This is a genomic window from Vibrio lentus (genome assembly GCF_002875945.1).
Taxonomy (GTDB): Bacteria; Pseudomonadota; Gammaproteobacteria; order Enterobacterales; family Vibrionaceae; genus Vibrio; species Vibrio apostichopi.
Window position 1 is genome coordinate 184 of record NZ_MCZK01000144.1, and the last position, 57,671, is coordinate 57,854.

Annotated in this window: 55 protein-coding genes and 1 riboswitch (1 of these 56 running past the window's edge); of the genes, 22 read left to right on the forward strand and 33 right to left on the reverse strand. The window is 44.5% G+C overall.

Features of this window, described 5'->3' with window-relative positions; all coding sequences use genetic code 11:
* Positions 1–421: 421 nt before the first annotated feature.
* Positions 422–946: a DUF3087 family protein gene (locus BCT49_RS16125; RefSeq protein WP_102436566.1), complete on the reverse strand. Its 525-nt coding sequence runs from the start codon at positions 944–946 to the stop codon at positions 422–424.
* A gap of 256 nt (positions 947–1,202) precedes the next feature.
* On the opposite strand from BCT49_RS16125, the gene trmY reads away from it, so the two are divergent.
* Positions 1,203–1,802, forward strand: a complete 600-nt coding sequence (gene trmY / locus BCT49_RS16130) for a tRNA (pseudouridine(54)-N(1))-methyltransferase TrmY (RefSeq protein WP_102436568.1) — start codon at positions 1,203–1,205, stop codon at positions 1,800–1,802.
* 257 nt (positions 1,803–2,059) lie between these two features.
* A complete protein-coding gene (locus BCT49_RS16135; protein ID WP_102436570.1) occupies positions 2,060–3,262 on the forward strand; it encodes a hypothetical protein in 1,203 nt (400 codons plus the stop codon).
* Positions 3,263–3,388: 126 nt separating this feature from the next.
* Here BCT49_RS16135 and BCT49_RS16140 read toward each other — a convergent pair whose 3' ends face one another.
* Positions 3,389–4,489 carry a permease gene (locus BCT49_RS16140; RefSeq protein WP_102436572.1) on the reverse strand — a complete coding sequence of 367 codons (1,101 nt, stop codon included), beginning with the start codon at positions 4,487–4,489 and terminating at the stop codon, positions 3,389–3,391.
* Between the two features lie 233 nt (positions 4,490–4,722).
* Here BCT49_RS16140 and BCT49_RS16145 point away from each other — a divergent pair, with 233 nt between their 5' ends.
* Positions 4,723–5,019 carry an ArsR/SmtB family transcription factor gene (locus tag BCT49_RS16145; RefSeq protein ID WP_004733042.1) on the forward strand — a complete coding sequence of 99 codons (297 nt, stop codon included), beginning with the start codon at positions 4,723–4,725 and terminating at the stop codon, positions 5,017–5,019.
* Positions 5,003–5,617, forward strand: coding sequence for an RNA polymerase sigma factor SigZ (gene sigZ / locus BCT49_RS16150; RefSeq protein WP_102436574.1), 615 nt, complete (start codon positions 5,003–5,005; stop codon positions 5,615–5,617). The genes BCT49_RS16145 and sigZ overlap by 17 nt, the downstream gene beginning before the upstream one ends.
* Before the next feature lie 142 nt (positions 5,618–5,759).
* Here the strand turns inward: sigZ and BCT49_RS16155 are convergent, their stop codons facing one another.
* Together BCT49_RS16155 and BCT49_RS26390 are read right to left on the reverse strand one after the other, a co-directional pair.
* Positions 5,760–6,374 carry a YitT family protein gene (locus BCT49_RS16155; protein ID WP_102436576.1) on the reverse strand — a complete coding sequence of 205 codons (615 nt, stop codon included), beginning with the start codon at positions 6,372–6,374 and terminating at the stop codon, positions 5,760–5,762.
* Between the two features lie 472 nt (positions 6,375–6,846).
* Positions 6,847–6,996 (reverse strand): hypothetical protein, encoded by a 150-nt coding sequence (locus BCT49_RS26390; protein WP_185004447.1) that lies wholly within the window; start codon positions 6,994–6,996, stop codon positions 6,847–6,849.
* A 29-nt stretch (positions 6,997–7,025) separates the two neighbouring features.
* On the opposite strand from BCT49_RS26390, the gene BCT49_RS16160 reads away from it, so the two are divergent.
* From BCT49_RS16160 to BCT49_RS16170, 3 genes are all read left to right on the forward strand, one after another.
* A complete protein-coding gene (locus BCT49_RS16160) occupies positions 7,026–8,231 on the forward strand; it encodes an MFS transporter (RefSeq protein WP_102436578.1) in 1,206 nt (401 codons plus the stop codon).
* A 224-nt stretch (positions 8,232–8,455) separates the two neighbouring features.
* Positions 8,456–9,181: a sulfite exporter TauE/SafE family protein gene (locus BCT49_RS16165; protein ID WP_192891822.1), complete on the forward strand. Its 726-nt coding sequence runs from the start codon at positions 8,456–8,458 to the stop codon at positions 9,179–9,181.
* Between the two features lie 65 nt (positions 9,182–9,246).
* Complete coding sequence (locus tag BCT49_RS16170) at positions 9,247–9,609, forward strand: MmcQ/YjbR family DNA-binding protein (RefSeq protein ID WP_102436580.1); 363 nt, start codon at positions 9,247–9,249, stop codon at positions 9,607–9,609.
* A gap of 72 nt (positions 9,610–9,681) precedes the next feature.
* Here BCT49_RS16170 and BCT49_RS16175 read toward each other — a convergent pair whose 3' ends face one another.
* Entirely contained in the window at positions 9,682–10,425 is a 744-nt protein-coding gene (locus BCT49_RS16175; RefSeq protein ID WP_102436582.1) for a phosphatase PAP2 family protein, read from the reverse strand.
* A 385-nt stretch (positions 10,426–10,810) separates the two neighbouring features.
* A riboswitch (FMN riboswitch) is annotated at positions 10,811–10,961 on the forward strand.
* A gap of 349 nt (positions 10,962–11,310) precedes the next feature.
* On the opposite strand from BCT49_RS16175, the gene ribB reads away from it, so the two are divergent.
* Both ribB and BCT49_RS16185 read left to right on the forward strand, forming a co-directional pair.
* Positions 11,311–11,967 (forward strand): 3,4-dihydroxy-2-butanone-4-phosphate synthase, encoded by a 657-nt coding sequence (gene ribB, locus BCT49_RS16180; protein WP_102436584.1) that lies wholly within the window; start codon positions 11,311–11,313, stop codon positions 11,965–11,967.
* Between the two features lie 394 nt (positions 11,968–12,361).
* On the forward strand, positions 12,362–13,210 hold the full coding sequence (locus BCT49_RS16185; RefSeq protein ID WP_102436586.1) for a hypothetical protein: 849 nt from the start codon (positions 12,362–12,364) through the stop codon (positions 13,208–13,210).
* A gap of 137 nt (positions 13,211–13,347) precedes the next feature.
* Here the strand turns inward: BCT49_RS16185 and BCT49_RS16190 are convergent, their stop codons facing one another.
* Positions 13,348–14,244, reverse strand: coding sequence for a LysR family transcriptional regulator (locus BCT49_RS16190; protein ID WP_102436588.1), 897 nt, complete (start codon positions 14,242–14,244; stop codon positions 13,348–13,350).
* A gap of 162 nt (positions 14,245–14,406) precedes the next feature.
* Here BCT49_RS16190 and BCT49_RS16195 point away from each other — a divergent pair, with 162 nt between their 5' ends.
* Positions 14,407–15,045, forward strand: a complete 639-nt coding sequence (locus BCT49_RS16195; protein ID WP_102436591.1) for an NAD(P)-dependent oxidoreductase — start codon at positions 14,407–14,409, stop codon at positions 15,043–15,045.
* 78 nt (positions 15,046–15,123) lie between these two features.
* Here BCT49_RS16195 and BCT49_RS16200 read toward each other — a convergent pair whose 3' ends face one another.
* Both BCT49_RS16200 and BCT49_RS16205 read right to left on the reverse strand, forming a co-directional pair.
* Positions 15,124–15,777 (reverse strand): cupin domain-containing protein, encoded by a 654-nt coding sequence (locus BCT49_RS16200; protein ID WP_102436593.1) that lies wholly within the window; start codon positions 15,775–15,777, stop codon positions 15,124–15,126.
* 134 nt (positions 15,778–15,911) lie between these two features.
* A complete protein-coding gene (locus BCT49_RS16205; RefSeq protein ID WP_102285119.1) occupies positions 15,912–16,679 on the reverse strand; it encodes an SDR family NAD(P)-dependent oxidoreductase in 768 nt (255 codons plus the stop codon).
* A 105-nt stretch (positions 16,680–16,784) separates the two neighbouring features.
* On the opposite strand from BCT49_RS16205, the gene BCT49_RS16210 reads away from it, so the two are divergent.
* Positions 16,785–17,123: a winged helix-turn-helix transcriptional regulator gene (locus tag BCT49_RS16210; protein WP_102436595.1), complete on the forward strand. Its 339-nt coding sequence runs from the start codon at positions 16,785–16,787 to the stop codon at positions 17,121–17,123.
* 90 nt (positions 17,124–17,213) lie between these two features.
* Here the strand turns inward: BCT49_RS16210 and BCT49_RS16215 are convergent, their stop codons facing one another.
* Positions 17,214–18,119, reverse strand: a complete 906-nt coding sequence (locus tag BCT49_RS16215) for a LysR family transcriptional regulator (protein WP_102436597.1) — start codon at positions 18,117–18,119, stop codon at positions 17,214–17,216.
* A gap of 242 nt (positions 18,120–18,361) precedes the next feature.
* Between BCT49_RS16215 and BCT49_RS16220 the strand changes: the two genes are divergently transcribed.
* The gene (locus BCT49_RS16220; RefSeq protein ID WP_010433036.1) at positions 18,362–19,081 is read left to right on the forward strand and encodes an SDR family oxidoreductase; all 720 of its coding nucleotides are present in this window, start codon (positions 18,362–18,364) and stop codon (positions 19,079–19,081) included.
* A gap of 109 nt (positions 19,082–19,190) precedes the next feature.
* On the opposite strand, the gene BCT49_RS16225 is transcribed toward BCT49_RS16220, so the two are convergent.
* Both BCT49_RS16225 and ompW read right to left on the reverse strand, forming a co-directional pair.
* On the reverse strand, positions 19,191–20,999 hold the full coding sequence (locus BCT49_RS16225) for a choice-of-anchor I family protein (protein WP_102436599.1): 1,809 nt from the start codon (positions 20,997–20,999) through the stop codon (positions 19,191–19,193).
* Between the two features lie 202 nt (positions 21,000–21,201).
* Complete coding sequence (gene ompW, locus BCT49_RS16230) at positions 21,202–21,855, reverse strand: outer membrane protein OmpW (protein WP_102436601.1); 654 nt, start codon at positions 21,853–21,855, stop codon at positions 21,202–21,204.
* 402 nt (positions 21,856–22,257) lie between these two features.
* Between ompW and glgC the strand changes: the two genes are divergently transcribed.
* A complete protein-coding gene (gene glgC / locus BCT49_RS16235) occupies positions 22,258–23,478 on the forward strand; it encodes a glucose-1-phosphate adenylyltransferase (RefSeq protein WP_102436603.1) in 1,221 nt (406 codons plus the stop codon).
* Between the two features lie 109 nt (positions 23,479–23,587).
* On the opposite strand, the gene BCT49_RS16240 is transcribed toward glgC, so the two are convergent.
* Both BCT49_RS16240 and BCT49_RS16245 read right to left on the reverse strand, forming a co-directional pair.
* Positions 23,588–25,018, reverse strand: coding sequence for a YfcC family protein (locus tag BCT49_RS16240; RefSeq protein ID WP_102436605.1), 1,431 nt, complete (start codon positions 25,016–25,018; stop codon positions 23,588–23,590).
* Positions 25,019–25,441: 423 nt separating this feature from the next.
* On the reverse strand, positions 25,442–26,026 hold the full coding sequence (locus BCT49_RS16245) for a hypothetical protein (RefSeq protein ID WP_102436607.1): 585 nt from the start codon (positions 26,024–26,026) through the stop codon (positions 25,442–25,444).
* Positions 26,027–26,443: 417 nt separating this feature from the next.
* On the opposite strand from BCT49_RS16245, the gene hpf reads away from it, so the two are divergent.
* Positions 26,444–26,800, forward strand: coding sequence for a ribosome hibernation-promoting factor, HPF/YfiA family (gene hpf, locus BCT49_RS16250; RefSeq protein ID WP_017106206.1), 357 nt, complete (start codon positions 26,444–26,446; stop codon positions 26,798–26,800).
* A 230-nt stretch (positions 26,801–27,030) separates the two neighbouring features.
* Complete coding sequence (locus BCT49_RS16255; protein ID WP_102436609.1) at positions 27,031–27,186, forward strand: DUF3012 domain-containing protein; 156 nt, start codon at positions 27,031–27,033, stop codon at positions 27,184–27,186.
* A 163-nt stretch (positions 27,187–27,349) separates the two neighbouring features.
* Here BCT49_RS16255 and phnE (BCT49_RS16260) read toward each other — a convergent pair whose 3' ends face one another.
* The 12 genes from phnE (BCT49_RS16260) to BCT49_RS16315 all read right to left on the reverse strand — a co-directional run bounded on the left by phnE (BCT49_RS16260) (position 27,350) and on the right by BCT49_RS16315 (position 41,055).
* A complete protein-coding gene (phnE, locus tag BCT49_RS16260) occupies positions 27,350–28,153 on the reverse strand; it encodes a phosphonate ABC transporter, permease protein PhnE (RefSeq protein ID WP_009846258.1) in 804 nt (267 codons plus the stop codon).
* The gene (phnE, locus tag BCT49_RS16265) at positions 28,153–28,977 is read right to left on the reverse strand and encodes a phosphonate ABC transporter, permease protein PhnE (RefSeq protein WP_102436611.1); all 825 of its coding nucleotides are present in this window, start codon (positions 28,975–28,977) and stop codon (positions 28,153–28,155) included. The genes phnE (BCT49_RS16260) and phnE (BCT49_RS16265) overlap by 1 nt, the downstream gene beginning before the upstream one ends.
* On the reverse strand, positions 28,965–29,735 hold the full coding sequence (gene phnC / locus BCT49_RS16270; protein WP_004732991.1) for a phosphonate ABC transporter ATP-binding protein: 771 nt from the start codon (positions 29,733–29,735) through the stop codon (positions 28,965–28,967). The genes phnE (BCT49_RS16265) and phnC overlap by 13 nt, the downstream gene beginning before the upstream one ends.
* A 130-nt stretch (positions 29,736–29,865) precedes the next feature.
* The gene (phnD, locus tag BCT49_RS16275; RefSeq protein ID WP_004732989.1) at positions 29,866–30,906 is read right to left on the reverse strand and encodes a phosphate/phosphite/phosphonate ABC transporter substrate-binding protein; all 1,041 of its coding nucleotides are present in this window, start codon (positions 30,904–30,906) and stop codon (positions 29,866–29,868) included.
* Positions 30,907–31,206: 300 nt separating this feature from the next.
* Complete coding sequence (locus BCT49_RS16280) at positions 31,207–32,427, reverse strand: glycerophosphodiester phosphodiesterase family protein (RefSeq protein WP_102436613.1); 1,221 nt, start codon at positions 32,425–32,427, stop codon at positions 31,207–31,209.
* Between the two features lie 295 nt (positions 32,428–32,722).
* Positions 32,723–34,075: a sigma-54-dependent transcriptional regulator gene (locus tag BCT49_RS16285; RefSeq protein ID WP_102436615.1), complete on the reverse strand. Its 1,353-nt coding sequence runs from the start codon at positions 34,073–34,075 to the stop codon at positions 32,723–32,725.
* A complete protein-coding gene (locus BCT49_RS16290) occupies positions 34,072–36,045 on the reverse strand; it encodes an ATP-binding protein (protein ID WP_102436617.1) in 1,974 nt (657 codons plus the stop codon). Before BCT49_RS16290 ends, BCT49_RS16285 begins: the two co-directional genes overlap by 4 nt.
* Positions 36,046–36,487: 442 nt before the next feature.
* A complete protein-coding gene (dgcA, locus tag BCT49_RS16295; RefSeq protein ID WP_102436619.1) occupies positions 36,488–37,474 on the reverse strand; it encodes an N-acetyl-D-Glu racemase DgcA in 987 nt (328 codons plus the stop codon).
* Positions 37,475–37,531: 57 nt separating this feature from the next.
* Entirely contained in the window at positions 37,532–38,539 is a 1,008-nt protein-coding gene (dgcN, locus tag BCT49_RS16300; RefSeq protein WP_102436621.1) for an N-acetyltransferase DgcN, read from the reverse strand.
* A gap of 91 nt (positions 38,540–38,630) precedes the next feature.
* The gene (locus BCT49_RS16305; protein WP_102436623.1) at positions 38,631–39,536 is read right to left on the reverse strand and encodes a LysR family transcriptional regulator; all 906 of its coding nucleotides are present in this window, start codon (positions 39,534–39,536) and stop codon (positions 38,631–38,633) included.
* Positions 39,537–39,619: 83 nt separating this feature from the next.
* Positions 39,620–40,456 (reverse strand): SGNH/GDSL hydrolase family protein, encoded by an 837-nt coding sequence (locus BCT49_RS16310; RefSeq protein ID WP_102436625.1) that lies wholly within the window; start codon positions 40,454–40,456, stop codon positions 39,620–39,622.
* An 86-nt stretch (positions 40,457–40,542) separates the two neighbouring features.
* The gene (locus BCT49_RS16315; protein WP_102436627.1) at positions 40,543–41,055 is read right to left on the reverse strand and encodes an RNA methyltransferase; all 513 of its coding nucleotides are present in this window, start codon (positions 41,053–41,055) and stop codon (positions 40,543–40,545) included.
* A 274-nt stretch (positions 41,056–41,329) separates the two neighbouring features.
* Here BCT49_RS16315 and BCT49_RS16320 point away from each other — a divergent pair, with 274 nt between their 5' ends.
* A complete protein-coding gene (locus BCT49_RS16320; protein WP_102436629.1) occupies positions 41,330–42,991 on the forward strand; it encodes a methyl-accepting chemotaxis protein in 1,662 nt (553 codons plus the stop codon).
* Between the two features lie 148 nt (positions 42,992–43,139).
* On the opposite strand, the gene BCT49_RS16325 is transcribed toward BCT49_RS16320, so the two are convergent.
* Positions 43,140–43,817: an endonuclease III domain-containing protein gene (locus tag BCT49_RS16325; RefSeq protein WP_102436631.1), complete on the reverse strand. Its 678-nt coding sequence runs from the start codon at positions 43,815–43,817 to the stop codon at positions 43,140–43,142.
* Positions 43,818–43,821: 4 nt separating this feature from the next.
* Positions 43,822–44,691 carry a LysR family transcriptional regulator gene (locus BCT49_RS16330; protein ID WP_050632447.1) on the reverse strand — a complete coding sequence of 290 codons (870 nt, stop codon included), beginning with the start codon at positions 44,689–44,691 and terminating at the stop codon, positions 43,822–43,824.
* A 262-nt stretch (positions 44,692–44,953) separates the two neighbouring features.
* Here BCT49_RS16330 and BCT49_RS16335 point away from each other — a divergent pair, with 262 nt between their 5' ends.
* Positions 44,954–45,301 (forward strand): DUF3316 domain-containing protein, encoded by a 348-nt coding sequence (locus BCT49_RS16335; RefSeq protein WP_017076504.1) that lies wholly within the window; start codon positions 44,954–44,956, stop codon positions 45,299–45,301.
* Positions 45,302–45,477: 176 nt separating this feature from the next.
* Here the strand turns inward: BCT49_RS16335 and BCT49_RS16340 are convergent, their stop codons facing one another.
* Positions 45,478–47,115, reverse strand: a complete 1,638-nt coding sequence (locus tag BCT49_RS16340) for a methyl-accepting chemotaxis protein (RefSeq protein WP_102436869.1) — start codon at positions 47,113–47,115, stop codon at positions 45,478–45,480.
* Positions 47,116–47,374: 259 nt separating this feature from the next.
* Between BCT49_RS16340 and BCT49_RS16345 the strand changes: the two genes are divergently transcribed.
* Positions 47,375–47,800 carry a DUF3010 family protein gene (locus BCT49_RS16345; protein WP_017088295.1) on the forward strand — a complete coding sequence of 142 codons (426 nt, stop codon included), beginning with the start codon at positions 47,375–47,377 and terminating at the stop codon, positions 47,798–47,800.
* 100 nt (positions 47,801–47,900) lie between these two features.
* On the opposite strand, the gene BCT49_RS16350 is transcribed toward BCT49_RS16345, so the two are convergent.
* A complete protein-coding gene (locus BCT49_RS16350) occupies positions 47,901–48,800 on the reverse strand; it encodes a DMT family transporter (protein ID WP_102436633.1) in 900 nt (299 codons plus the stop codon).
* A gap of 124 nt (positions 48,801–48,924) precedes the next feature.
* Between BCT49_RS16350 and BCT49_RS16355 the strand changes: the two genes are divergently transcribed.
* The 4 genes from BCT49_RS16355 (at position 48,925) to BCT49_RS16370 (ending at position 54,273) form a co-directional block, all read left to right on the forward strand.
* Complete coding sequence (locus tag BCT49_RS16355) at positions 48,925–50,352, forward strand: PLP-dependent aminotransferase family protein (protein ID WP_102436635.1); 1,428 nt, start codon at positions 48,925–48,927, stop codon at positions 50,350–50,352.
* A 119-nt stretch (positions 50,353–50,471) separates the two neighbouring features.
* Positions 50,472–51,476, forward strand: coding sequence for a LacI family DNA-binding transcriptional regulator (locus BCT49_RS16360; RefSeq protein ID WP_102436871.1), 1,005 nt, complete (start codon positions 50,472–50,474; stop codon positions 51,474–51,476).
* Between the two features lie 145 nt (positions 51,477–51,621).
* A complete protein-coding gene (gene nhaC, locus BCT49_RS16365; protein WP_102436637.1) occupies positions 51,622–53,085 on the forward strand; it encodes a Na+/H+ antiporter NhaC in 1,464 nt (487 codons plus the stop codon).
* A 12-nt stretch (positions 53,086–53,097) separates the two neighbouring features.
* Positions 53,098–54,273 (forward strand): MalY/PatB family protein, encoded by a 1,176-nt coding sequence (locus tag BCT49_RS16370; protein ID WP_102436639.1) that lies wholly within the window; start codon positions 53,098–53,100, stop codon positions 54,271–54,273.
* 93 nt (positions 54,274–54,366) lie between these two features.
* Here the strand turns inward: BCT49_RS16370 and BCT49_RS16375 are convergent, their stop codons facing one another.
* The 4 genes from BCT49_RS16375 to yidZ form a co-directional block, all read right to left on the reverse strand.
* The gene (locus BCT49_RS16375; protein ID WP_102436641.1) at positions 54,367–54,915 is read right to left on the reverse strand and encodes a carboxymuconolactone decarboxylase family protein; all 549 of its coding nucleotides are present in this window, start codon (positions 54,913–54,915) and stop codon (positions 54,367–54,369) included.
* Positions 54,916–55,194: 279 nt separating this feature from the next.
* Entirely contained in the window at positions 55,195–55,758 is a 564-nt protein-coding gene (locus BCT49_RS16380; protein ID WP_102436643.1) for a GNAT family N-acetyltransferase, read from the reverse strand.
* Complete coding sequence (locus tag BCT49_RS16385) at positions 55,759–56,982, reverse strand: MerR family transcriptional regulator (RefSeq protein WP_102436645.1); 1,224 nt, start codon at positions 56,980–56,982, stop codon at positions 55,759–55,761.
* A 64-nt stretch (positions 56,983–57,046) separates the two neighbouring features.
* Positions 57,047–57,671, reverse strand: the 3' portion of a protein-coding gene (gene yidZ, locus BCT49_RS16390) for an HTH-type transcriptional regulator YidZ (protein ID WP_102436647.1). Its footprint extends 362 nt past the window's final position; only the last 625 of its 987 coding nucleotides appear in the window; its start codon lies beyond the right edge, outside the window — the gene reads right to left on this strand; its stop codon occupies positions 57,047–57,049.

Sequence of the window (57,671 nt, forward strand, 5' to 3'; positions counted from 1 at the left end):
CGTATTGGTCACTCAGTTCATTGAAATCAATTTGTTACCGAAGTAACTGTCATTCCTGAGAATGACGTTTGATATTCATCAACGAGTGCCCACACAGATTGATAGGTTTAAATTGTTAAAGAGCTTTGCTTATCGAAACTTTCTTTTTACAAAGAAACCCTTGAAAGCGGACGTGAATTCTAGCGATTTAATCTTAAGTGTCAAACACTTTTTAAAATTAATTTCTTTCGAACTTTCCGTCTTACTGATTACCGCTGAAGCCTTGTGGCATCTGCCGTGTCAGTGAGGCGGCATTATAGAGATCATCGAAAACATGGCAACCCCTATTTTAATAAAAATTCAAAAAAGTTGCTTAAGCGGCTACTTTTACATCAAAACCCTCTTTCACAGGTTAAAGCTCATACAATCAAGAGCATATAACTTAGAATTTTGCGACTAGATCTTTCGAGAATGCCTCTATATCCAGTTCGATACTCCACTTTTCACCTAACTCTACTATGTTATCTAGTGATTGCTGAACCGTTTTTATCGTCAATGTATTGTTATCTAGGTCGTATACCTGTTTTTGCGTAGTGTAATAGAAGTAAAGGATAGTTAACGCTTCTCGATCGCCTTGCTCAGCTTTTGGTTGAATACGCTTAAGCTTACGATAGATTTGATTGTGAACTTGTTTAAGGTTCCACACATAAAGCGCCTCTTTAAAGTAATCATGCCCTTTCACACGACTCGCAATAAACGCATTCAAGGCGACTGATAAAATCACCCCGAGTACATTCAAATGGAAATTGCCTGTCGCTTCCCCACTAGCGGATCCAGCTGAACCAAAAAGTTCAATCAGAATGCTACCGAATACGATGGCAAACAAGGCGAGTGACCCAACCAATGAAACCAACAGTAGGTTCATCTTCTTTCTATATTCTTCTTTATTAATCTTCTGTAACTTCATCGACTACTTCCTTATGTAAGTCACCTAATAATTTGCGCATACTATCTATGTAAACCTTGGTTCGCTTCAACCTTTACCATCTTGTAATGTGGTCACTCTCTATTTAATACGTAAAGCTCTTCTGATCAGTACTATACATAACTCCATTTGACTTCATTAATAGAAAAGAGTTACATACCGCCATAATTTTGGTTATTCATCAATTCATGCTGATAAAGCCTGTTTCGCTTTATCACATACTGACAAGGTACATTCCATGCGTTCATTTGTATTACGCGCTCGCGCAGCCCCGACAGAGAGTAAACTTATCTTAGAAGGTGTTGGACAAGATGCTCATACCGAGATTCTGGCTCATACTCTGATGAACACGATCTTCGTTGCTCAATCTCACCGTGAGAATGTGACTGTGCACCTTGTGCTAGAGAGTACTAAAGACTTTTCACGTACCATTACATTCGATTCAAATGAAATCACCAACATTGGTGGCTTTCATGAGTCTGCATTGTTATCAGCGGTAGTGCGTGCGGTTGAAGCTTCTCAAGGTATGACGAAAGAGCAAACTCGTCAGGTTGAACCGGGCATCACTGTTCGTACAATGAGCTTTGAAAAGTTGGTTAAAGAACTGGCTGAAGACCACCAGCTGTACATGATGGATAAGAAAGGCGACTTTATCCGTGACGCAGAGATTGCGGAAAACCCATGTTTCCTTCTAACTGACCATATCCCTATGCCGAAGAAAAGCTACAACAGCTTGAAGCGCTTAGGGACAGAGAAAATCAGCTTAGGTCCAAACATGTTGTTCGCTTCTCAGTGTGTTGTATTAATCAACAATGAGCTTGATCTAAGAGACTTCTGATTCTCTGCCACCACTTATTAAGCAACATCCCTTAAAACCCAGCCTTCCGTTGGGTTTTATATTGTCTTACCCCTCGCATGCCAAACCTTTCGTTACTACTTCTTTACTACATAGTGACCTGTAATCATTTCGCTATTTTCAGCTTTGTTGCATTAAACCTCGGAGCAATGCCTCTCTCTAACTCATTCAATCTTATAAATTTCTCATATCACTTCTATACTGATTCCAATCTTAATTAATCGTGTTAAAGGCAAAGGATGAGCGTATTAACCGTATTCTTCTGTGGCACAGGCTCAAACTCAGAAGACAACAATCACAAAAACTATGTTTCTGGCGAATTGATTTCGACGCTAGCGAAGAATGCAACGGGCAGAGACATGATTGACTACATTCAAGTGGATGGGGTTGGTAGTGGGAATCAGAATGAGTGGTTGAAGCAAGGCAAGGACGACACCTATTCTGGAGTTAAGGGAACATTGCTAGGCAAAGGCATCGACAGCAATATGCGCCATGTACTGAACATCTTGCGCGGAAGCCAACAAGATAAGAATGACTATATGAAACGAGCGAAAGGGCTGCTTAGTGAATCTCGTCCAGAAAAGTCAGCTTGGCCTTTTGCGACTAACCAAAAATATCAAGATTGGTTGAAAGATTCACAAGCTCTAGCTGCAGACTTAAAACAAGGAATTGCCGCTCGCCAACAAAACATTGCAATTGAACGCCAAACCAAACCCATTAGCCAAGTTAACATCGTAGGTTGGAGCCGAGGTGGGGTCAGTTGTTTTGAATTGGCGAACCGAATGCTCAAAGATCCCAAGCTAAGTCATATTCCAGTCAACATTTTTGCGTGTGATCCCGTGCCCGGTGGGATGAACGCATTCAAGGATTACAAATTACTGGGAAAAAACGTCAAACAGATCGTGTGTGTTTTTGCTGAAGACGAACGCTCATTGGCTTTCAAAGCGAGAATGCCGCGCTTGTCCCCTTCCACTAAATATTACACAACCTACATGCCAGGCCGACACGGCACTTTGGTAGGCAATGCCAATACCTCTGGCGGAAGTAAAGGTTCGGGTTTACTTACTGGCCCTGGACTTGTTACCCGAGACTTCATGGAAAAGGTATTAACGGGCTGGGGAACGCAACTCAAGGCAAACTCGACGTTGAACTTTTCTAGGCAACGCATCATCGAGTTATACGAGCAAATGCGCAATAATGAAGAATACTTCAACAAAATGCACGGCATGACTTACACCGCAAAGAACCGACTGTTATGGACAAGCAAAGATCGAATCGGTCAGCAGAGAGAGCGTCGCTATGGTATTCCAATGTATCGCTTTCAGTTCCCCGGAATCACTAACAATTACGGCGATGCCATTAATCGTCATCACTGTGATGTATTAGCCACCAATGCTTTCGCTGCATACGGTACTTCGGCTGCGCTGCCAAACGCCGTCTGATAATCATGCTTTGTTAATCCCATTTCAAGGCGGAACAACCTAAACAAAAAAAGAGCTCAACTATGTGAGCTCTTTTTTATTATCGATGTCTTGTTATCGATGGTGCTATCTCGTAATCAGATCTGATTAACCAAAGATGAAGCTGTATAGGAAGCCTGCACCCATCGCCATACTTAGGATAACGAATAGGAATGCTGCAATCATTTGGTTTTTGAAGATTGATTTGAGCAGGATAACTTCTGTCAAGCTTGCACCCGCACTACCAATGATCAATGCCATTACCGAACCTAGCGCCATACCTTTCTGAACTAGAGCAGCACTTAATGGAATTACCGCTTCAGCACGAATGTACAATGGAATACCAATCACAGCCGCTACAGGAATCGCATACCACATACCTTCACCAGCGTATTCTGCAATTAGGTCTGTAGGAATGAAACCGTAGATGAATGAACCAATCGCGATACCCATCATTAGGTAAGGGAAAACTTGTTTGAAGTCTTTCCAAGTTGAGAACCAAATTCTCATCCAACGGCTAGGCTCTTTCTTCTCTACGATTTCAGCCGTTGCGCTTCCATCCGTTGAGCAGCATGAAACAGTGACTTGTAGCTCTTCTTTTTTCGAATCGCAGCAAGATGTTTCTTTTGCCATTACAGGTGCAGGTTCACCACATGCACTTGTACAACAAGAAGATTCTGCCTTCGCTGGCGCTGCTTTCTTAGGAGCAGAATCACCACAGCTAGTGCCACAGCTTGAAGCAGAACCTGTCGATTCATACGCTTCAGGTTTTACGTAACGCTCAAAGCCAAGCTTCTCAAGTGCGTAACCTGCCACTACCGATACCGTCATTGCGACTAAGAAGTAGAACACTGCAACTTGCCAGCCGAACGTAATCACGAACAAACCAATGATCACAGGGTTCAATAGTGGGCTACCGAATAGGAACACCATCATTGGACCAAAACCTGCTCGTGCACGCAGCAATCCTTTAAGGAAAGGAATCGTCGAACATGAACAGAAAGGCGTAATTGCACCCAATAGTGCTGCAACCACATAGCCCTTACCGTTACGTGAGCTCAAGATAGATTGAATCTTTTCCGGCGTAAGAAACTCTTGCAGAATCCCAACAATGTAGCTGATCGCCAAGAAAAGGATGATTAGCTCTACTGCTAAGAAAGCGAACATATCAAGCGCGTCTTTCAGCATTGTTAACATTTCATTGCTCATAATTAACTCCAAACTGGATTTAAGGCCGGACTCTATGAGGAAAGTAACCAACCCTTAATTTCGAATATTCTCGAATTATAGAAATATTTCGTAACAGATCAAGCTTTATTTCGATAAAAATCGAATTGAGTTTCAAAAGAACGGATTTTCAATGACTTATAGAATCACACTTTTTACATTTGTATTTAGCTTACATTTCGACTAATATCGAAATTAAATCTTGAGGAGTTAATATGAACTTAGAAGTCGTTGCGAAAGCACTTAAAGAGTTGGGTCACCCTATTCGCCTAACTATTTATAAGAGTGTCGTTAAAGCTGGCTACCAAGGCATTGCAGTTGGCGGCCTACAAGAAGAGCTGGGTATTCCTGGTTCTACCTTGTCTCACCACATTTCAAGCCTAGCGTCGGCAGGCCTAATCAGCCAAAGACGTGAGGGAAGAACCCTATTTTGCGTAGCAGAGTATGAATGCCTAGAAGGCGTGATTGATTTCCTACAAGACGAGTGTTGCGTGAATGAACAGTGCAACTAGTGCTCCTTTGAATAAGGCCCCTTTGAATAGGACATCTTTGAATTTGGAACAAGTTTGGGCTGAATATCAGCAAGCGTTAAAGTCATTCTTGCATTCCAAGGTCAACAACACCGCTGATGTAGACGACTTACTGCAAGAGATCTTGATTAAGACTTATCAGAACTTAGATAAGGTGCAAGATGCGAGCAGCGTAAAATCGTGGCTATTCCAATTAGCCAATCACACCATTATCGACTTCTATCGTAAACATGCTCGACAACAACGTGACAGCCAAATTGATGCTGAAGATCTATGGTTCACCGATTTAGACCACAACTCTGAGTTCAAACAGAAGCTTTCATTGTGTATCGAACCCTTTATTCAGGCGCTACCAGAACAAAGTTCATCGTTACTGCTCGCTGTCGACATCAAAGGCCAAAGCCAGAAAGAGATCGCAGAGGCGCAAAACGTCAGCTATTCAACGGTTAAGTCTCGCGTTCAGAAAAGTCGCGGAGATCTTAAGAACCTGTTTGAAGAGTGCTGTAACCTGTCACTTGACCAACAAGGCAATGTGATTGACTGCGAGCTCAAGCCAGACAACGATTGCAGTAACTGCTAATAGCAAATAGCTAACTCGAACCCGTTATTCAAATAGAACAAAGCCAGCAATTGATGCTGGCTTTGTTGTTTTCAGAATCTGTAAATCACTTTGCTTAAGCTAGCCTAGTGTTTGAGCGAACCTAGTACTTGTGCGGACTTAGTTACGCTGCTTCCGCTTTGACGACCGGTTGATAGCGTCCCTGTTTATGGTTCATCGCTAGAATCAAGTTGGTGACTATTGCGCCAAGCACAGACAGTAGAACCAGTGACACATCAACAATAAACAGTGAAAGCACAACAATCGTGCAGTCTAATGCCATCTGAACCTTGCCCGCGCGAATTCCAAAACGTTCTTGTAAGAACAGTGCCAGAATGTTGAAGCCACCTAAGCTCATCTTATGACGGAAGATCACCAGCATGCCGGTACCAATAAGGCCACCGCCAATTAACGCTGCATACAATGCATGAATTTCAGCAATCTGAATCACATGATACAAGTGATCCACGGCGAACGAAACAATCGAAACTGCGATAAACGTATTGATGGTAAAGCGCCATCCCATACGAGCGACCGACAAAATATAGAAAGGTAAGTTAAGTGCGAAGAACACTTGGCCAAAGCTTAAGTCTGTCACTTTGGTAATGAAGATTGCTAGACCAGCCGTGCCTCCGGTGAGCAAACCGACTTGATTGAAAAAGATAACGCCGAGTGAAACTAATGCGCTACCTAAGATCAGTGCCAATAAGTTTTCGTGAAGGTTATGATCTTTATCCATGTGAATGACTCTCCCTGAATCTTTTAACATCGCGTTTCAGTAGTTTTGAAACGATTTACGCCCAAATTTACGATGTTTGACAGATAAGTCGAGTGAACAGCCAATGTTACTTAATAATTAGTTTGTATATTAGTTTTTACAGTTTTGTGAAATCTTCGCTTAAACAGACAGTTATAATCTTGTATTTGGACTTTCATTCTTAATTACCTACTTCTATCTATTAACCAACAAACCTCGAGTTTTCCGAATTATTGGTCACGTTTCGCCCTAAATCTAGCAACGCATAAAACCATGCATAGATCTATGCATAAAACGCATAGACTAAATCACAAATGGTCATTTGATACATACCTCACTCGTCATTATGATGCGCGACTTCTTACAACATTGAGCGCATGTAAACACCTTATGTTTTCACAATCTCTTTTTGCCCAACTGGCCAGAATGACGCTATTTCTCGTCATTAGTTTGGTTATTGTGCATCACAGTCAGCCATTGATTGATCTTCTGGCTCAGCATGCCGTAAGCAGTGGGTGCCACCAGCAGTCAGGGCATGATCATTCTGGGCACGAACACCACCATGAGATGACTGACCAAGACATGTCAGCGCAAGACCACTCACATCACCACCATTAATTTAAGAGTATTAGAATGAGCATTTTCCGTTTTCCTTTACTGGTATGGCTTGGGATCGGCACACTTATTATCAGTCTAGGGATCAGACAATCATTCGGCATTTTCATGATGCCAATTTCAGATCATTTCGGCACGGGTCGAGAGTTTTTCAGCTTCGCTATTGCTCTACAAAACCTGTTGTTCGGTATGTTCCAACCTTTTGTTGGTATGGCTGCTGACAAATGGGGAGCAAGACGCATCATTATTGCTGGCGCATGTGCTTACGGTTTGGGTTTACTTCTTACCTCAATTTCTACCGAATCAAGCATGCTTTACGTTTCATTGGGCGCACTGGTTGGCCTTGGACTAAGTGCAACAAGCTATGTGATTGTGTTAGGCGCAGTAGCAAAAGTAGTACCTGCGGAGCATGCGGCTAAGGCATTTGGTTTAACCACAGCCGCAGGTTCGTTTGGTATGTTCGCGGTGATTCCGGGCGCGCAATACATGTTGAATGAATTCGATTGGCAAAGTGCGATGCAAGTATTTGGCGTGCTTTGTTGTTTGATGATCTCTTTTGCCCTGTTTATGCGAGCGCCGAAATCGACAACCAATAAACAAGTAGAAGACAACCAAACACTAAAAGAAGCGCTGTCTGAAGCATTTGCGAACAAAAGTTATTGGTTAATTCATGCAGGCTTCTTCGTGTGTGGTTTCCACGTGATGTTCATTGCGACGCACTTACCGAGTTACTTAGCCGACAAAAACCTACCCGCGAGCAGCGCAGCAATGGCACTGGCTTATGTGGGTATCTTCAACATCTTCGGGTCTTATTTCTGGGGTGTGATGGGCGACAAGTTCAGCAAGCGTCATGTAATGTCGGCACTGTACTTAGTTCGTACTGTGGTTATTGGTGCGTTTGTGACTCTGCCAGTAACGGAATCAACCGCAGCTATCTTTGGTGCAGCGATTGGTTTCTGTTGGTTGGGTACAGTTCCGTTAACGTCTGGTTTAGTTCGTCAGATCTTTGGTGCTCGTTACCTGTCGACGTTGTACGGCTTGGTGTTCTTTACTCATCAAGTGGGTAGCTTCTTAGGCGCTTGGGTTGGCGGTCGTATTTACGATTACTACGGATCTTACGAGCCAATCTGGTGGTCGACGGTGGTACTGGCATTTGCAGCAGCACTTATCCATTTGCCTATCAATGACAAGCCGATTGAGCGAATCAAATTGGCAATGGCTTAACGTTTTATGCTGACTCCCCCACTAGCGTAAGCAACAAGTCGTTCCAATAAAGCGAGTGAGTATTGAAAGGAAGTATCCTGATATGTTCACTCGCTTTTTTGTTAGTCGTTATGTCGACAATAATAACATTCGATATTTGCATAAACCTCACTGAATAATAAGACTATTTCCGCCGTTTTACTTTATAGTATTCGTTCGCTCCTTTAAAACTAATCCGCAGGCTTATGGAATACCTAGATCAGACCGCCCTAATCGCGATGGCACTCATTTTTGTCGGCTCATTTGTGCAAACAGCTATCGGCTTTGGTTTGGCTATTGTGGCTGCCCCGTTGTTGTTTTTAGTCTCGCCAGAGTATGTACCCGCACCTATCTGTCTCGTTGGCCTGTTCATTTCTATATTCAATGCGTTTAAACACCGAGCAAACATTTCTATCGGCGGATTAAAAATTGCACTGCTTGGCCGTATTCCAGGTTCGATTGCAGGTGGTGCTTTATTAGTGATGGTTTCAACGAGCGTGCTATCACTTTGGTTAGGCTTGTTGGTGGTATTTGCGGTGATTGTCAGCTTGCTGCCGTTTAGGTTAGAGCCGACACCGACCAAGATGGGCATCGCGGGATTCTTCTCAGGATTCTTCGGCACCAGTTCTGGTATTGGTGGTCCACCAATGGCACTACTACTTCAACACCAAGATGCGAATCAGCTTCGTGGCAATCTTTCTGCGTTTTTCGTGTTTAGTTCTATCATTTCATTACTGGTACAGATCCCAATTGGTTTCTTCACGATGCACCATTTGATCATCACAATCCCGTTGCTTCCTGCGGCTTGGTTGGGTTACAAAGTGGCATTAATGACGACGCAAAGCATTCCTAAAGAAAAGATTCGTATCGGCTCTTTACTGCTATGTTCTATCAGCGGCTTTACTGCCATTTGGCAAGGCTTAGCTGGCTAGAAGCAGAAACATCGATAAAGCAACAAACACACAGATTCAACACCAAACGATTGAAAGGGCGCTCTATGACATACGACGAGTTCAATGCATTTTGTGAGTCACAACCTGCCACCAGCTATGTGATGCAGTGGAATAACTCTCACGTTTGGAAAGTGGGTGGGAAGGTATTTGCGATTGGAGGTTGGGGGCCGAACGACGAGCCTGCGTTTATCTTCAAAGCGTCCGATCAGAATTTCGACTTTCTGAAAGAGGAGCCCGGTTATAAACCTGCTCCCTACTTTGCTTCGCGTGGTATGAAATGGATTCAGCTGTTTGATAGCACACCAGAAAGAGATGAGGAGCTGAGATACTACCTCACGGAGTCACACCGAATTGTCTCTTTAGGACTAACCAAAAAGAAACAAGCAGAACTCGGTCTCAATCAATAATCACAATTTCTGCTTGTTAAATGCTTATTACGGATTCAAATGCTGCATAGAAACTAGGTGGTTCTTAAAAGCTTAATTCGCTCTTAAAAACTTAGGCAGTAAAGGTTCTATCTTTTGTGTTGGAACCACTGGCACCAATAGATAGATAAGACCTGCAAAGGCAATAGACGCCGCCAAATCTTCAGGTCGATGCATACCAAGCCAAACACGACTATAAGCAACACCACCAGCCCAAACCAGTAAGCCGCCCACTAAGTAAAAACGTTTCGCTTCTAGGAACAAACCACCAAAGAACGCCAAACACACGCCAACAAAAATCATGTGTCCAGATGGGAAAGAATAGTCCGTCTCACCCAACCAATGACGCGTTCGCCACTCACTCACCTTATCTTGCACAGATGCAATCGCTGCGTTCTTTTCAACCAGTGGCAGTTCATAAAACACTTCTGGCATTTCAACCACTTCTTGCGTCACCAAATACTCAGAATAAGGACGCGGGCTTTCTGTAGAATGCTTTAAGAAGGTTTTCGCTGCAAAGCTAAGCACCAACAACAAGCCAAGCTGCAGACAAAGGCTGACTAGCTTAGCTTTGCAAAACTTCATCGTGAGTAATGCCAAAGACAAAACAGCTAACGTGACCAAGAATCCTTGATTACCCGCCGAGTAAGTCACGAACGTCATGAAGGCGCCATAGAAAGGCAAAACCGCACTTCCAAGGTCAAAGTCCGATCCAAAGATCAAAAAGGGTACGAGAGAATACAAACTTAGAACGAGCAGTAATAAGCCTTTGGATTTGTTAGAGAACAGAGAAGTCATGGCTAAGATCTTTTGGATAAAGTGGTCGGATGCTATCGCAGCTTAGCATCGCCAACATCAATTTTATGTCAAAACGGTCAGCAAGCCGTCATGGTGTAACAATATTCGATTAATAGACCTATTGAGTATTGATTCGGTGAACTGCCACACCAGCATCAATAATGTTCACCATCCACTTATGTTCATAGAGACAGCAAAGACCACTGAAACCAGACGAGGCAAAGGCATCATCCCACTAAAGACTGACTGACGCGTTCTGATGATAAAGTGAACACTTACCGGATTATAAGGCCAGAATCTTAAAAACTTTGCTGTCAGTCCTTTAAATCCATTATTGAAAGGATTACCATCTGGTCTGCTTTCAAAAGCAAAACAGATTATTAATTTTTATTCTCAGGGCGGGGCGAAATTCCCCACCGGCGGTATGTCCTTAGCAAAATCTAAAGATAAGCCCGCGAGCGCTCGATTCGTCGAGGTCAGCAGATCTGGTGAGATGCCAGAGCCGACGGTCATAGTCCGGATGAGAGAGAATGAAAACACACTCGTTTAAGTTGGAAAGGCGTACCCGCGTGAGTTGGGTTCATGCCTCCAACTTAGGCGGGTGCATTTCGTTTTGGATAAAACCATAATGAGCTAATACCAATCACAGTAAATAAATGATCAGAGATAGCGCAGGAAAAACGCTTGAGAACAAGGCAAAATTTTTCGATAAGTAGTTATTCTACAGTCAAAAATTTTAACGCCGTTATCAAGGGTTTTAACCAGCTAGAATGACCAGTTGTTTACTACGATTGGTACAAGCCTCTTGTAATGAGTCGGCTTTGTTGTGCTCGGTTGAGATCCCTCATACAGCCCTGATTCTGGTGATATTTTAGGAGTTTAACCATGAATCAGTCTTCACTACTTGCCGAATTTGGCGAACCAATCACTCGCGTTGAAAACGCACTGCAAGCTCTACGCGAAGGTCGTGGCGTACTTTTACTTGACGATGAAGATCGCGAGAACGAAGGCGACATCATCTACTCAGTAGAACACCTAACCAATGCTCAAATGGCGCTTATGATCCGCGAATGCAGCGGCATTGTGTGCCTGTGTCTAACTGACGAGCAAGCAAACCAACTTGAACTTCCACCTATGGTTGTTGATAACAACAGCGCAAACCAAACTGCGTTTACCGTAACTATCGAAGCGAAAGTTGGCGTAACGACAGGTGTTTCTGCCGCTGACCGTGTAACAACGATCAAGACAGCTTCAAACCCAACAGCTAAGCCTACTGACCTAGCTCGCCCTGGCCACGTATTCCCATTACGTGCTCGCAAAGGTGGTGTACTTGCTCGCCGCGGCCACACAGAAGGTACTGTGGATCTGATGCAAATGGCAGGTCTTCAATCCGCAGGTGTACTGTGTGAAGTAACCAACCCAGACGGCACAATGGCAAAAGCGCCAGAGATCGTTGCTTTCGGTAAACTACACAACATGCCAGTACTGACCATTGAAGATATGGTTATGTACCGTACTGAGTTCGACCTTAAGCTTGCATAACGTTTAGTTTATTCCTCAATGCTAAACACTTAGCATTGAAGGTAAGTAAACTTAGAAATGAACATTGAAAGGCTTCACTCTTACTGCTTTTTTTAGTTAAAAGTATATAAAGGGTGAGGCCTTTTTAATTTCCGTATTTTTAGACGAGCTAGAGATGGATCGCCGAAGTGTCACTCCCCATCGAAACCTCCCCAGCCTAATCCCTAGAAAAGCGTAACCTCTCAAAAAATCCTGCAAAATATGAGAAAAATTCACTCGAATGGTGAAGTCATGCACCATTATTGAACATCCATAAATAAAGAAAAAACATAAATCACTGAAATATAACACTTATTAATTTTGGCATGGTGTCTGCACTACCACTAAGTAGGTATGCACATATTAGGAGTTAAATATGTTTGTAATTATTTCAGTTGGTTTATCCATAGCAGTACTTGCTGCCCTATTTCATTTTTCAAGGAAGAGACAAACGGCGCTATCACACAGGTTTGAAACCTTGGTTCTGCTCAGAGAGTTATTGTTGTTATCACGCAAACATCGTGCAGCAACGCATTATGCTCTGGCGTATAAATTGTCTAGCGACTCGATTCGCAAAGTGAATGAGATTTACGACAACATACTTGAGGTATCTGAACTGCTTCAATCCCATGTGTCGTTCGATAGCCGTCCTATGTATCGCATCTATCACCTCAAGCTCATCGCCATGCACAGCGACTGGCAAAACCGTAGCTTGGTGCGTAACCAATCAATTCATGGCAAAACGATTCGTCACAGCATGTTCTTAATGGATGAGGTGATGATCATTTGGTTGATTCAGTCTGAACGAGAAGACATGAGCCGCGAGTACCACATGAACTGGCAACAGATCTTGGATTGCATGGAAATCCTGACCAAGTTACGTATGTGCATACCTGATATGGAGAAGCCTGAGGAGTATGCGAGATTCAAATTCTACGCATCTCAGACACACAGAAAACTCAACCAATTATCGATTATCTGCCCTATTAGCAGTGGATCACCAGTATGCACACGAGCGATGCATGCACTCACAGAGATCGCATCAAGCACCGAAGCGACCCAACCGTCAGATAGCATGTATGAATTAACCAGTGATATATCTAGCGTCGTGTCGCAAGTTTACGACCAAGTATTATCCGACATTACTAGAAGCTTGTATCAGCCTTTACCAGACACCAACGAAAAGGTGATAAATACCCGATTATCCGTACATCATTATATGTAAAGACTTCGTGAGAGGAGAGCGTGCTGGAACTCTGAATTATTGAGTTCAAATCCGATATCACCTTTGATATCGGATTTTTGTATTTATACGTTTATGCCTTGTGTACTTGTGTACTTGTGTACTTAGGATATATAGCTTCAAACATCCCCAGACTTAATATCACTAGACCAAGCTTCTGCTGCAAAATCAATGAACTGACGAACAATAGGGAGCTGATAACTGCGAGATAGATACACCGCCCAAAGTACGCTGCTTGGTGAAACAAAGCCATCCAATACCCATTTCAATTTACCATCCGCAATCAATGGATTCGCTAAGTCACAAGGTAAACGAACTATCCCTTTTCCATGCTGCGCGGCGCGAGTTAATACTCCAACATCATTAGCCTTGATAGTGCCAGACACTTCAACCGAATAATGCTGGTTATCCTTAACGAAATCCCACTTAGAAACACTCAAATGGCGAAAACAATTGTGTTGTCTAAGCGCTTCAACCGTTTCAGGTTCACCGTGTTTGTCTAGGTAGTTTTGTGAGGCGCACACAACCGAATCGATTTCCATTAGCTTTCGGGCAATCAAGCTATCGTCAGGTTGATCGGTATAGCGAAGCGCAATATCGATTCTTTCATCCACCAGCTGAGCAAAACGATCCGAAGCAAACAGCTCAACCGTGATATTAGGGTGGCGCTCCGTAAACTGTTCGACCACATCCAACAACATGTTTTGAGTTAAACCAATGGGTGCTGCAATTCGAATCACCCCTGAAAGATCGTCGGTTTGATTGAGTGAAGTGACTTCTAGCTCTGCGGTTTCGTGGAGAATTTTTTCGCAGCGCTGCAGAGCAATTTCCCCTGCTGCCGTCAAACTCACCTTTCGAGTAGTTCTGTGCAATAGCCTCTGCTTCAACCACCCTTCTATCTCTTGAACATGGCGTGAAACCTGTAATCGGCTCATGTCCAAATGCTCAGCTGCCTGAGTGAAACTGGCACAATTCGCAACTTCGACAAAACTGCGCATCGCCGTCAACCTATCCATCACACTCTCCTTGAACTGTTTAGCAGCTAATCGAATCTTATTAGATCACTATATGGATACAATCTACATCATTTTGCGATATTTATCGCAACCTAGTGAGCTATTAGACTGCAATGGCTGTCGAGAAAACGACTTAATAAATTAGATAATTGGAGAGACATTATGAAAATTGCAGTATTAGGCGCATCAGGTTGGATTGGTAGTCACATCGCTCAAGAAGCTGAATCTCGTGGTCACGATGTAGTTGCTGTCGTAAGAGATGCAAGCCGCGTAGAAAATAATGATATTGAGGTTCGTTCGTTTGATTTACAAGACGAAGCCGCAAGTCTAGCAAATGCACTATCCGGCGTTGATGCAGTAATTACTTCAATTGGCGGACGTGCTTTGGGTAATCACGACATCGTAAAAAACACTGCGACTAAATTGCTGGCAACATTACCAAGCATCGGTATCGAGCGCCTACTTTGGGTTGGCGGTGCAGGCTCATTAGAAGTCGCGCCAAACGTACCGTTAGTAACCGTTCCTGATTTCCCCGCGGATTACAAAAACGAAGCGCTAGCACAGGGTGAAGCTCTTGAAGTGTTCAAGCAATCGAACAGTGAAGTTAATTGGACGTTCGTTAGCCCTGCAGCAGAAATATTCCCGGGTGAGAAACTATCGACCTACCGTACTGGTGGCGACCAACTGCTCACCGATGAAGATGGCAACAGCAAAATTTCAGTCAGCGATTACGCTATCGCGATGATTGATGAGCTCGAAGCTGGTAAGTTCCCACGCCAACGTATTGGTGTCGCTTACTAGTCAGCTCATATACAAAAACTAAAAAAAGCCGCTTGTTCAAAACAGTACGGCTTTCTCATCTTTATATTGAGCATTCCTTTAATCCAATGGCAAGTGACCCGTTTTCACTAGGATGACGGTCTCTTCTTCCACATAAGGGAAATGCTCGCTCATATGAGGGCTACGCATCCAAGTATGTTTTGGATACTCGCCATGTTCATCTTTAAAAGTGCCAGACAACACAAAGATCTCTTCACCGCCAAAATGACGATGCGGCTGAAAACGTTCGCCAACGGGCCATTTCACCAAGGCAACATTTTCGTGTTCAAAACCATGTAGTGGCATCACTTGTAAACCACCAATCCCCGGAAGCCATTCCGTTTCTTGAGTATTGATGCGAACTTGAGTTAAGTCTCTCGCATCAAACTGATTAAGCTTAACCAAGATCGTACAGCCATCTTTACTCGATGGAGAGTGCGCGCTGCCCGGCGGATTGCGGATATAAGTACCCGCAGGGAAATCTCCGGTTTCATCAGAGAAAACACCCTCTAACACGAAGATCTCTTCACCTTGCGGATGCGGGTGCTCAGAAAACGAAGATTCAGGATCGTACTTTACGACGCTAGTCGTGTGACCCGATTCTTTCTCTTCTCTTTCAAGCGGCTTGCGCCAAACCCCTTTAGCAGGGCTTGCAATCCAGTCTAATGATTCGGTTTCAATAACCAGCTTTTTTGAAAAGTCCATGTTGAACATAATGGCGACCTTACTCTTGGTATCGTTTTAATTATTCTTATTATCTTTCTAGCTTTTATTCTACGCGAATACTCATCAAGGAGGCCATCTCGCTGCTATTTTCCTGCGCGACAGCCACCTAAAAAGAATCCTAATTAATTGCGGCCAGCAATCACACCGCCATCAACATCCCAGATTGCACCCGTTACCCAATCTGCACTGTCTGACAGTAAGAAAGAGATGCTATTGGCAATGTCTTTCGGCAAACCGACTCGACCAATAGGGTGGAACGCGTTGAAGCCTTCTAGCGCTTGATCCACTTCTTCCGGTTTAATGAAAGATTCGTAAATCGGCGTTTTAACCACAGCCGGAGACACCGCATTCACGCGAATGTTATGCTCTGCCAATTCCATTGCCATGTGCTGTGTTAATGCGTGCAGGCCGGCTTTAGCCATTGAATAGGCAGAAGATGGCGTCGCTTTGATTGCTTGCTTACCCCACATAGAGCCAACATTAACCACACTGCCACCGCCGTTCTTGATCATCAACTTGCTTATCGCTTGAGTGATGAAGAAGGTTGCTTTATTAAGCTGCATGTATTGCTCGTAATCAGATTCTTGGTGTTCAATAAACGCTTTAGGGTTGAAGTAACCTGCAGCATTCACAAGGTAACCAATACCTTCATCTAACGACTCAAGGTGTTCGATAAGGCGAGACACACTCGCATCATCATAAAGGTTAGCTTGCCAACCTGAAGCGTGACCGAGCGATTGCAGTTCTGACACCGCTTTATCTAACTTAGTTGGGTTATTGCCAACAACCAACACATGGATGTTTTGAGCGACTAACTGCTTCGCTGTTTCAAAGCCCATACCACTTGTGCCACCGATTACTACTGCAATACCATTTTTAGTGAAGTTCATTTTGTTATCTCCTAAGTCATGTGAACGTGGTAATCTTAGGCCTTGAACTAACACTATGAATAGTAAGTACAAATCGGTTAGGTAGGTACTTATTGGTACATCTTTATGAAAAATCAGGAAAACTTTTTTTCAAGAAAATCAGCACCAGAGCGTTCAGCTCGCATGGTGGAAACCATCTACGGCTGTAAATGGTCGCTAACGGTTTACCAATTACTGGCAAATGGCATTAATCGTCCCGGTGAAATGGTGCGATCAGTAGAAGGGCTATCGACCAAGGTATTGAATGAATGTTTGAAGCGAAATGTAGAATTTGGGATTTTAGATAAGAAAATGTTCAACGAACTGCCACCAAGAGTTGAATACCAAGTGACGCCGTTCGGTGAGAAGTTCTTACTGATTTTGGACCAGCTGGAAAACCTACAAAACGAAATCGACGAGATGTAAGTTCGAGCCAGTCCAATTAATGCCAAAACGGAAAATGAAAGACGAAAAACGGAAGATGAAAAACGAAAAACGGAAGACAGCACGCAGCACTTAACTGACTGGCATTTGCTCAAAGCGACCTTTTACGAAATCAATGAAGGTTCGAATTCGACTTGGTTGATAGCGGTCTCGATGGTAGATCGCTGAAAAGTCGACCTTAGGTACCACCCATTCTTCAAATACTTGCAGCAGTTGCCCTTCGTTCAGTTCTTGTAAGCAATAAATGGTTGGAACACGAATAATTCCATTACCCGACTTCGCCCCCTGCACCAAAACTCGCCCATTTTTACATTGCAGTCTGCCCGTCACATGCACATCGACTGTTTTCTTGGTATCGTCCAAAGCTTGAAAGCTCCACTTGCGAACAGAGCCCGTTAAGCAATCATGGTGGATCAGATCTTTAGGGTGATTTGGCTTTCCTTTGCGAGCGAAATACTCAGGGCTCGCGAGTGTTCCCATTTCAATATCCAATAGCTTTCTTGCGATAAAGCCTGCATCTTCTAGGCTTCCCATGCGAAAAGCGATATCGAACGCATCTTCAATCAAGTCGACTCGGTTACTACTGAAATCAAGGCTAATGCTGATGTCTGGGTAGAGCTGCATGAATTCATTAACCAAATCAGCAATGATCACCTCACCCAAATAACCGCCGACACAGTTTACTTTTATATCGCCACGTACTTCTTCGACATCATCCACAGCAGCAATCAGAGCTTGGTCTATATTATCTAAGGCTTGCTCACATCTCGCGTACAGATCTTGCCCTGCATGAGTCAGCCTTAAAGTTCGAGTAGTACGGATAAACAACGTCACTCCCATCTGTTTTTCTAAGCTACTGACTTGGCGTGATACGTGGGAGCGCGACACATCAAGTTCCTCCGCCGCTTTGGTGAAGTTACCTAAACGAGCGATAAGCACGAAAGAACGGATATCAGATAGGTTAATTTGATTGAGCATGGTCGCCAGCTTACTTGTGAAATTAAAAAGTGATGAAGCTATAGAGTTATGACGCTATAAAGTGAACACCTTTATTGTTGCACCACAGCAACAGTGTTTCAAGTAAAGCGCTATATATCAACAATGCTATTTTCCTTAATATACCTCCATCGCAACGAAGCAAGGCAACAAGCACTTGATTCGAATGCACTTAAACAATACGTCGTAGCCAACCGACGCAATAAAAGTACAGAGGAAATAAAATGAAAAAACTAATCGTAATTACAGGTGCAAGCTCTGGTATTGGTGAAGCAATCGCTCGTCGTCTAAGCGATGAAGGTCACCCTCTGCTACTTTTAGCTCGTCGTGTTGACCGCCTTGAAGCGCTGAACCTACCAAACTCTCTATCAGTAAAAGTAGACGTAACAGACAAAGCGTCTTTTGATGCAGCAATCGCACAAGGTGAAGCGAAATTTGGCCCTGTAGACGCGCTTATCAACAACGCTGGTGCAATGCTTCTTGGTCAAATCGATACTCAAGACGCTCAAGAGTGGAAGACAATGTTCGACGTGAACGTGATTGGCCTTCTAAACGGTATGCAATCTGTACTTGCTCCGATGATGGAACGCAACACAGGTACTATCATCAACATCAGCTCAATTGCAGGTAAGAAAACATTCCCAAGCCACGCTGCTTACTGTGGTACTAAGTTCGCGGTACACGCTATCTCTGAGAACGTTCGTGAAGAAGTTGCGGCTTCAAATGTTCGTGTTACTACTATCGCACCGGGTGCTGTTGAGACTGAACTTCTGTCTCACACTACATCTCAAGAGATCAAAGACGGTTACGATTCTTGGAAAGAAGACATGGGCGGTGTATTGGCAGCTGACGATATTGCACGCGCTGTATCATTCGCTTACCAACAACCACAGAACGTATGTATCCGTGAAATCGCTCTAGCACCAACTAAGCAACAACCATAGAAGCTAATTATCACGCATACCTTTGTGATGCATAAATAGAAAGCGCCACTACTTATTCAGTAGTGGCGCTTTTGTTTTTATTGAGTCTAACTACAAGCAGTCACCGTGATTAAAACTCAACGCGGTAAACTGATGTGCTGCCGCTCACTTCGTTACCAACCGCAATAAAGTGGTTACCAGAGCGAGTGAAATACTTGATTGACTCTGGACCTAGGTCACCGGCTTTCGAGTTATAAGTATCGTTATCGCAATCACCGTCTTCATCAACCTGAGTGCACACTGGCTGAGTAAAATCGCGATTGTTCAAGTAGCTGATGAAACTTGCGTTCTTAGGCTGTGTTACGTCGTAGACCATGATGCCACCTTGGCGCTCAAGTCCGATAAAGGCATACTGCTTGCCGTTAATCTCAGCCACTTCGATCGCTTCAGGCTCAACCCCTTTATCATCACTGCGATCGTCACCACTTAGGTTGTTATCGTTGGTGCTGTTGAAGTTTGCAGGATCTTGCTCCAGAACGACTCGAGCGAAATCATCACCGCTATCAAACACTAACTCGCCTGACTCATCCCAGATAGAGAAAGAACGGCTACCGAATGCTTGAACCTTTTGTTCAGCAGCAAGTGTTCCTTGTGGCTTAATCACTTTAAGGCGAGCAAGTTGTTTGTTGTCTTTAAGTGCACCTGCCAATGGGTGGTTAGCATCTATATCTAACTTCTTACCGCGTACTTCATCGACATAAGCGATACAAAAGTCTTTTTCTGTTGTGTAGTTTTCGGTGCCTTTATAGTCATCACCATCCCACTCAAAACCTTTGTCGTCACACACTTTTTGCGTCGTCTTGATACCATACTCACGGCCATCGCCTTCGTTTGCCGTCACGATGTAGGTGTTACCATCAACACTGTAGCTGGTGATGCTGTCTGGCATGTAAAGCCCTTCTAACATTGCGTAGCTTTGCAGATTACCTATGTTATTGTCTTTGTTCGATGCATCCAACTGAGCGGTATCCCAAGGTTTACCGCCTAATCCGAGAATCGCATCCACTTCTGCACTCGCCACGTCAATCGCTGCCAATGCATTGTTTTCTTGAAGGGCAACGTAAAGCTTACCGTTATCCGCAAAGGTTAGATATTCAGGCTCTAGATCTTGAGCAACAGTTGCATTAGGCGCTGAAATTCGAACCTTGTCAGTCAATTCTTCATGGCGAGGCTGACCTTGATTGAATGCCTTAAAATCGATTTGAGTCACTTTCGCTTGCAAAGGACCATTGGCTAAATCAACCAGTGTCACTGAGCCTTCAGGATCAATGCTGTAATCCGCATTCGGCTCACCTTCGTTTGCTGATGCGATGTAACGGCCGTCCTTAGAAAAGCTCACCATGTCTGGCAATGCGCCAGCTGTGTAAGTAGTGATCAACTCTAATGTGTCTGAGCGATAAAGTGCAATGATGCCATTTTGTTGCTTGTCGGCGTTTTCAATTGCGACCGCTACTAAACCCTGATGAGTCGATACACTGTTCGCAGCACCGATATCAATACCAGAAGCCGCAGCTGCTGATTGAAGATCGATAGAGCCTTCAGATGTTGGTGCGCTGTCAGAGTTCATCGATAACACATCGACTTTTTGTGCTTGAGCATTGACGACATAAAGCTTGTCGGTACATGAATCGTAGCTGACGATTTCGGCTGCAGAAGTATCAAACGGGGCATCAGCAATAGCACGACCAACCAGACTAATCCCTGTAACAGTGGCATCTGTCTTGTTCGGTTGTTGAATGGATTGGCATTGAAGGCTAAAAGCATCAAGTGATGTTTGAGATGATGCTGCTGTCGTTGAAGTTGACTGAGAGCATCCAGCCAGAGCAGAGCTTACCGCGATAGGCAGTAATAAAGTCAGCTTATTAAATTTACGATTCATATATCCTCCATAATTAGAACCGCGATCATAGAGGGCTGTTATGACAGTTATCTTTCTCTTTTATTAACAATAAATGACGACAATCAGTTTACTTTACCCATAACAACAATAAGTTGGATTAAGTATTTCATTAACAAGCAAGCAAAAAAAAGCGCTCAAGCTGGCTGGTGCTTGAGCGCCTTTAGTAAACTAATAAAGAGGGTTAGAAGTTGTAACCACCACCGATCATGAATACCCATGGGTCGATATCAACGTCTGTTGAGTATTGTGTTGTCGTTCCACCTACTGTTTGCTTGTACTTAGCTGTCGTACCAATATCTGCATACCAAACTGACGCATTCAGGAACCAGTCTTCATTGATCATGTAATCAATACCGATGTTGGCAGCCAAGCCCCAAGAATCATCAAGAGATAGGTCACTTAAGCCTGCAGCTTTACCCGTACCATTCAAACTTTCATCGAAAAATACAGTGTAGTTGATACCCGCACCCACATAAGGGCGGAAATCACTGTTCGCTTGACCGAAGTAGTACTGCACCATAAACGTTGGCGGAAGGTGTTTAGTGTCAGCTACTTTACCTAAGCCGTTAACAGAAATGCTGTGAGAGAAAGGGCTCGCGGCTAATACTTCAAAACTGATGTTGTCAGTAAACATGTAACCGAAAGTAAGACCAAGTTGGGTATCAGAATCAACTGAAAATTCTAGGTCAGGGTTGTTAAGTACAGCGCCGCTGCTGTCGTTTGGAGATACCGTTGCTGCACCTGCACGGATGATGAAATCACCTTCTTTATGAGCAAGAACGTTGGTTGACATAAGAGCCGCAATAACCGCAATACCACATACTGTTTTTTTCATTATAATTTCCTTTTTAGGGCTTAATTCTTTATTGGTGAATGAGTAATCATTTCTTATTTTGCGTGCAAGGTAGCATAGAATAACCCTACTTTATTGATGGAAATCAATTTGTGAAAAGTTGTGATTATTTATGTAAATTTATATCGACCCGATCACTTTATTCCTTCATTTTATTGACAGTTTTGTAATGCAACTTTTCCGTGCGTCATTTTGTTAAGCTCAACCCCTGCACTTTGATCAGATCGCTTTGGATCAAAATAGAGCAAGCCAATATCTCGTACGCATCAATTTGGTGCGCTTCCACAATAATCACTCTCACCTCGTTTAATATTCAATGAGTTACATTTGGCTTAGTGCTTGCAAGTCTATGTTCATAATCATAAATACATTGAGGTTCTGACTATGCAAGACACTCTAACAATCGTTCTGGCCGGCGGTGTTGGCTCTCGGCTTTCCCCTCTCACCGATAACCGCGCAAAACCTGCGGTACCTTTTGGTGGCAAATATCGAATCATCGATTTCACACTCGCGAACTGCCTGCATTCTGGGCTTCGCCAAATTCTGGTGCTGACTCAGTACAAGTCGCACTCTTTGCAAAAACATTTACGTGATGGTTGGTCGGTGCTTAACCCCGAACTCGGCGAATACATCACCAATGTTCCCCCACAAATGCGTACGGGTGACAGCTGGTATAGCGGGACTGCCGATGCGATTTATCAAAACTTGTATTTGCTATCTCGTAGTGAAGCCAAACATGTGGTGGTGTTATCTGGCGACCATATCTATCGCATGGATTACGCACCAATGCTCAAGCAACACAAGCAGAATGAAGCCGATCTAACGGTGGCGTGCATGGAGGTTTCGATTGATGAAGCCAAAGAATTTGGCGTGATGGAGATAGACGAGTCTCTTCAAATCAATAACTTTACCGAGAAACCACGTTACCCCGCGTGCGTACCCGGTAGACCGACCCGAAGCATGGCTTCAATGGGAATTTACATCTTTGATAAGGAAGTACTGACACAGGCATTACTCGCGGATGCAGAAGACCCGAACTCAAGCCACGATTTTGGTAAAGACATCATTCCTAAATTGGTCGGTAACAACAGTGTTTACGCGCACAAGTTTGGTGATGAAGAAGGCCGAGTGACCCAAGATGCTTACTGGAGAGATGTGGGTACTATCGACTCATATTACCAATCCAACATGGATTTGTTAAAGCCAGCCTCGCCTATCGATTTATACCAACCGGATTGGGCGATTCGCACCTATGATCCGCAACTGCCACCAGCACGGACTATTGCTTCGGTAGAAGGTAACCAAGGGATATTCATTAACTCGATGATCGCGAATGGGGTGGTGATTGAAGGGGGTTCGGCGCAAAACTCTATCTTTTTCCCTAAGGTAAAAGTCAGCAATGCCGCGATTGTGATTGATAGTATTCTGTTTGAAGACGTTGAGATTGGGCGAAACTGCCACATCCAAAATTGCATCATCGATAAAAACGTCAAGGTGCCAGATGGGACTCAAATTGGCATAGATAGCCTTGCCGACGCCAAGCGCTTCCACATATCGAAACAGGGCGTCATCGTGGTGCCCTCTTCTTATCAGTTTGAAGAGTGATGCTTCAATTGAAATAGCTTCTATCTAAACCAACAAAGGCAGCGAATTCGCTGCCTTTTTATTTGGTAAGATGTTCTCAAACAAAGCTTATTTGATAAGAGCAGACTCTTTAGAAAGGCCCTAGCTCAATCATTTGAGCAATCACAACTGAAATCAAAGCACCCACTGACCAGAACAAGAACAGTGGTAAGAAGAAACGAACCCACTTAGTGTAAGGCACTTTTGCAATAGCCAGTACCGCTAACAAACCACCATTGGTTGGGTAAATGTAGTTAGAGATGCCGTCACCCAATTGAGAAGCCAACGCCGCAACTTGACGAGTTACTTGGCCAATGTCCGCCAATGGAATGATGATTGGCATAGTGATCACCGCTTGGCCACTGCCAGACGGAATAAACAAGTTAATCGCCGCCTGCGAGAAGTAGATACCCGCCGCCGCAACCAGCTTAGAGCTCCCTGAAATGATCTGCGCAAGGTAGTAGATGATCGAGTCGACAATCTTCGCGTCTTCCATAATGGTCAACACTGAGCGCGCGAAGAAGATGATCAATACAGCAACCAATACATCGCTGACACCTTTGGTCCAATATTCACAAATCTTGTTGGGAGACAAACCCGCCACCAAACCCGGAATGATCGCCATCGCCACGAATGCGCCAGCAATTTCCGTGAAACCGAAGCCCATCGTCAGAGTACCGAAGATCATGTATGCGAATACGCCTAAGAATGCGATACCAGCTAACTTCTCACGAGTGGTCAGTGTTTTCGCTTCAACATTCGATTCGTAGTGGTAACCCGTACCATGCAACAAGCCCTTGGTTGGATCTTGCTTTACCTTACGCGCGTAGTTCAACACATACCAAGCACCCGTCAATAGCATGAACATGCCGACAATAAAGCGATACCACATGCCCGAATACATAGGGAGTTCAGCGATAGTATGTGCGATACCCGTGAAGAATGGGTTTGCCAGCGCGGCCGCAAAACCCGCACAACTCGCGAGTAAGACGACACCAAGAGCCGTGATCGCATCGTAGCCAAGCTTGGTACAGATAGGGATCATCAGCGAGATGAAAATAACGTCAAGCTCACGCATACCGGTGAAGGTTACGTTGAAGAAGATCGCCGTCATGATCACAGGCGCAATCACGTACAAACCTTGCTTCTTAAGCTTAGTGGTGAGCGCAACAACCGATGCGTCTAGCAGACCCATGTGTTTGATAATACCGAAAGCACCACCAACAAATACCACAACACCCATCACGCCAGAAGCGGATTTGAAGCCTTTAAAAAATGATTCGAAAAAAGAGGCTAATGTTGTCGGGTTACTGGCTAATAGTGTGTAGCTGTCTGGGTCGATAACCGTACGGCCATTCATTACCACTCGTTCAAATTCACCAGCAGGGATAAAGTAGGTTGCGATTGCAGCAACGATTACCATGATGACCAAAGAAAGAAACGGGTGGTTTACTTCTTTCTCTGTCGAAGCTGAGTTACCAGCTGGAGATGTAGGTACGGACGTAGATACCGTAGACGTCATATAGACTCCTTACTTGTCAGCGACCAAGAAGTACTTAGTCGCTAGGGGGATTTTTGGGAAAACGAAACCCTTCACGCTGAACTAGGTTCGCGCTAACTAGGCAGTTTCTAAAAGGCCTTTGATAGATGGTGCTCTCAAATGTACATAGTGAAGTAGTGAGTACTACTCTCTTTGCGTCCGAGCAAAATGCAGATGTTCAGCCAAATCAGGCCAAACTGAATGAGGTCATTACAAGCAGATAAATAGAAAACCGGCTTTAGTAATATGTTTTTTATCAATTACAAAGACAAGCGGCGCATACTAGCATAGCGAGCCGTAAATTGTCAGAAAAGCGTGAGTTTTGTCACATTTTGTTGTGTCATGAAAAAAGCGCCCTGCAGATGCAGCGCGCTTTAAAATATATTGAGAGGTGAATCTAAAAGATTACTTAGGTGCTAGCTCGTAGTTTTCTTGCATCTCATGAGGAGCAATCCCGTACTCATAATCAGCTAAGTAGCCATCTTTATAAACCTTCATCCCTTTTTCATCCCAGCTCACTTTAATTACCACAGTTTTGCCATCTTCACTGCCCATTAGCTCAAGCATTTCAGCATCGATCTTAATGGCTTTGATGGTCTTAATACGCTTAAACGGCTTAAATTCTTTGGTCGATGTTGGCAGTGAACCATAGCTGCTGACCCACGTCTCTTTTGGAACCAACCATTGGTTGAAAATGTCATCAACAATCGCTTTCGGCATGCTCGCAATAACAACGTCGCTCGTCATTACATTGTTTGTTTCTAAGCTGTAACCACCCTTTCCATCTGAAACGTAGGTAGGAAAATCAACGCCAATTTCAGATTCAGCAGGCAAACGGCCTAACGTCACCGACTTCTTAACGTACAGTTCTGCAGTTTCAAACTGCTGCATGATCTCTGGAATTTTCTGAAACTCAACAGGCGCAGCAAAGGCATTAAAAGCGAAAGAAAGTGAAGCTGCGATCGCAGCGAATTTAACAGGCATTTTCATGGTAACGGATCCAAGTTTAACGAAGTTGTTATGGTATCCCGTACTAACAAATACCTCAATAAACTGTAGATGCTTATATTTGTAATTGTGATATTGAGTGAAAGAATGGAATCTGTGTCAAAAATAGGCGGTTTATAAATTTAAGACTAGAATAAGTCATTGAGGTGCGGCTTGATTAAGGCGATAAAATCTAAGTGAGCGAAGTCAACTGGAGCAATATTTCGAGAATGAGGATTTTTTAAACACGTTTGAAATTCACGAAACATAATATGCGATCAGTTCATCGGACTTTCAAGGGAGTAACAAGAGAATATTTGATAACACTGAAGTCAATCACACATGTGCTAATTCTCAGTTGGTTAATCTATGCGATGTTTGCTACGTTTAAATGACACAGTCATTGGAAAGGTATGATTTATGAAAATAAATGTTCAAACACATCATGTATCAATTAACGACGAGTCACGCAAAGACATCGAAGGTAAATTCGAGAAGATATCTAACCATTTCCCATCACTGATCAGTTGCGACATCATCATTACTAAAGAACACGGTCAACATCAGGTTGAAGTATTCACCAACTACGAAGGTGTACGAGTAACAGCAAAATCGACAGACGATGTTATGTACCCAGCTATCGCTGCAGCACTTAAGAAACTTGAAGCAGGCTTAAGTAACCGTAAGGGACAATTGAAATCCGATCTACACGAGAAGCCAACCAGTACGAAGCCAGAAATCGCTTCAGATATCATCCAAGAGATGAAGTTGGTATAACTCCACAGTAGAAGCGCGCTAACGAATAGCAGCGCACAAGAATTGCAAAGCCAGCACATGTTGCTGGCTTTTTCGATCTTTAGATTTGGCAATCCCCTCTCGCGATTAAACCTCAGATTCAGATCAAATCCATATCTTCTTTAAATATCTTAAGCTACTGGTTGCTATAACAATCAACAATAGTATTTGATAGAGTTATCCGAAACCTAGACCAAAACGGAATATTTGTTATGAAGAAAGTCGCGTTGATGCTTTTCCTAGCCACTCAGTTAATGGCATGTACCGAGGTTGGCAGTGAAGCTTGGTGTGCGGATATGAAAGAGAAGCCTAAAGGCGACTGGACGGCTAATGAAGCCGGTGATTTTGCTAAGCATTGTATTTTCTAAATAGGCACTAACTACTCCAGAGTTTTTCTATTTTTTAGATAAAAAAACGACCGCTAGGTAGACCGAAGTACCTAGGGTCGTTTGAGCTTCAAAATGCTAGATAAGCTCTTAACTTTCAAACAAAACACATGTTACAAAAAACATAGTGAACACAACACACTCATTAGATCAGCTTGTTACGGATGTGGATCACCACTGCTTCTGCAACAATAACCACGGCGAAGATACTCACTAATACCATTGAAACTTTTTGCCACTCAAATAGGTTCTGAGCATCGTTTAGCACCACGCCAATACCACCAGCGCCCACCAAACCCAGTACCGCAGACTCACGCACGTTGATGTCCCAACGGAACAATACAATGGAATAGAACGCTGGCATCACTTGTGGCCAATAGCCTTTAAGTAAAACGCTCATCCAAGAAGCGCCTGTCGCGCGTAAAGCTTCAATAGGCCCCATGTTCACTTCAGCAATTGCTTCCGCTAGCAGCTTCCCTACAAAGCCGATACTGCGAATGGCAATCGCCATAATACCTGCGAGAACACCGGGGCCAAACAGTGCGATGAACAACAACGCCCAAACCAATGAATTCACTGAGCGTGAAGACACGAGAAAGAATTGAGCAATCCAGTTCAAGGCTTTATTCGGAGTGATATTTGGCGCGTTCATCAGTGCCAAAGGAATTGCAAAAACCAAGGTAAACAAGGTACCTAACGTAGCGATGTGCAGTGTTTCAATCATCGCTGCGTGAATCGACTCAGGATAGAACGCGTAGTCCATTGGCACCATTCGTTCGAACATGTCGGCAAACTGCGCTGGCGCGTCGTATAAAAACTCTGGAATCACTTCAACGGTCTGCCAAGACCACACGATGGCGCACACAAGGCTAAGGTAAACAGCAAATCGAGCCACACGTTCGTTTGGTGTAAAGCGCTGCCACTCTCTATCGATAGATGCAGTTGTCATTAGAAGATTCTCCTAACAATATTGGAAAGAAATTCACCCACAAGAATCAACGCGATAATGGTGATCAAAATAGCGGCGACGAAGTCGTAGTCAAAACGTTGGAATGCCGAGAAAAGTGTACCGCCAAGGCCACCCGCACCCACGATGCCAACCATGGTTGAATTACGTAAGTTTGAGTCCAACTGATAGCTTGCGAAACCAATGAAACGAGTAAATACCTGAGGCATCACCGCGTACAAAATGACGCTGACAAAACTCGCCCCCGTCGCTTTAATCGCTTCAACCGGTTTAAAAGAAATCTCTTCAATCGCTTCAGCAAACAACTTGGCGATGAAACCGATGGATGCAAATACTAAAGTCAGGATCCCAGCTAGAGCACCAAAGCCAACCGCTTTCACAAACAAGATAGCGATAATCACTGGGTGGAAAGAACGACATAGTGCGATGAAGCCACGAATCGGTGTTGATACAATCGAAGGCATCATGTTTCTCGCAGCAAGTAAGCCAAGAAACAGCGAAATGACGATGCCGAAGAAACTCGAAATGATCGCTATCTGTAAGCTCTCCGCTAAGCCACTTAGCAGTAGATTAGTACGCGAAAAATCTGGCGGAAACATTCTTGATAGTAACCGCTCACTTTCACCAAAACCGATGACCAAACGATCAAAGGTCAGTCCTAACGTCGCAAAGCTGTAAAACAGGTAGCCAATGATTGCAGCGATAATGGCACGGTTAGTCCATGAGGTTTTGAACGGGTTTTCGTGCTTCGCTGGCGATGAGCTTGATGAAACGCTTGGCGACGAGTTTGGATTTAATCCAGCCATGACTCACCCCCATAAATGATTTTTAGGTCTTCTTCTGAAATACCTTCAGGGCTGCCATCGTAATGCACCTTGCCATTACACATGCCGATGATGCGCTTGGCATAACGCTTGGCTAAGTTCACATCATGGATATTAACCAACACTGGGATGTTTTTCTGTTCTGCGAATGTCTCCATCAACTCCATGATCTCAACCGCTGTTTTCGGGTCGAGTGATGACGTTGGTTCATCCGCCAATAAGATATATGGGTCTTGCATAACGGCGCGAGCGATACCGACACGCTGTCTTTGCCCGCCCGATAAACTGTCGGCACGTTGGTTGGCAAAATCTTGTAGGCCTACAAATTCAAGTAACTCGAACGCTTTTGCTAAGTCTTGCGCAGAGTAATTACGACGCCATGCATTCCAAGCGGTCATGTAACCCAAACGGCCACTCAACACGTTCTCGATAACCGTTAAACGTTCGACTAAGTTATATTCTTGGAACACCATGCCGATATGTCGACGCTGTTTACGTAGCGCTTGGCCTTTTAATTGAGTCAGGTCTGCGCCATCAAAAATGATTTCACCTTGGCTTGGATCGTTGAGTCGGTTGATACAGCGCAGAAGCGTACTTTTACCGGTACCAGATGGACCAATGATCGCGATGATACCTGGCTCATCGATATCAATATTAATGCCTTTAAGGATTGGCTTGCCTGCCACGTATTCGTGGAAAAGGTTGTTTATCTTTATTCCTTCATAGCTTGCTACGGCCATACTGCATTTCCTTGTGCGAATTTTAGAATGATCTATGCCCTACCCGCGAGGGCATAGATTTATAGTTGAGGTAAGTGTTTTGGGAGACCTAGGCCTGATATAAAACCTAAGTCTTCTTTGGAACCAAGAATTAGCCGTTGTTTGCTTGTTTTGCTAGCTCAGCGGCTTTTTTCTTTGCACGTTTAGCCGCATCTTTTTCAGCCAATTTCTTCAGGCCAGTTTTTGTGTAAGCCGTACCTGTCGCATGAGCGATATCACGAATCACATCCCACTCTTCTTTGTAGCTGATTGGAGAGAAACGGTCGGCACCTTTAAACGATGCGCTCATTTCTGGTGTAAAGCGGTAGCTAAAGAAAGCCTCGTTGATCTTCTCAACGAGTTCTGGTTTTAGGTTGTAAGCATAGCCAAACGCAGACGTTGGGAAGCGTGGGCTACGGTAGATGATCTTCAGTTCAGAATCATCGACACGACCTGCTGCAACCATACGATCGTAAACGTCCGATGCCACAGGTGCCGCATCATAGTCTCCGTTGAACACACCGAGAATAGATTGGTCATGCTTACCTGAGTAAAGCACTTTGTAATCTTCATCTGGCACTAGGCCTTTCGCTGGGAATAACGCACGAGGAGCTAGGTTGCCAGAGTTGGAAGATGCAGAAGTATGTGCAACCTTTTTGCCTTTCAGATCAGACATTTTGTTAATGCCGCTGTCTTTACGCACAATCGTGATTAGGTTGTAGCCTTGGAAGCCAGACTCGTCGCCTTTCACTGCGATAGGAACGTAACCCGCGAGGTTAACTGCGTAGCCAGTCGGGCCAGTAGAGAAACCTGCAACATGCAGTCGACCAGAACGCATCGCTTCTACTTGTGCAGAGTTTGAGTGCACCGTGTAGTAAATCACTCGCTTACCCGTGATTTTACTTAGGTGAGCTTGGAAGTCGGCAAACGCATCTTTGTATAACGCTGGGTCTTCTACCGGCGTGTAGGTAAACACAAGCGTACTTGGGTCGTTCCACTCATCTGGATTCTTTGGTGAATCGGCGACCAAATCTTGGTTTTCATCACAGTATCGATCGTCTAACACACCACGACTAGAGCAGTCGCTTGCCATAGCCATTGAAGGAAGTAGTAATGAGCTAGCGATTAACAGTCCTTTAACACTGATTTTCATATTCAAACCTTACTTTTACTTATTGTTGAAAGTCACCTTCGCTATTGCAGCCTTTGTGCCACCTTTTAATTCCATTAATTTCAACAGCTTAAAATCAACCCCAAATTGGAAAATTACTTTTGTGTCATTACTGTCCAAGCAAGAAGTGTCTATTTGGGTCATTTCTGTCTCACCAATTTCGGTGGTAAAAAAAGAGCCCGAAGGCTCTTTGGTTCACTGCTTTTTCTCTTATTATTCTTTGGCTAAGTGCTCTCTTTACAAACGCTATAATTAGCGACGTAACAGCGCTCTCTGAATAGCCTAAGCGTCGCTGTCCATGCAGTTTGCGTAATAAGTTACCGTTGCAGGCCAGTCGCTGAATACGCCCATAACACCGACATCTTGCGCCAGTACATCAAGCATTTTCATCATGTCACCATCATTGTTGATGCCGTCTTTCACGCTTTGGTAATACCAACCGCCGCCTTGCGCTAGTGGGCCCGAACGCTCAAGTGTCCATGCAATAATCTCAAGGTCAGCATCCTTTGCCAGTTTCGCGTAGTTTGACGCAACCAATTCGTTGTTCTCACCTAGTTCAACCAAAGCAAACAGAGGTGGCGCGATGATATTCACACCCGCATCGTGAAGCTCTTTCATGTTTTCAACAGACGCGACAAAGTCCGCTTGCTCATAGACACGGTCGTCAAGATAAACGGCTTGCTTACCGAACTTAGGCGTCTCATTAACCCAGTACTTCACATCATCTAAGTTGAATGACTGCAAGTAAGTCTCCGAAGGCTCAAAGCCCGCCTCTTTCAGCTCATCCACCAGCTTCTGCGCGTACATCTCTTGGCTAAAACCATTAAAAGGCATTTCTACCGCCGCCAATTTCAGCTCAGGAGTCACCTTTACGCCGTGCTCTTTAAACAATGCCGCACTTTCGGCGTGTGTCATCAGTGTGCCACTTTGGCTGTAAAGATCCGTTCTCCAACCAGGTGTGCCATTCATGTACTCTTCGACAGTGGTTGCTTTTGGATTCGCACCATCCATTTTCCCTTTCAGGGTTTTAAACTCCGCTAGCGTGAAATCAGAGGTACGACACTCAACCTGCGCATCTTCGCCTGTCGCCGGGTTGGCTGGCGTGAACGGTGTTGAACACTTCTTAGCGAGATCTGGATGCGCCAAAACATCGGTTGTGGTGTGCAGATCACTTTGAGAGTGACGACATACCAACGCCTTGTCTTTGGTGAAAGTCACATCACATTCCACGACGCCTGCGCCCATTTGAATAGCCGCTAAGTAGGATTCCTTGGTGTGCTCAGGAAACTGCATCGCAGCTCCGCGATGTCCAATAGAAAAATCACTACGATGAAAAGGTCCTTCACTGCAACTCAACAGCTTGGTTTTCAAAGGGCTCTCATCCATATTGTTCACTAAAAAGAGGGGACGAGGACCTAAGTCGGCTGATTCTGCTGCGGCCCATGCCGTCATCGAGCTCACACCGAGTATCAGAGCAATCGAGCCTTTCAGTATTTGCTTCATGTTTGTATCTCCTTGCAACAAGCAATTATTTTTCTAACTTCCTTTATTCGATCATTCAGTGTTGGATAGCTGTCATATATAGATAGTTGTCATATAAATTTGGGCTCAACACCGAATAACCTCATGTGAACGTATGCCACAATGTAGTGATTGCACGCATTGTGCCAAATGTTAAAGCCCTTTTATTACAATTACTTGAAACAGTTAACCATTCGACTAAAAGTTAAATGGGTCATTGTTGTCTTTTGCATTTTCTTTTAGTTTTGGTTTTCCATTTAACAAACAACTGAACCAACTAGGCCTTGAAACTCTCTTTATCCAATTGATGTTTCTTCATTTTTCGATAAAGCGTTTTGCGTGGTAGGTTCAGCTTGCTTGAGACCTCATTGATATTGCCTGCGCTCTCTATCAACGCTTCAGTCAGAACATTTCGTTCGTACTGTTCCATCTGTTTTTCAAAAGCGAAATCTTCTCCGGACGACTCACAAATCGGCGATTGAAGATCAAAGCCATCACCAACAATACCGAGCACAAACCGGTCGGCGACATTGCGTAATTCGCGCACGTTACCCGGCCATTCGTGTCGACATAATTGCTGTATTTGTTCGGGATAAATCGTTGATGGGCGTGTCTTGTATTTGTGGCTCGCTTGAATCACAAAGTGGCGGAACAACACCTGAATGTCCTCTTTGCGTTGACGCAATGCGGGAAGATTTAAGCTAGCAATATTGAGGCGATAGAAGAGATCGGCTCTGAATTCACCCGTTTCGCTCAAGCTCGCGAGATCAGCTTTGCTGGCGGCTACCACCACGATATCGACCGGGATTAACTCGTTACCACCAACGCGCTCGATCATTCTTTCTTGAATGACGCGCAGCAGTTTAATTTGTACCGCAATCGGCATGCTTTCTATTTCATCAAGAAACAGAGTACCGCCATTGGCTTGTTCTATTTTGCCAATGCGTTTCTTGTTGGCACTGGTAAACGAGCCCGCTTCATGACCAAACAACTCACTTTCGATAATGCTTTCTGTCATCCCACCACAGTTGATCGCAACAAAGGGCTTCGCCTTACGACGGCTAAATTGATGCAACGCGCGAGCAATCACCTCTTTGCCCGTTCCTGTTTCGCCGTTGATGATGGTATCAACACCAGTATGAGACAGTGCGAGCACTTGCTTACGTATCGTATCCATCGCTTTTGATTGGCCAATAACCACCGTTTCAATCGGTAACTCAGCTTCCTCATCACCGTCTGTAGCTGCTGGGCAATTGTGCTGAGACTGTGCCAACGCTAAATCGAGCTTCTCTACCAGCTCACTGGCATTAAGTGGCTTTTCTAAAAAGTCGAAAGCCCCTAGCTTCATTGCCTCTATCGCCATGGGAATATCTCCATGGCCACTCATCAACAATACAGGAACGTTAGCGGCTCTATGTTGAATTGAACTCAGCAGCGTAAGCCCATCCACCTGTGGCATTCGTACATCACACAATACAACCGACTGGCTGTTTGCTTTGAGCGATTTAAGGCCAAGGTTAGGGTCGGTAAAAGTCGTCACGCTAAACCCTTCTAGCTCCAACATTTCACTCACGGCTTCAACGACATCGATTTCATCATCGATTAGAACTATGTGTTTTTCTGCAGTCATGAGGCTATGCCTTTTGGTAGAGTGACGATAAAAGTAGTGCCTTGGTGTTCAACGGATTCCACGTGAATCGAGCCGCCAAAGTCTTTTATGATGTTGTATGCGATAGACAAACCGAGCCCAAGCCCCTTACCTGTTGTCTTGCGGGTATAAAATGGATCAAACAGATGCGGAATGTCCTCTTCAGGTATCCCTGATCCGTTGTCCATAACCAAAATCTGGATGGTATTCGAATGCTCTTGAGTGGAGATGCTGAGCTCTGGTTGCTCTCTGTGCTCAACGGCATCCAGAGCATTGCTGATCAAATTCACCAGTACCTGTTCTAAGCGAATGCTGTTGGCTCGAACCACCTGGTCGCTTTGTGGTGAATACTGTATCGACACTGCGCTCTGTCTGGTTTCAAACAGGTCAATTGCATCACCGACGACCTTATCCAATTCAACGTTATCAATCTTGCCATCGCTCTTACGCGAGAAGGCTTTTAAGTGACGAGTTATCGCAGCCACTTTGTCTAACAAGACCTCGATCTTTTTCAGGTTCTCTTCTGCCCTGTCTGGCCTTTGCTTACCTAACCATAATTGAGCACTTCGAACGTGACTGTTCACTGCGGTCAGAGGTTGATTGATCTCATGCGTGATCCCGACACTTAATTGCCCAAGCGCAGCCAGTTTTCCGGCTTGGATTAACTCGTCTTGAGTCACTCGTAATTTTGCTTCGGCTAAGGTACGTTCTTCTACCTCTGCTTCTAATTTACGATTGGTTTGCTTAACAACTTTAGCCGTGGTCTGGAATACCTTTAGGTACTTGGCCATTTGCGTCACTTCGTCTTTGCCACGAATGGAAACCTCGGTATCTAAATGGCCGGTAGAAATCGCGAACATGTTGTCTTTGAGCTGTAAAAGCCGTTCTAAAATACTCTTACGTACGTAGAACCACGAAATGGCAGCGGCAGCCAACACGCTAAACAGAGAAAGAAAAAGAGAGAGTTGCTGATTCGATTGTAAAGACAGCTGCGCTTGTTGAATCGATTGGTCAATATTGCTATTCACCTTGCTGGTGTTGCTTTCGATTTGCACGGTTAACTGATTCAAATGTTCGCGGCTGTTTTGCAGGAAATACTGCTCTTGATAGAGATGATCAAGCGCCTTGTTTTTGAGTCCATACAAGCTGCTATCACTTGAGGCGAGGTTATAAATCACCGTGAGTTGATGATCTAACTCAGGAAAATCACGTCTTAAATCACCACTGACCCAAAGTTTCCACCACTCTTCACCTACCTGTTCCAAACGGTAACTGGTGTAATCCAACTCATTAAAGCTGGAGTCGTTATACAGCTTCTCTACCAAGCCTAATTGGTAATAAAGCAGAGATTTCAACTGGGTATATTGAATTTGATCTTTGGCTGACTCAGGCAAACTATCGAGTGAATCACTGGCTTGTTGCAATAGCGGATAAAAGCCTTCAAGCAAATTACGAAGTTCTTGATTGAGTTGTTCTGACTCAATCTCACTTTGATACAACAGACTAAGACTATTATTAACTTGGGCAATAAGATCTTTAAAATAGGCATGATAATCAGGGAATTGAACCATAACACTATTCATCACTGAAATGGCTTCTTCAATTTTAAGCATCGCCTGTTTACGCTCTAAATTAGATTCAGCATCACTGAGTTGAGATGAGGTTGTGATAATCACACGCACCATATCATTAAGGCGTGCAGCGTTATCTAAGGCGGGGATTTCACTCTCTTTTAATTCAACGAGGCGTTGGTTTAGATCGTCAAAAGTAAAGCTAGAAACAACTGAAAGGAAGATGGTGGTCATCGATAGCATAGCAAATGCCAACACCAAACGCAGTTCGATGCCTTTCCAACCAAACCACTTGCGACGCGGGATTTTGATCGAAAACGGGCGTTCAAAACTGTCTTTATTTTCTATCACCTCGGAGACATGACTACTCACTCGCTCCACCCTCTTCTCATCAATAATCCATAGGAATTGGTCAATGATTCAATCAGTTAGGGCTTGAGCCTTACTTAGGTTTGCATCAAATAGCTTTAGTGAAACTATTAAATGAAGAGTAACCATTAACATTTCACATAAGATATCATAACAATTATTTTATAAAGCTTAGGTTGTCTGTTTTGCGATAATAGAAAGTGACCGCACCGACAGAAATGTGATTACTTTATCAATACCAGTCGAGTAAAGTGAATTCATCAGTCTCAATTAAGCAGTAAAACTCACGTAATATTAATCAGTTAAGGTTTATTGATACCAACAAAAAATCGCACAAGCTTTCACTCATGCGATTTCATTTATGTTGTGACTCTCAACAAGGAACTAGGCAACTAGCGATTAGTAACGAGCAACGAGCAACGAGCAACGAGCAACGAGGCCATGCTTAACGATCTTAGAGAATGATCATCCCATCTCGATAAGTCAGTGCTGGCGAAACATCTTGCCCGAGTAACACAGGGCCATCGAGGTCGACAATTTCAGATTGAACCGCAATAGGTAGTGCTGCGCGCATCGCCAATGAGGTGCCAAGCATGCAACCCGACATCAGAGTAAAACCGAGCCTTTGAGCTTCTTCAGCAAGTACCAAAGCTTCGGTCAAACCACCGGTTTTATCTAGCTTGATATTGACCATTTCATACTTGCCTAACAACGCTGAAAGTTGCGAAGTAGTGTGACAGCTTTCATCAGCACACAGTGGGATCGGGTGATTGATGTGTGCCAGTGATGCATCATGCTGCTGTGGCAAAGGTTGCTCGATCATCGCGATATCAAACTCAGTCAGTTGATTGAACAACTCTTCGAGGTTCAACCCTGTCCACGCTTCATTAGCATCCAGTACAATCTGAACATCTGCCGCAGCTTCTCGCACAGCGCTAACACGCTCGACGACTTGCTCGCCATCAAGCTTTACTTTCAAGAGCTTCGCACCATTCGCCACATAATCTCGCGTTTGTGTCGCCATAGCTTCTGGTGTGCCAATGGAGACTGTCATTGCAGTAACGATTTGATCAGGCAACTCGAACAAGCTATTTGGGAAAATCTGTTCATTCTGCTGCGCTTCAAAATCCCAAAGCGCACAATCGACCGCATTTCGCGCTGCCCCTCCGGTCAATAAAGACTGAAGATGATCTCTCAACTCAGCGGGATCGGTAATACCTCGTTCAAACATAGCTTCAAGTGCGCTAGACGCTTGTTGGATTTGCGCCAATACAGACTCTGATGATTCGCCATACCTTGGGTAAGGTGTGCACTCTCCCTGAGCTTGTTTGCCATCATGTTCAACGTAAACACGAACAACGTGACACTCAGTTCGGCTGCCTCGAGAGATGCGAAAAGGCGTTTGCATCGCGATAGTAATGGGTTCTGCTGTAATCTTCATAATTTCACTCGGTTGATGTTCGCTTTAACAAATGGAAACGTAGAAATGATGAAGTCGTTAAAGTGAATGTCGCAAATGATCAGTAATGTGTTGTACACCAAAACGCACTGGGTCCGTCACTGGTACTTGATAAAGTGTGGTCCATTTTTGGCACAATGTCTCAGCATCTTCAATGCTAATCGCCGATGTGTTTAAACAGATGCCGACCAGTTTCACGTCTGAATTCGTCAATCGCGCGGCTTGCAAGTTAGCTTCAATGGTCTGTTCTATGCTTGGCAATTGAGCGTGGGGAAGGTTGCGAATATGTGGTCGCCCGACTTCATGGCACAGCACCAAAGCGTCGGCTTGCGCACCATGCAATAACCCTAAACTCACGCCTGAAAAAGACGGATTGAACAACGAACCTTGGCCTTCAATGATGTCCCATTCGTGGTCAGTAAAATCGGGGCTAATCGCTTCAACCGCGCCAGAAATAAAATCCGCAACCACAGCATCAATCGAAATACCGCTGCCTTCAATCAAGATACCTGTCTGTCCTGTCGCTTTAAACTGAGCAGATGTTCCTACTTGTTTAAGCGATTTTTCAATGGCCAACGCCGAGAACATTTTTCCTACTGAGCAGTCTGTTCCGACCGTAAGAAGGCGCTTACCCTGACGAGGCTTACCGTTACCAACGTCTAGATCACCATCAAAATGGCGTACATCATGAAGCTTAGTCAATCCTCGCTGTTGCATGTCAGCAAGCGGTGAAAATTCACTCAAGCGTTGGTGCATGCCCGATGCAATCTCAAATCCCATTTCTGCTGCTGCCATTATGGTTGGCTGCCAAGAATCAGGAATAACGCCACCTGGGTTTGCCGTGCCAATCACTAGAGTTTTCGCACCCTGTGCTTGTGCCTCTTGTAAGGTCATGTCCGCTAAGCCAAGAGAAACCGTATCGTCTGTTAAACGCAGTTGGCCTAGGCAGATCTCTGGTCGCCATTGGTGAATACCTCGGGCTGTTTTTGCTGCGAGTGGGTCGGTAACATCCCCAAGAAAAAGAAGGTAAGGTTGAGCGATAGACATGAGCGTTCCTAATTAATAAGTCCTTATATGGATTTACTTTAATTAAGAATTTGAAGGCTGCCGAATACCTATTTATCGCGTGCCTATAACCTTAAGTTATGGAGTGAGTATGGCTCTTCAATGAAGCGATAAATTGCTTAACGGAAATCGACTGTGGCGTGTGTTCCGCACACAGAGTCGAGACCGAAAACTCTATGTTTGGCTGAAGTCGCAGCACGCAAACCGAATCGTCATGTTGATATTGCTCTGCCGTCCACGGGTCAACAATCGCAAACCCTGCTTGGTGCTTGACCAGTTCCGCAGCAGCGCTGTATCCGCGTACCGATATTGGATGATGATAATGCTCATCTAGCGCAACAAGGCTTTGATGGAGCAGCAAACCCAGTGGGTCGCGACTATCAAGCCCGATGATTGGCAACGGATAGTTGATCAAATCATCGAGGGTTAATTTTGCGGGTAAGTGATCAACCGTATTGGATGGAACCAGAACCTTGAGTGATTCAGTTAATAACGTTTCACTTAATATGCCAGGCGGCGTTTCATCCCCAAACGCGATGGCAATATCGAGCTCATGCTTCAATAAGCCAGCACACAGTTCATCACGGTTGGCGGTCAGTAACTCAAAAGAGAGAGCTTGTTTACTGCCATTTTGCTCGCGAGACATTTGGGCGATCACCGGAGTCAGCAATTTGGTCGCCAGAATCGGCGGCGCACCAATACGTAAGTGCTGATGGCCTAGCTTCACTTTGTTGGTTAGAGATCGAAATTGCCCCAGTTGTTGATAGACCTTCTCCGCTTCTGGTAACAAGGTTTTCGCCTCAACCGTTGGTACTAACCGACCTTTCACACGCTCGAACAATCCAAACCCAAGTTGTTGTTCTGTGTGCGCCAAAATACGGGTCACATTAGGTTGCGACACATGCAGATTGCGCGCAGCCCCAGATACGGTTCCGGTCTGCATAATGGCGTAGAAGACTTCCAACTGTCTTAGGTTCAAATTGATGTCCTATGGTTCACAAAAAAGCTAACACGTTCAGGTATCGATCCAAGAGGTCAATTACCTAGTAGTAAGTAGTGAGTTTAGTTTAATAGCTCTTCAATCTTAGGCTGGAGCACTTTCGACCAAACTTGATAAGCCTTCGCGTTCAAGTGTAAGTCATCACACGAGTACTCATTCGACAAAAGCTTATTAGGTGACAATACTGAATTCACATCTAAGAATGCCATGCCTTGCTGAGTGCAGTACTCGCTTATTTTGCTATTGAGCAGTTCCACTGAAGGATTCAATCCTTGCAGTTTAGAGCCAACATAAAGCGTTGATTGCACCAAGATACGAATATCATTTTCTTGCCACATTTTAAGCATATCAACGTAGTTCTGGTAGATATGGTCGACATCATAACCCTGAGCTAAATCGTTTATCCCTGCCATGAAGCACACCAGCTTTGGCTTCACGTTCAACGTGGTATCAATGCGGCGTAACATACCTGTGGTGGTATCGCCTGCTAGGCCACGATTGACCATCGAAACATCCCGGAAAATATCTGCCCACGGTGCCCACTCGGTGATCGAATCACCAAACATCACTAAATCAGCATTCGGAGAGAAATGGCGATGATTGTCTGATGTCATGATGTAGCGGCTCATGCTGTGACCTCGCTGTTGAATCTCAGACTGAATAGCGACCGCTTTAAGGATCACGCCATTCGGTGTGGTGCTATCAAATTGAGAAAGTACACCTTCGATATGCGGCTTTAATGGACTAAGTTGGGTGCTCAATTGATGATGTTCTTTAAGGGAAGATAACCTCTCTAGTAATGCATACAGAGAGCGGTTTTGACCAACGTCTTGGAATAACTGATATAAATCGAGGACAGGGTGTTGTTGCAGCGCGGCAAGTAATTGCTTGTCTTCCATGGTGTTATCTAGCCCTTCAATTATCTGGTGATGAACTCAAGATAATATCCGATTGCTCACGGGATAGATAACACTACAAGAAGGATTTACTTTTCTTTAATTAATAGGTGATTACGGTTATCACGGCTTTTCTTGATCAGCTCGTTGCTCTCGTCCATTTCATCTGACTTTGCAAGGCGATCGTAAAGCAGCACGTTAACGGTCGCGGCCAAATTCATGCAACCAACCGTTGGTACGTACACAACGTGATCCGCTCTATCGGCTACATCTTGAGAAATGGAACCGTCTTCAGGGCCAAAAATATAGATAGCATTTTCTGGGTGTTTAAAACGCGGAAGCGGTGTTGCCCCTTCAGCCAACTCCACACAGACAATCTGAGTTTCCGCATCAAGGTTATCTAGAAACGACTCAACACCCGTTAGTGGAATTGTACGAGTTGCACTCTTGGTGTCGGTATGGAACTTAACCGCTTTTTCGTAGCGTTGCCCTGTGTATTTAACTTCGTCGACTTGGTAACAGCCAGCCGCGCGCATAACAGCACCAACGTTAGTCGGGCTCTTTGGGTTAGTTAAACCAATAGTCACATAGCTTTTGTTCATGAATCTTCTCACTTAACGAATAGACATAGCAGGGTGCTACAAAGCGTCGCATTCTAACAAAGCAGCGCCGAATTCAAAAGCATCGAAGTAATCTCACTTTTTCTTTCTTAAGCCCCTAGTTGCAAGGCATCTCTCATTAAAAACCTAACCACTATCATATTTATAAAACAAAAACATTCTAGGGTAACAATTAGACAACAAGTCCATTTACATTTTTAAATCACATTAATAATGTGGTCAAAACCGCATTGAACAATTGCACAGGAAGCGCTAAATGACCCTAACCATCAAGAACCGCCTTTATATTCTCTCTTTCATTCCCCTGCTACTAATGGCAATTGGGATGATGAGCGTGACGTATATGAAGAGCACCGAGCTAACCGCACAACAAGTAGAATCGACGCGTAGCAATATGATGGCGATGAAAGAAAAAGAACTCAAAGCGTACCTACAAATGGCCTACTCTTCGATCAGCCCATTTATAGATAAAGGAGCGACACTGGAAGAGGCTCTGCCTACATTAAGAACGCTAGAATATGGTGAGTCTGGTTATATTTTCGGTTATGACTCTAAAGGCGTTCGAGTCGTTGTTGGGCAAAACAATGATGGTATTGGTAAAAACTACTACGACCTTCAAGACAAAAAAGGCAACTACTTAATCCGCGACCTGATCAAAAACTCAAAATTAGGTGAGTTCACCACTTACTACTTTCCAAAACTGGGTCAGTCCGAAGCTTTACCAAAACTCAGCTATTCGATTTTCATTCCGCAGTGGGATTTAATGCTCGGTACGGGTTTTTACACTGACGACATCGATGCTGTGATTGCAGAGATGAAAGCGAGTTCAAATGTCGCACTGCAAAGCTCACTCACTACTATTGCGATTTTCTGTGGCTTGATCGCTCTTGTAGTGGCAGTTTTCGCCGTTGCCGTGAACCGCACGATCATGCAACCACTCGAGCAGTTTGACCGCTCAATTAGCGCCTTTGCTAGCGGTGAGGCCGATCTAACAGCTCGAATGGAAGCATTCAAAGCACCAGAGTTCACCAAGCTCAGCGAGAACTTCAATGCCTTTGTGGCAAGCCTACAAACCATCATTCGCAGCGTCAGTGATGTGGGTCAGCAAGTGGTTTCAGAAACCAACAGCATGTCTTCTCGCGCCGCTCAGGTAGATGAGATTGCTACAGGCCAGCGTGAAGAGACCGAACAAGTTGCAACAGCAATGACCGAGATGACCACAACCGCGCAAGAGATCTCGAGCAACGCAAGCCAAGCGGCTGACTCAGCGAAATTAGCAGAAAACAATGCCAAAGAAGCGCAACAGATAGTCAACGCAGCTGCCGATTCGGTTGCAGGGCTTGCAAGTGAAGTATCCGAAGCGAATACAGTCGTATCACGCTTGGAAGGCGATGTTCAAAACATCTCGTCTTCACTGGCCGTTATTCAAGATATTGCCGAACAGACCAACCTTTTGGCTTTGAATGCCGCGATCGAGGCAGCACGTGCTGGCGAACAAGGTCGTGGATTCGCAGTGGTAGCGGATGAGGTTCGTAAGCTGGCAAGTCGTACTCAAGAAAGTACGGGGGATATTCATAAAATGATTCAGCAGTTAAAAGCCGCTTCAGACGCTGCCGTAAAAGCCATGGACTCAAGCCAAAATAGAAGTGCTCAGACCGTAGAAGAAGCTAATGCCGCAGCCGCAGCACTGGCGAAGATCCAAGCATCGATTGATACCATCATGGACATGAACTCGCTTATTGCCACAGCCACGGAACAGCAAAACATTGTCGGCCAAGAGATATCTCAACGCATTGTGGTGATTTCAGATCAAAGCTCACAATCGGCATCACTGGCGAATCAAAACCGCACCGGTAGCCAAAACTTAAACACCCGCGCCAATGAGCTATACCACTTGGTGGATCGCTTTACGGTCTAATACATTTACGTTCGATTGAATAGCAAATAAACGCGACAAAACGTTCAAAGCTTTTCGAATCAAATGCAATAGGGCTTCAGAATCATCATTCTGAAGCCCTATTTTTTATCGCAGAGTGTTTGAATGAAAGGAATAGCGCTGAGTAGAACTAAGCTCCAACTCCGGCCTTAACGCAATCTTGATTCAGTGGGCAATGTTCACACTTAGGTTTTGGGTTACAAAATTGCTGACCATGCTCGACGAGTAAGCCATGATAATAGCCGTACCTTTTTGTATCCAGAGGGATTGCGCTTTCCATTAAAGCTCGAAATTTCTCATACGATTTAGGCACATCCAGTCCATTGCGAGTAAAGATCCTTCTCGCGTACGCATCAATCACAAAAGATGGCTTGCCTATCGCATACACTAGAATCGCGTCAGCCGTTTCACCACCTATTCCTTTGACTTCCAATAACTCTTTTCGAAGCTGATCTTTGTCCTGCTTACGAACCACCGACATATCGTATTGGTACTTAGAAAACCACTCAGTCACGGCCTTCAACTTAATGGCTTTCTGATTATAGTAACCACTAGAACGAATCTTTTGGGCAAGATAATCAAGATCCATCTTTGCAACTGACCTTGGATTACACTTGTCGCCTAAATTGGTGAGTGCTTTCTCTGCATTCTTCCAGTTGGTATTTTGAACCAGAATAGCGCCTAAAATGATCTCGTAAGGGTCATTTCTTTGCCACCAATCAAAATAGCCGTAGTACTGCTCAAGTGTCTCGAACACTCTGAGTATCAAGTCGTTTGGACTGATTGCATTACGGTGGCTTGGCGTCATAGAACTAGTCCAGTTGCTCAGAAAGGAAATCGACTAATAAGCGAACCTTTGAAGACAAGTTACGGTTCTGCGGATAAAGCGCCCAGATCCCCTCTTTGTCATCTCGGTAATCCGATAGCACCTCAACCAACTCTCCAGAATCAAGGTCTTCGCTCACGTAGTACTCTGGTAATTGCACTAAGCCAATGCTCTGCTTTGCTGCATCCAGCAAGGCTAGACCACTGTTGCACTTGATACGCCCATTCACGCGAACTGAGCGAGGGCGACCATTTTCTTTAAAACGCCAATGCTCAAAACCACCGACCAAACATTGGTGATGGCTTAACTCAGAAAGCGTATGCGGCTCGCCATAACTCTCAATATATTCAGGGCTTGCACACACGTAGAGTTGTCGTTGAGAAAGCTTCTTCGCCACAAGGCTTGAATCTTCTAGGCGACCAAGACGAATCGCCACATCAACACCCGAATCGATAAGATCAAGTTTTTGGTTGGTCAGCATCAGCTCGAGCTCTACTTGCGGGTGAAGCTTTAAGAATTGGTGAAGTATCGGGGCGAGTTGACGTTCGCCATAGGTCACGGGCGCAGTCACTTTCAACAAACCTTTCGGTGTGGATTGCATCTGCGTTACGGCTAGTTCAGCAATTTCTAAGCCCTCGACCAGCAACTTACATTGCTGATAATAGAGTTGCCCCGCCTCTGTTAGAGAAACCTTTCGAGTCGTTCGATTGAGTAGTTTAACTGCGAGTCTTTCTTCGAGATTTGCCACCCTGCGACTGATTTGAGCCACCGACGTAGCAAGCTTCTGCGCCGCACCAGTAAAGCTTTCACGCTCTGCCACTGCAACAAACTCACTTACCCCTTCCCAATTGGCCATGCATTTACCCTATGTTGAACGATGGTTACCCATACAGTGTATTGAAGTTACAAATTGCTGTCACCTTGCTTGATATGCTCTGTGCATAAATCTTCACCACCTACAATCGTTCAAAATCATTCCAACCAACCGCTGACATTTCTCATTATTCCTTACCGTACACTAACAAAATCGTCTTCTCCCCTGACACTCATCTTACCACTTCATTGATATGTTGGTTCTGTACCGGAACACAGGTACTTCAACAAAGTAAGGTACTCCTATGAAAAAATTAATCATACTTGCATCAACTCTTGTACTCAGCACAACAGCGTTTGCAGCAACCAAAACAACGATTCAAGAAACAACGCTAAAATCTGATACATTTGTTACTGAAGCGGAAGCATACGATGCAGGAACAAACCTTATGGATGAGCTAAGCGCAAAGACACCTTTTGAGCTTTCTAGAGAACTGCCACAGTTCCAACAAACAACAAAATACGATTCGTTCAAGATTGATGACGCGAATATGGAAGTGAAAAAAATCACTAACATGAGCGGTGACATCCATTACCAAGCGAATGTAAAAGTTGACTACCGTTACACATACAAAGACGGTCGTAGCAGCTAACAAAGCATTATTACAAGGTCGGAAAAACCGATCTGGTATCTAAAAAGAAAGCCCGCACTCATTGATCGCGGGCTTTTTTGTGGTTCATCGAGGATGAGTAGAGACAAGAAACTAGCAACTAGCAACTAGCAACTAGCAACGATTATCGGCTCATATTTGCCTGTTTGTTTACAAGATTAAACTTCAAACTGAGAAACTAGGCCATCAAGCGCTTCGCACTGTTCTGCTAGTGCCATACACGCGTTCTCGGCGCTGCTTGCCATCTCCACCATTTGCATAGTGCTTTCAGCTATGCGTTGTACATTCTTGTTCACTTCTTCAGACACTTGAGATTGTTGCGATGCCGCCGTTGCGATTTGCGTGTTCATCTCGTTCATCATGCCGATTGAGTTACGAATTTCACTCAATGAAGACGCAGCTGTACTTGCTTGAACGATGGTTTTCTCGCCGCTGACTTTACTTTCATTCATCACGATAACCGCTTGCTTGGCACCGACTTCAAGACGTTCGATCATCGACTGAATTTCACCTGTACTGTCTTGAGTTTTACTCGCCAAAGCGCGCACTTCATCTGCTACAACAGCAAAACCACGGCCCTGCTCACCGGCGCGAGCGGCTTCAATCGCGGCATTCAATGCCAATAAGTTGGTTTGCTCTGCAATTCCTCTGATCACGCCAAGAATAGACGCAATGTTCTTCACATCGGTATCCAGCTCTTGAACCACACCACCTGCATTCTCGATATCTTGCGCGAGGCGTTCGATAGAAGTCACCGTTAAACCCAAAGTGCTGTCCGCCGATTCCACTTCGTGGTTCGCGACATTACTTGCGGTTGCTGCATCTAATGCATTGCCACTCACAGCCATGCTTGTTGCTTGCATTTCATGAACCGCTGCTGCCACAACTTCACTTTCTTGTTGTTGATTAGCAGAGAACTGAGCCACACTTTGCGTCAAAGACTTGATGTTCTCCATCTCAGAACGTACCGCATTCGATGCCAAGATAACTTGTTCGACAGTAACGTGGATCTTGCTAACGAACTGATTAAATGCAGAACTCAAACGAGCAATTTCATCACTACCTTCAACAACCATGCGCTGAGACAAATCACCATCTCCAGAAGCAATATCACTCATGGCTTTTTCGACGTTTTGGATTGGTTTCACAATAAAACGATTCGATAGCCATATAGAGAACAACGCGGCAAAGATAGCAACACCCATCCCTACTTCAATGATCAACTTACTTGATTCAATTGAATCATCCGCTTGTTGACGAAGCGCTTTCTGCTTCAGTTCAATTAGGGTTCTGATATCACGTAATTGGTCACGGATAATCGCAAACTCAGCATCTAGTGCTGGTGAGTAATCGATGTTGTATTGGTGCGCATTGGCAGGGTCTGCAAACATTGGTTCATGCAGCGACACCCACTTACTCATCGCGTTAACCAACTTTGATAGCTCACCGCGAGAAGAAGGATCCAACACGCCTGCCCTGTAAAGCGTTTCAACACTCTCAAAACGAGGAACCGCTTTATAAGCGTTGTCTCTGAATTCAAATTTTTGGTATTCGATGGCAGCTTGGTCTTTTGCAAGCAACAGACCTTGAGCCGAAGCGATAATTTGGTAGATATCACGATAGCCGTCTTCTAGATTGTCCAGAACCGGTTGAACGATATTATTAAGCTCGTTATTAATCTCCGCTTGAGCATTAGACTTGATAACGTTAAGCACTGTTACAGTAGAGAAAACAATCACAATCACCAGCAACGGGATCGCAATTTTACTCTTAATCGAAAGATTGTTGATATTCATAGGGGTTAATAACCACATGGTAAATAGGGATGCGCGCGCAATATACAGCACCCATATGAAATCGCGCTAAGGTTTTGTGAGCCCCATCTCATAGCAAACGATACCGCTTATTCGCATGGTGATTATTTAATCAAAGGTTAACTTTCAATAGACAAAATATTCTCTGATTTGGACTTATTTGCCGCTGATACACGCAAATACTGGAGAAGTGTTAGAAATAACACCATAATGTACGGCTCAAAAGTAAATAGGTATAAACATGAAAATTTGTGGCGTTGAAATCAAAGGTAATGATGCAATCATTTGTCTACTTTCTCTTTCTGATGGCGTATTTAACATTCCTGATTGTCGCGTTTCAAAAGTCGCAATTGGCGATGCAAACGACACGCAAAACATGAAAGATTTTCAATTCTCTTTCGCAAAACTGATGGAAGATTACCAAGTAGATAAAGTGGTAATTCGTCAGCGCCAAACTAAAGGCAAATTTGCTGGCGGTGGCTTCGGTTTCAAACTAGAAGCAGCAATTCAGTTGATCGATGGCCTTGACGTAACGGTCGTATCACCAGCTGACATTAAAGAAAGTCTTAAGCGCAATCCTCTTATGATGAAGTTCAAAGAAACTGGCCTTAAGCAATACCAAGAAGCACCGTTTACAACGGCATACGCTTGTTTGATGCAACGTTAATCGTTAGCGCAAGATTTACAAAAAAAGAGCCTGCATCGTCAGGCTCTTTTTTGTTTCTACAGCGATGCTTTCAAGTACAAGCCAGCTTGGTCATACACTCTTACCGATCTAATGCTGCATGTCTTCGGAATTTAACCAGTTCAGGTTTCTTCACCACCAAATAAACCGCAGCGGCTGACAACGCGAAGCCCATTGCACCATAGATATCGAACGATTCACCAAAGATAAGCCAAGCTTGAATTGCGGTCGTCGGTGGAACGAGATAGAACACCGATGCCACACTTGAAGATGCGCCATGTTCTACCATGTACAGCAGCAACAATATTGCGATACAAGACAACACAACCACCAACCAGATTAGCGTTAACGTAAATTCTACCGTCCAGTTCACCTGCATGGTTTCGTAACGCATTGCAAAAGGCAGAAACAGCGCAGCTGAAGCCAAGTATTGCACCATCGCGCCACCCACCATATCAGTGCCCTGACAAAAACGTTTCTGGTACAAGGTGCCGCAGGTAATACCCACCAGTGACACTAAACACAACAACGTAGCCATGCCTTTTTGGTCATCTGACTGCCATTGAATATTTCCCATCAACACTAAGCTAATCCCCGCAAAACCCAGCGCTAAGCCAAGCCATTGCGCGAAGTTAAAGCGCTGTGAAGCACAACTGACCATAATCAGCGCGGTAAGGATAGGTTGTAGACCCACCAACAGCGAACTTAACCCCGCAGGCATCCCCCAATCGATCGCCAAATAAGTGCCACCAAGATAAAAGCCATGAATCAAGATACCGACCACACAAGCATGGAAGAATGCTCGACCACGAGGAATTTGACGCTTAAGGATTGCAATCAAAACCAAGAACAGCGCCACGTTGGCCACCATCCTTAGTGAAAGTAACGTCGCGGGTTCGGCGTATTCCACACCAAGACGTGCGCCAACAAAGCCTGACGACCACAATATTACAAACACAAACGGAATCATTTTAATCAGCATTACAAACCTCTGGTCAACTCTTCATCAATGCTGTTACCTTAGTTGGGTACAGATAACTAATAAAGATACAGATATAACACTTTAAATGGTTACAGATTGAGAGTGAACAACGAGGGAGAATAACGTGGAAGCAGAACTCATCGGCAATAAATATCTCGCCACCGAACAACATATTAAGGCTCAGATTGATAAAGGGCTTTTTCATCCAGATGATCGCCTTCCCTCGATCCGTCAGTTAAGCGAACAGCTTGGTGTGAGCAAAAACACCGTGATTCGCGCCTATCAAGAATTGGAAGCCACGGGCTGGGTATATTCAGTTCCCAAGTCCGGTTATCGCGTCAAAGCCCCGAACACCACAAGTTGGGATGCGCCCAGCCAACCTCAAAAAGTTGACCTGTTGTCGGTCACCAAGTCTGTACTCTCTCGTCCAAAAGGTCGTTTGAAACTGCTTGCTGGTTCTGCACACCCGAACATTAATAATCCTGCGATTCGAAGCTTATACGCCGAGATCGGTCGCCATAGCCGTTTACAAACTCAGTTGCCCGGTTATTACCAATTACCCCCCGGCGACGAGCAATTAGTAAAGCAATTGTTAAAGATCACCCATGATCTAGGTGTGCCTGCGGGATCGAAAGAGATTGCGATTACTCATGGTGCTCAACAGGCGATCAGTTTGGCTTTACGTGCACTCACCAAACCGGGTGACATCGTAGCGGTAGAGTCACCGTGTTACTTCGGGAATTTATTGTTACTCGAGTCACTTGGCTTACAAGCCCTTGAAATACCAAGCAGTGTTAGCCACGGAATCGACATTCCTTCGCTACAAAGTGCATTAGATAAGTGGGAAGTGAAAACGCTGCTGCTGACACCAAACTTTACCAACCCGACAGGTTCAAGAATGCCTCTAGCCAATCGAAAAGCCTTGTTGGAGATAACCGGATCTTTGCCGATTATAGAAGACGATGTGTTTGGCAGTCTGGCGTTTGATGCACCGATTGCGAGTCTAAAAGAGCTTGATGACCAAGATCGCGTGATCTACGTAAACTCGCTATCTAAAACCTTAGATTCCCGCCTGCGTGTCGGTTGGTTACTTTCAGGTCGCTATCAACCCTTGGTCGAAAAGTATCTGCTATGTGACAATATGGGCAGCTCGAACCTCATGCAATCCGCGGTCGGGCAGTTTCTCACGACAGGCAAATATCGCAGTCATTTATCCAAAATGAAACGGCTCTATCAAACCAATCAAAAACAGTTTCAAAGCCTGTTAATACAAGCACTGGATAGCTACCCGCACCTTGTTGGGCGCTATCACTTGTCAAAACCGGAAGGCTCATTTCTCAACTGGATAACACTCCCAGAATCGGTCGACAGTTATGCCGTCTATCAAGATTGCTTAAAACATAAACTAGGGATCTTACCCGGCACCGTGTTTGGTACACACGATCAATTCAAACACTGCCTGCGCTTCACTGTCGCCAACATCGAAGAGAGTAAAGATTGGAAAGAAGGAATTGTCACGTTGGCGAAGTTGATCGCGAAACATGCACGTTAGATATTTCCAGTATTCGACTAATATTCTCAGCCCAGAGTTAATAGCTTTGACCTTACTAACATATTAAACATTAGAGATTCGCTACACTCGCAGCCTTTCTATGCTTGGCAGAATTAAACGTGGCAACAATAAAAGATGTAGCAGCACTTGCAGGGGTTTCAACAGCAACGGTTTCTCGTGTATTAAACCGTACCTGCTATGTTGAGCCCATCACGCTAGAACGTGTAGAACGTGCAGTCAAAGAGCTTAATTACCACAAAGACGCGCGTGCAACCGCCTTAGCAAGCAGAAGCAGCAATACGCTTGGGTTACTGACGGGCAACCTTGCGGATCCATTTTTTGCGCTAGTCGCCAAGAGTGTCGAGGAAGTGGCTAGAACCAATGGCTACCAATTGGTCGTGGTAAGTGGCGGACACAATGCTCAGCGAGAAAAAGAAGGCCTCGACTTTCTTATCAGCCAAGGTTGTGAAGCAATGGTCATCCATTCGAAAATGCTCGATGACACCACCCTACTACGTTACTCCGCTCAATTACCGGCAATGGTGTTACTCAACCGTACGATCGCTCAAATATCGAATCGCTCAGTTTGGGTAGACAACCAACTTGGGGCTCAAATATCAGTGCAACACCTCATCGAGCTGGGTCATCGAAAAATTGCCTATGTCTCGAGCGACCTTCCAATCCAGGACAGAACCGACCGCTTGCAAGGCTACCAAGAAGCCATGAAAACGGCCAATATCGAAATACAACCTAATTGGATCATCAACCAAAACTTTAGTGAATCAGGTGGTGAAGCCGCGGGTGACATTTTGGTAAGCCAATGCCCAGAGGTCACAGCCGCAGTCACCTTTAATGATGTGATGGCCGCAGGCTTAATGACCAGCTTACAAGATCAAGGCATCTCGGTTCCCAACGATATTTCAGTCATCGGCTTTGATGATGTTTTGCTCGCTCGCTACCTTTACCCTCCGTTAACCACCATGCACAACCCTATTGACGAGATGTCGACTTATGCGGCTAACCTTGCCATAAAACTTAAAGCCGCAGGATACGCACCTCCCAAACAACATAAATTCGAAGCGACACTGGTTGAAAGGCAGACGGTTAAGTCAATCAAGCACTAAAATGAGACGAAATGTGACCAAAATCTCATGTACACATCTCATGTAACCGCTTACATGAAAACAGCATTGAAGTCGCACTTTCGATTTCAGAGCACGCTTATTATCCATTCCGAACAAACCCTACATTCACCTGAGGACAACAAATATGAATAACTCAAAGCCTCTACCATCGTTCGGATTAGCATTAGCGCCTATAGCCGTTATGTTTGCGCTGCTTGCTATTGGATACGGTGTTTTAGGACTTCGCATTGAAGTTCTGCTACTCATTTCTGCGACTTTCACAGCATGTATTGCTTGGAAGATGGGCTACAACTGGGATGACATCATCAACGCGATTGTTGAGAAACTCGCAAAAGCAATGCCTGTTATCTTGATATTGGTTTCAGTGGGCGGCCTTATCGCCAGCTGGATGATCAGTGGCACCATCCCTTACATGGTTTACTGGGGACTTAAAGTCATCAGTGCTGAATACATACTCATTGCTGCCTTTTTCGTTACTTCTGTTGTCTCTGTGTGTACTGGTACTTCTTGGGGCTCTGCGGGTACCGTTGGTGTCGCACTGATGGGTGTTGCGGCAGGTTTAGATGTATCACTGGCTGCAGCTGCCGGCGCCGTTGTTTCTGGCGCCTATTTTGGCGATAAGATCTCGCCTCTTTCAGACTCAACCAACTTTGCACCTGTCGTTTCAGGCACGACCTTATACGAACACATTCAACACATGCTTTACACAACGCTACCGGGTTTTGTGATTGCTTCTGTTGTCTTTTTCTTCGCTGGCCAAAGTGCCGATATAAGCACGGTTGGCGAGCCAGAAAAAGTGACTCAAATTCTTGCTGGGTTAGATAGCCTTTATAACTTCAACATTCTTCTGATTATCCCACCAGTCATGATCCTTTGGGGTGCGTTAACCAAAAAGCCTGTGCTGCCACTGATGTTAGGTGCGTCTGCCCTAGCGATTGTATTAGGTATGGTTCTACAAGGTTTCTCTCTTCAACAAGGTTTCCAAGCTTATGTCGACGGCTTCAATGTCGCTCTGTTTGAATCAAAAGGTACAGCGATTGATGGCTTAATTCCTGATGTGTCTAAGCTGCTTAACCGTGGTGGTTTGTTCTCAATGATGAGCACCATCCTACTAGTTTTCTGTGCGTTCTCTTTTGCAGGTGTGTTAAGCCTAACCGGTGCACTAAATGTGGTACTAGGTCGTTTCTTGCATATGATTCACTCAACAGGACAACTTATCGCATCAACAGTAATCGCGACGATTACCGTAGTTTTCACGACATCTGATGGCAAACTAGCCCTTCTTATCCCAGGTGAGTTGTTCCAAAACGCTTACCGTAAAATGGGGCTAGATACTAAAAACCTATCCAGAACCATCGAAGACGCAGGCACGATTATTGAGCCACTGGTTCCTTGGACAGCTGCGGGTATTTACATGGCAAGCACACTCGGCGTAGCAACGTTAGATTACCTACCTTGGGCTATCCAATGTTACACCGGCGTCGTTTTCGCTCTGATTTATGGCTTCACTGGATTTGGTATTGCACGCGCAAAGCCCGAACAGTCAGAAGACTCCGTAGAAACTTCTCTAGCTCACAGCACTAAGTAAGGCTCACATCCTATGAATTCTTTCGACAATACGATTAACCGCCGAAATACAGGATCGGTAAAGTGGGATTTTATGGATCAGAAGCTAGGGTTGGAAGGATCTGACTTGCTACCTATGTGGGTCTCTGACTACGATTTCCAAGCTCCTCAGCAAGTGCTCGACCGTTTAGCTCAAGATATCGCTCATGGTATTTTTGGGTACTCAGAACGTCAGGATGACTATTACCAAGCTATGATTGATTGGTTTAGAAACCAACATGACACTGAAATCAAAAAAGAGTGGATAACCACGATACATGGTGTATTGCCGGGTATCGCAATGGCACTACAAATGCTCACGCAAGTGAATGACCAGATCGTTATCCAAAGCCCAGGCTACGGATCATTTCGTAAGATCATCGAACTGAATGACCGAAGAGTTTTGAACAATCCGTTGATTGAATCTGATGGTCACTACCAGCTTGATTTTGCTCACTTGGAAGACTGCTTTGCCAATGGTGCAAAGGCATTGATCTTCTGTAATCCTCATAACCCAACAGGAAGAGCATGGAATAAGCAAGAGATAACCCAAGTTGCAGAGCTGTGTAAAAAACACGATGTATGTCTAATCAGTGATGAAATTTGGAGTGATCTAACGCTAACACCTAATGTATTCCATTCAACATTAAGCTTACCAAGTTCGCTAACCGACAAACTTATTGTGGCGACTGCGGCCAGTAAAACGTTTGGTTTGTCATCATTGAGAATCTCAAACTTCGTCATTCCGAATTCGGAGTTGAAGGAGCAGTTTATTCGCCGTTTGGACGCTCATGGCATGGATTGCTTCAACAGCCTATCAATGTCAGCGGCGACCACGGCGTATCAAGAGTGTGAAACTTGGTTAGCGGACTTAAAACACTATCTGCAAGACAATATAGAAACGCTGAACGGATTCATAAAAGCAGAATTTCCTCATATTCGTTTCACAAAGCCCGAAGCGACGTATCTTGCATGGCTAGATTGCCGTGCAATGAAACTAAGCGATGCAGAGCTAGAACGTAAACTCATTGCAGCCGGCATTGTACCAAGTATGGGTTGTGCCTTTGGCGAGGAAGGTTCAGGGTTTATTCGCTTGAATCTAGGGTGTCCTGCAGAAATATTATCAGACGCTTTGGTGCGACTTAAAATAGCATTAGGTGCAGATAAATAAGCAATAAAAAAACATATCCCAATCAATACAACAAAGCCCCACTCAACTGAGCGGGGCTTTCATCATTCTTAGTCTTACTTAGCTAAAGGCAGATTAACCTTTCCAAGCAAACTGTTCGAATACCTTGTCTACTGGCGTTTCAGCAACACGGTTTACATAGTTACTGATTACTTTCTGAGACAAGCCAAGAATCACTTCTAACACTTGTTGTTGACCGTAACCCGCATCAAAGAATGCTGTCATTTCACTTTCAGACACATTGCCACGATTACGAACCATGCTTAGCGTGAAGTCGTGCAGTGCTTGCAACTTCTCAGTTGGCATGGCTGTACGATTACGTAGCGCTTCGGTGATTGCAGGATCAACCTTCATTGAGTGTGCAATACCTGTATGCGCCGGCACACAGTAATGACATTCGTGTTCAACGTTAATGGTTTGCCAAACAACCGTAAGCTCTTCAGCATCAAAAGACGAGTCGTTAAAAAGCTGATGAAGCTCTCTGTAGGCTTTCAGCGTATTTGGAGATTCAGCTAGTACGCCAAACAACCCCGGTACTCTTCCCATCTGTTTTTTTGCACCCTCAAGAATGAGTTTACTTTGTTCTGGTGCTGATTCTACTGAGTGAATTTTGAAGTTGCTCATGGCTCTATTCCTATCAATTCTGATTCTAAGTTTATTCAATCACGGAGTAATTAATGACGGTTCTCCGTTGGTGTGAAAACAATATAAACCAAACCAGAACGATCGTTCAAGTGTTATTTTGAACAATCGTTCAAAATAACTATCGAATAAGAAATCAAAAGGGGAAGTAGACTATTTAAAATCGAGCTATTTTTAACTTATCTTTCTGATTAAAAACAAAAAAGCCCATCAAGTGAAACCTGATGGGCTTACATTCATCTAAGATTTTATTTTGAGCGACTACCAATATTCAGCATGAGCCAAAGCTTGAACACAGCTCGACTGTTCACTCGTCACTTTGATTTCACTGCCAGTCAGCGATTGAGCGATCCAGCCATGAGGGTAGCTCAACTCAAATGGCGCTGGGATTTGTTCAACAGTGATTTGCTCAAAGCCCACTCTTGAATAATAGCTAGGATCACCGTACGTCACCGCAAGTTCGACACCCTGTTCTTTTAGAGCGTCTAAACCAAAGTTAATCAGCTTTTGGCCAATACCGCGCTTTTGAACCTGAGTGCTCACCGCTACTGGTGAAAGCAAGTACGCCTTGGTTTCATCGTCAAATGAAAGCGGAGTAAAGATAATCGCGCCAACAATCGTGCTGTCAGATTCACTGGCATCATCTTCAGCAACAAAGCAAAGTAACTTGTCCGAATCAGTGGTTGTTAAGAGATCGTTGGCAAGCTTACCCACTGTTTTACCTTCGTTCTCGCCTTCTGAATTAGTAAAGGTTTGAGTAAAAAGTTGAGTGATCGTTTCGATTTCGCTTGAATCATATTGTCTAAATTTCATGGTGTTCTTCACTTACTGTACTTTCTTCAACACAAAGAAGTGATAATCAAAATCACGCTTAGCAGAGCCTTCCGAAAGTTCGCTCTTAAGCCTGCTGTTATTGAAGAATTGTTTAATTTCATTGTCGCAATCTGCGAGCGCTTTTGAGTTCGGCATCGTCGCTTTCAAAGACTCGACTTGCTTTTGTAAAGGCTGATAATAGGCAAGCCAGCCTGCATCGCTCAGCGTAAAGTCATCCAAAACTTGATAACCAGCCGCCTTTGCATGCTTGATGCGCTCAGCGACCGTGGTCATGTCTGGGTACTCTTTTTGCCAGAACGCTTTGATTGATTCGCTTGGACTGTCGGTGTTCCACACCAAATCATTGACGACCAAGATGCCATCATCGGAAAGTAGCTTCCGCCACTGCTTTAACGCCTTCTGAACACCCATGATGTAAGCGCTGCCTTCCGACCAGATTAAGTCGAACGACATAGTTTCAAACGGCAAATCCATCATGCTTGCGCACACGGTTTTAATATTGCTTTCTAAGCCAAATGCTTGCGCTTGCTGAGCCAGAATATCTAAACTCGGTTGATCATTGTCGACTGCAGTAATCTGCACATCGGGTTGATTTTCTTTGAGGGCTTTCGCCAGCACAGAGGTGGCAATACCTTTACCACAACCAATCTCAAGGACGTGTTTCGGTGTGTGAGGAACTTGTGCCAATGCCGCTAAAGTATCTTCAGCCGTTCCAGGCCCTAACCGTTCTAATCCGTCAAAAATGACGCCAAAATCCGCCATGTATTGCTCATGTTCATTCATGTCTTTCGATAACCACTTTAATCGCAGAGCCTGCTTCTCATCAAAGCCCTGCTTAATTAACCAATCGAGGTGTGCATCTGGCGCAAGCTTGTCCATCGACTCATGCCACTCTTCTAAGCCACTTTCGCCTAACATTGCGGCTAATAGATCTCGTGAACGCTGCTTTTGTACTAGCTCTTCATCCAACTGCTTAAGGCGATTTTCCAACAAACTTCGTTCGACCTTTGCATCTAAACAGGCTTGGCACTCTTTGAGTGTTAATCCACCCGCTTGCAGTTGTTGTAACAACCGAACACGCTGCAGATCTTTTTCTGAATACAGACGATAACCATTACTCTGGCGTTGAGCTTCAATCAAACCTAGCTTGCCGTAATACAGCAATGTCGAGCGACTCAATCCAACTAACTCGGCCAGTTCAGAGATACGATACATGCACTTCCCCCCTCATTTCGGTAGCAAAGATAAACTATGAAGTTGTAGTCAGGTCAACAGCCCATTAAACATTTGTCTTATCTTGTCCTTGTTGAGCTTCAAATTGGTAAAGCTCTCTGAGCGTATCTTTTAACCATAGAACGATTGGGTTGTAGGCATTACGCTTGTGCCAAATCATGGTGAATGGGATCAGCAACTTATTGGCACTTTCTTCATCTAGAGGGATAGGTAAGCAGGTAAGATTGGGGTGAAGTTGTTCTACGTAACGTCGGCAGTAATTCGGCGCAACAGTAGTCATGGTGTGATTTGACTGGGCAGTCATAAATAACGATTGTTCGAAGCCCGCTAACGTCAATGCGATATTGCGGTCGAGCTGCAGGTCGGTTAGTACTTCATCCAGCGCCCATGTTTCACTTTTCTCCCACACAATATTGATATGAGGGTATTTAAGGAAAGCCTCAAGGTTCCACTCTTCTTGCAAGGCCGGATGGTCTTTTCTTAGATACACGACAGGCAAGTCGTGGAACAGAACCTCGAAGTCGATGAAATATGGCAGCGCGTCTAGGGATTCTTTCGAACGCGGGTGGCTTTCTCGCCCAGAAAACCCAATGTCCGATTCGCCGCGAACGATGGAATCGATCGAGTCATAATCCCAATTACGCATTTTGATTTTTGCATCTGGATAGCGT

Bases quoted from the DNA above. Each gene is read 5' to 3' on its own strand.
- ribB (WP_102436584.1), top strand. From the start codon at position 11,311: ATGAATCAGTCTTCACTACTTGCCGAATTTGGCGAACCAATCACTCGC.
- BCT49_RS16195 (WP_102436591.1), top strand. From the start codon at position 14,407: ATGAAAATTGCAGTATTAGGCGCATCAGGTTGGATTGGTAGTCACATC.
- BCT49_RS16330 (WP_050632447.1), bottom strand. From the start codon at position 44,691: ATGGCCAATTGGGAAGGGGTAAGTGAGTTTGTTGCAGTGGCAGAGCGT.
- nhaC (WP_102436637.1), top strand. From the start codon at position 51,622: ATGAATAACTCAAAGCCTCTACCATCGTTCGGATTAGCATTAGCGCCT.
- dgcN (WP_102436621.1), bottom strand. From the start codon at position 38,539: ATGTCTATCGCTCAACCTTACCTTCTTTTTCTTGGGGATGTTACCGAC.
- BCT49_RS16170 (WP_102436580.1), top strand. From the start codon at position 9,247: ATGACATACGACGAGTTCAATGCATTTTGTGAGTCACAACCTGCCACC.
- BCT49_RS16385 (WP_102436645.1), bottom strand. From the start codon at position 56,982: ATGTATCGTATCTCTGAACTGGCCGAGTTAGTTGGATTGAGTCGCTCG.
- BCT49_RS16175 (WP_102436582.1), bottom strand. From the start codon at position 10,425: ATGACTTCTCTGTTCTCTAACAAATCCAAAGGCTTATTACTGCTCGTT.
- trmY (WP_102436568.1), top strand. From the start codon at position 1,203: ATGCGTTCATTTGTATTACGCGCTCGCGCAGCCCCGACAGAGAGTAAA.
- BCT49_RS16375 (WP_102436641.1), bottom strand. From the start codon at position 54,915: ATGAGCAACTTCAAAATTCACTCAGTAGAATCAGCACCAGAACAAAGT.
- phnC (WP_004732991.1), bottom strand. From the start codon at position 29,735: ATGGCCGTAGCAAGCTATGAAGGAATAAAGATAAACAACCTTTTCCAC.
- BCT49_RS16125 (WP_102436566.1), bottom strand. From the start codon at position 946: ATGAAGTTACAGAAGATTAATAAAGAAGAATATAGAAAGAAGATGAAC.
- BCT49_RS16190 (WP_102436588.1), bottom strand. From the start codon at position 14,244: ATGGATAGGTTGACGGCGATGCGCAGTTTTGTCGAAGTTGCGAATTGT.
- BCT49_RS16255 (WP_102436609.1), top strand. From the start codon at position 27,031: ATGAAGAAAGTCGCGTTGATGCTTTTCCTAGCCACTCAGTTAATGGCA.
- BCT49_RS16370 (WP_102436639.1), top strand. From the start codon at position 53,098: ATGAATTCTTTCGACAATACGATTAACCGCCGAAATACAGGATCGGTA.
- BCT49_RS16185 (WP_102436586.1), top strand. From the start codon at position 12,362: ATGTTTGTAATTATTTCAGTTGGTTTATCCATAGCAGTACTTGCTGCC.
- BCT49_RS16340 (WP_102436869.1), bottom strand. From the start codon at position 47,115: ATGAATATCAACAATCTTTCGATTAAGAGTAAAATTGCGATCCCGTTG.
- BCT49_RS16320 (WP_102436629.1), top strand. From the start codon at position 41,330: ATGACCCTAACCATCAAGAACCGCCTTTATATTCTCTCTTTCATTCCC.
- BCT49_RS16310 (WP_102436625.1), bottom strand. From the start codon at position 40,456: ATGGAAGACAAGCAATTACTTGCCGCGCTGCAACAACACCCTGTCCTC.
- BCT49_RS16160 (WP_102436578.1), top strand. From the start codon at position 7,026: ATGAGCATTTTCCGTTTTCCTTTACTGGTATGGCTTGGGATCGGCACA.
- ompW (WP_102436601.1), bottom strand. From the start codon at position 21,855: ATGAAAAAAACAGTATGTGGTATTGCGGTTATTGCGGCTCTTATGTCA.
- BCT49_RS16165 (WP_192891822.1), top strand. From the start codon at position 8,456: ATGGAATACCTAGATCAGACCGCCCTAATCGCGATGGCACTCATTTTT.
- phnE (WP_009846258.1), bottom strand. From the start codon at position 28,153: ATGACAACTGCATCTATCGATAGAGAGTGGCAGCGCTTTACACCAAAC.
- BCT49_RS16345 (WP_017088295.1), top strand. From the start codon at position 47,375: ATGAAAATTTGTGGCGTTGAAATCAAAGGTAATGATGCAATCATTTGT.
- phnE (WP_102436611.1), bottom strand. From the start codon at position 28,977: ATGGCTGGATTAAATCCAAACTCGTCGCCAAGCGTTTCATCAAGCTCA.
- BCT49_RS16285 (WP_102436615.1), bottom strand. From the start codon at position 34,075: ATGACTGCAGAAAAACACATAGTTCTAATCGATGATGAAATCGATGTC.
- BCT49_RS16205 (WP_102285119.1), bottom strand. From the start codon at position 16,679: ATGAACTTCACTAAAAATGGTATTGCAGTAGTAATCGGTGGCACAAGT.
- BCT49_RS16145 (WP_004733042.1), top strand. From the start codon at position 4,723: ATGAACTTAGAAGTCGTTGCGAAAGCACTTAAAGAGTTGGGTCACCCT.
- BCT49_RS16220 (WP_010433036.1), top strand. From the start codon at position 18,362: ATGAAAAAACTAATCGTAATTACAGGTGCAAGCTCTGGTATTGGTGAA.
- glgC (WP_102436603.1), top strand. From the start codon at position 22,258: ATGCAAGACACTCTAACAATCGTTCTGGCCGGCGGTGTTGGCTCTCGG.
- BCT49_RS16335 (WP_017076504.1), top strand. From the start codon at position 44,954: ATGAAAAAATTAATCATACTTGCATCAACTCTTGTACTCAGCACAACA.
- BCT49_RS16280 (WP_102436613.1), bottom strand. From the start codon at position 32,427: ATGAAGCAAATACTGAAAGGCTCGATTGCTCTGATACTCGGTGTGAGC.
- dgcA (WP_102436619.1), bottom strand. From the start codon at position 37,474: ATGAAGATTACAGCAGAACCCATTACTATCGCGATGCAAACGCCTTTT.
- BCT49_RS16140 (WP_102436572.1), bottom strand. From the start codon at position 4,489: ATGAGCAATGAAATGTTAACAATGCTGAAAGACGCGCTTGATATGTTC.
- BCT49_RS16210 (WP_102436595.1), top strand. From the start codon at position 16,785: ATGAAAAATCAGGAAAACTTTTTTTCAAGAAAATCAGCACCAGAGCGT.
- BCT49_RS16350 (WP_102436633.1), bottom strand. From the start codon at position 48,800: ATGCTGATTAAAATGATTCCGTTTGTGTTTGTAATATTGTGGTCGTCA.
- BCT49_RS16155 (WP_102436576.1), bottom strand. From the start codon at position 6,374: ATGGATAAAGATCATAACCTTCACGAAAACTTATTGGCACTGATCTTA.
- BCT49_RS16215 (WP_102436597.1), bottom strand. From the start codon at position 18,119: ATGCTCAATCAAATTAACCTATCTGATATCCGTTCTTTCGTGCTTATC.
- BCT49_RS16315 (WP_102436627.1), bottom strand. From the start codon at position 41,055: ATGAACAAAAGCTATGTGACTATTGGTTTAACTAACCCAAAGAGCCCG.
- hpf (WP_017106206.1), top strand. From the start codon at position 26,444: ATGAAAATAAATGTTCAAACACATCATGTATCAATTAACGACGAGTCA.
- BCT49_RS16225 (WP_102436599.1), bottom strand. From the start codon at position 20,999: ATGAATCGTAAATTTAATAAGCTGACTTTATTACTGCCTATCGCGGTA.
- BCT49_RS16325 (WP_102436631.1), bottom strand. From the start codon at position 43,817: ATGACGCCAAGCCACCGTAATGCAATCAGTCCAAACGACTTGATACTC.
- BCT49_RS16240 (WP_102436605.1), bottom strand. From the start codon at position 25,018: ATGACGTCTACGGTATCTACGTCCGTACCTACATCTCCAGCTGGTAAC.
- sigZ (WP_102436574.1), top strand. From the start codon at position 5,003: ATGAACAGTGCAACTAGTGCTCCTTTGAATAAGGCCCCTTTGAATAGG.
- BCT49_RS16245 (WP_102436607.1), bottom strand. From the start codon at position 26,026: ATGAAAATGCCTGTTAAATTCGCTGCGATCGCAGCTTCACTTTCTTTC.
- BCT49_RS16200 (WP_102436593.1), bottom strand. From the start codon at position 15,777: ATGTTCAACATGGACTTTTCAAAAAAGCTGGTTATTGAAACCGAATCA.
- BCT49_RS16135 (WP_102436570.1), top strand. From the start codon at position 2,060: ATGAGCGTATTAACCGTATTCTTCTGTGGCACAGGCTCAAACTCAGAA.
- phnD (WP_004732989.1), bottom strand. From the start codon at position 30,906: ATGAAAATCAGTGTTAAAGGACTGTTAATCGCTAGCTCATTACTACTT.